Annotated in this window: 48 protein-coding genes and 1 pseudogene (2 of these 49 running past the window's edge); 37 read left to right on the top strand and 12 right to left on the bottom strand. The window is 43.9% G+C overall.

The window, feature by feature from the left end:
* The 13 genes from cpaB to OCV36_RS08515 all read left to right on the top strand — a co-directional run.
* Positions 1-200 carry the 3' end of a Flp pilus assembly protein CpaB gene (cpaB, locus tag OCV36_RS08575; RefSeq protein ID WP_004733954.1) on the top strand. Its footprint begins 625 nt before the window's first position, so only the last 200 of its 825 coding nucleotides appear in the window; its start codon lies off the left edge, out of view; the stop codon is at positions 198-200.
* A complete protein-coding gene (locus tag OCV36_RS08570) occupies positions 200-1570 on the top strand; it encodes a type II and III secretion system protein family protein (RefSeq protein ID WP_135458541.1) in 1371 nt (456 codons plus the stop codon). The genes cpaB and OCV36_RS08570 overlap by 1 nt, the downstream gene beginning before the upstream one ends.
* Complete coding sequence (locus OCV36_RS08565; RefSeq protein ID WP_135458523.1) at positions 1567-2046, top strand: hypothetical protein; 480 nt, start codon at positions 1567-1569, stop codon at positions 2044-2046. Before OCV36_RS08570 ends, OCV36_RS08565 begins: the two co-directional genes overlap by 4 nt.
* Positions 2046-3287: an AAA family ATPase gene (locus OCV36_RS08560; protein WP_076645872.1), complete on the top strand. Its 1242-nt coding sequence runs from the start codon at positions 2046-2048 to the stop codon at positions 3285-3287. The genes OCV36_RS08565 and OCV36_RS08560 overlap by 1 nt, the downstream gene beginning before the upstream one ends.
* A complete protein-coding gene (locus OCV36_RS08555) occupies positions 3284-4555 on the top strand; it encodes a CpaF family protein (RefSeq protein WP_004733950.1) in 1272 nt (423 codons plus the stop codon). The genes OCV36_RS08560 and OCV36_RS08555 overlap by 4 nt, the downstream gene beginning before the upstream one ends.
* A gap of 1 nt (position 4556) precedes the next feature.
* Positions 4557-5459 carry a type II secretion system F family protein gene (locus OCV36_RS08550; protein ID WP_135458522.1) on the top strand — a complete coding sequence of 301 codons (903 nt, stop codon included), beginning with the start codon at positions 4557-4559 and terminating at the stop codon, positions 5457-5459.
* A complete protein-coding gene (locus OCV36_RS08545; protein ID WP_108091883.1) occupies positions 5456-6298 on the top strand; it encodes a type II secretion system F family protein in 843 nt (280 codons plus the stop codon). The genes OCV36_RS08550 and OCV36_RS08545 overlap by 4 nt, the downstream gene beginning before the upstream one ends.
* An 11-nt stretch (positions 6299-6309) precedes the next feature.
* Entirely contained in the window at positions 6310-7044 is a 735-nt protein-coding gene (locus OCV36_RS08540; RefSeq protein ID WP_135458520.1) for a tetratricopeptide repeat protein, read from the top strand.
* On the top strand, positions 7031-7513 hold the full coding sequence (locus tag OCV36_RS08535; protein ID WP_135458518.1) for a TadE/TadG family type IV pilus assembly protein: 483 nt from the start codon (positions 7031-7033) through the stop codon (positions 7511-7513). Before OCV36_RS08540 ends, OCV36_RS08535 begins: the two co-directional genes overlap by 14 nt.
* On the top strand, positions 7503-8060 hold the full coding sequence (gene tadF / locus OCV36_RS08530) for a tight adherence pilus pseudopilin TadF (RefSeq protein ID WP_135458539.1): 558 nt from the start codon (positions 7503-7505) through the stop codon (positions 8058-8060). Before OCV36_RS08535 ends, tadF begins: the two co-directional genes overlap by 11 nt.
* Positions 8061-8070: 10 nt before the next feature.
* Positions 8071-9627, top strand: a complete 1557-nt coding sequence (locus OCV36_RS08525; protein ID WP_135458537.1) for a TadE/TadG family type IV pilus assembly protein — start codon at positions 8071-8073, stop codon at positions 9625-9627.
* A gap of 8 nt (positions 9628-9635) precedes the next feature.
* Positions 9636-10274: an OmpA family protein gene (locus tag OCV36_RS08520; RefSeq protein ID WP_135458516.1), complete on the top strand. Its 639-nt coding sequence runs from the start codon at positions 9636-9638 to the stop codon at positions 10272-10274.
* 158 nt (positions 10275-10432) lie between these two features.
* Positions 10433-11374: a sensor domain-containing diguanylate cyclase gene (locus tag OCV36_RS08515; RefSeq protein WP_135458514.1), complete on the top strand. Its 942-nt coding sequence runs from the start codon at positions 10433-10435 to the stop codon at positions 11372-11374.
* An 85-nt stretch (positions 11375-11459) separates the two neighbouring features.
* On the opposite strand, the gene OCV36_RS08510 is transcribed toward OCV36_RS08515, so the two are convergent.
* Complete coding sequence (locus OCV36_RS08510; protein ID WP_135458512.1) at positions 11460-12719, bottom strand: adenylosuccinate synthase; 1260 nt, start codon at positions 12717-12719, stop codon at positions 11460-11462.
* Between the two features lie 183 nt (positions 12720-12902).
* Here OCV36_RS08510 and OCV36_RS08505 point away from each other — a divergent pair, with 183 nt between their 5' ends.
* The 4 genes from OCV36_RS08505 to OCV36_RS08490 all read left to right on the top strand — a co-directional run bounded on the left by OCV36_RS08505 (position 12903) and on the right by OCV36_RS08490 (position 17788).
* Entirely contained in the window at positions 12903-13781 is an 879-nt protein-coding gene (locus tag OCV36_RS08505; protein ID WP_135458510.1) for a LysR family transcriptional regulator, read from the top strand.
* A gap of 323 nt (positions 13782-14104) precedes the next feature.
* Positions 14105-15106, top strand: a complete 1002-nt coding sequence (dmeF, locus tag OCV36_RS08500) for a CDF family Co(II)/Ni(II) efflux transporter DmeF (RefSeq protein ID WP_135458508.1) — start codon at positions 14105-14107, stop codon at positions 15104-15106.
* Positions 15084-15500, top strand: a complete 417-nt coding sequence (locus tag OCV36_RS08495) for a MarR family winged helix-turn-helix transcriptional regulator (protein WP_135458506.1) — start codon at positions 15084-15086, stop codon at positions 15498-15500. Before dmeF ends, OCV36_RS08495 begins: the two co-directional genes overlap by 23 nt.
* Positions 15501-16063: 563 nt before the next feature.
* Positions 16064-17788 (top strand): methyl-accepting chemotaxis protein, encoded by a 1725-nt coding sequence (locus OCV36_RS08490; protein WP_135458535.1) that lies wholly within the window; start codon positions 16064-16066, stop codon positions 17786-17788.
* A gap of 212 nt (positions 17789-18000) precedes the next feature.
* Here OCV36_RS08490 and OCV36_RS08485 read toward each other — a convergent pair whose 3' ends face one another.
* Positions 18001-18240, bottom strand: a complete 240-nt coding sequence (locus tag OCV36_RS08485; RefSeq protein WP_135458504.1) for a PAS factor family protein — start codon at positions 18238-18240, stop codon at positions 18001-18003.
* Positions 18241-18523: 283 nt separating this feature from the next.
* Between OCV36_RS08485 and OCV36_RS08480 the strand changes: the two genes are divergently transcribed.
* The 4 genes and pseudogenes from OCV36_RS08480 to OCV36_RS08465 all read left to right on the top strand — a co-directional run bounded on the left by OCV36_RS08480 (position 18524) and on the right by OCV36_RS08465 (position 25580).
* The gene (locus OCV36_RS08480) at positions 18524-19522 is read left to right on the top strand and encodes a DHH family phosphoesterase (protein WP_135458502.1); all 999 of its coding nucleotides are present in this window, start codon (positions 18524-18526) and stop codon (positions 19520-19522) included.
* A gap of 487 nt (positions 19523-20009) precedes the next feature.
* Positions 20010-22095: pseudogene (locus OCV36_RS08475) on the top strand (immunoglobulin-like domain-containing protein).
* Positions 22096-22328: 233 nt separating this feature from the next.
* The gene (locus tag OCV36_RS08470; protein WP_135458500.1) at positions 22329-23249 is read left to right on the top strand and encodes a LysR family transcriptional regulator; all 921 of its coding nucleotides are present in this window, start codon (positions 22329-22331) and stop codon (positions 23247-23249) included.
* A 282-nt stretch (positions 23250-23531) separates the two neighbouring features.
* A complete protein-coding gene (locus OCV36_RS08465) occupies positions 23532-25580 on the top strand; it encodes a TonB-dependent receptor domain-containing protein (RefSeq protein WP_135458498.1) in 2049 nt (682 codons plus the stop codon).
* 144 nt (positions 25581-25724) lie between these two features.
* Here OCV36_RS08465 and OCV36_RS08460 read toward each other — a convergent pair whose 3' ends face one another.
* Together OCV36_RS08460 and OCV36_RS08455 are read right to left on the bottom strand one after the other, a co-directional pair.
* Positions 25725-26468, bottom strand: coding sequence for a class I SAM-dependent DNA methyltransferase (locus OCV36_RS08460; protein ID WP_135458496.1), 744 nt, complete (start codon positions 26466-26468; stop codon positions 25725-25727).
* A gap of 113 nt (positions 26469-26581) precedes the next feature.
* Positions 26582-27877, bottom strand: a complete 1296-nt coding sequence (locus OCV36_RS08455) for a sensor domain-containing diguanylate cyclase (RefSeq protein WP_135458494.1) — start codon at positions 27875-27877, stop codon at positions 26582-26584.
* 220 nt (positions 27878-28097) lie between these two features.
* Here OCV36_RS08455 and OCV36_RS08450 point away from each other — a divergent pair, with 220 nt between their 5' ends.
* On the top strand, positions 28098-28556 hold the full coding sequence (locus OCV36_RS08450; protein WP_135458492.1) for a GNAT family N-acetyltransferase: 459 nt from the start codon (positions 28098-28100) through the stop codon (positions 28554-28556).
* A 259-nt stretch (positions 28557-28815) separates the two neighbouring features.
* On the opposite strand, the gene OCV36_RS08445 is transcribed toward OCV36_RS08450, so the two are convergent.
* Complete coding sequence (locus tag OCV36_RS08445; protein ID WP_135458490.1) at positions 28816-30534, bottom strand: S8 family peptidase; 1719 nt, start codon at positions 30532-30534, stop codon at positions 28816-28818.
* A 458-nt stretch (positions 30535-30992) separates the two neighbouring features.
* On the opposite strand from OCV36_RS08445, the gene OCV36_RS08440 reads away from it, so the two are divergent.
* The 7 genes from OCV36_RS08440 (at position 30993) to OCV36_RS08410 (ending at position 40082) form a co-directional block, all read left to right on the top strand.
* Positions 30993-31589: a LysE/ArgO family amino acid transporter gene (locus OCV36_RS08440; protein ID WP_135458488.1), complete on the top strand. Its 597-nt coding sequence runs from the start codon at positions 30993-30995 to the stop codon at positions 31587-31589.
* Positions 31590-32133: 544 nt separating this feature from the next.
* The gene (locus OCV36_RS08435; RefSeq protein ID WP_017075005.1) at positions 32134-32703 is read left to right on the top strand and encodes a porin family protein; all 570 of its coding nucleotides are present in this window, start codon (positions 32134-32136) and stop codon (positions 32701-32703) included.
* A 239-nt stretch (positions 32704-32942) separates the two neighbouring features.
* The gene (locus tag OCV36_RS08430; protein ID WP_135458486.1) at positions 32943-33356 is read left to right on the top strand and encodes a VOC family protein; all 414 of its coding nucleotides are present in this window, start codon (positions 32943-32945) and stop codon (positions 33354-33356) included.
* A 218-nt stretch (positions 33357-33574) separates the two neighbouring features.
* The gene (gene sbcD, locus OCV36_RS08425; RefSeq protein WP_135458484.1) at positions 33575-34828 is read left to right on the top strand and encodes an exonuclease subunit SbcD; all 1254 of its coding nucleotides are present in this window, start codon (positions 33575-33577) and stop codon (positions 34826-34828) included.
* Between the two features lie 6 nt (positions 34829-34834).
* Positions 34835-38557: an SbcC/MukB-like Walker B domain-containing protein gene (locus OCV36_RS08420; RefSeq protein WP_135458482.1), complete on the top strand. Its 3723-nt coding sequence runs from the start codon at positions 34835-34837 to the stop codon at positions 38555-38557.
* Positions 38558-38763: 206 nt separating this feature from the next.
* Complete coding sequence (locus OCV36_RS08415) at positions 38764-38898, top strand: DUF2256 domain-containing protein (protein WP_102551758.1); 135 nt, start codon at positions 38764-38766, stop codon at positions 38896-38898.
* Positions 38899-39194: 296 nt separating this feature from the next.
* Positions 39195-40082: a PA4780 family RIO1-like protein kinase gene (locus tag OCV36_RS08410; protein ID WP_017075000.1), complete on the top strand. Its 888-nt coding sequence runs from the start codon at positions 39195-39197 to the stop codon at positions 40080-40082.
* Between the two features lie 297 nt (positions 40083-40379).
* Here OCV36_RS08410 and OCV36_RS08405 read toward each other — a convergent pair whose 3' ends face one another.
* The 4 genes from OCV36_RS08405 to OCV36_RS08390 form a co-directional block, all read right to left on the bottom strand.
* A complete protein-coding gene (locus tag OCV36_RS08405; protein ID WP_135458480.1) occupies positions 40380-41120 on the bottom strand; it encodes an SDR family oxidoreductase in 741 nt (246 codons plus the stop codon).
* Positions 41120-42679 (bottom strand): cryptochrome/photolyase family protein, encoded by a 1560-nt coding sequence (locus OCV36_RS08400; protein WP_135458478.1) that lies wholly within the window; start codon positions 42677-42679, stop codon positions 41120-41122. Before OCV36_RS08400 ends, OCV36_RS08405 begins: the two co-directional genes overlap by 1 nt.
* A complete protein-coding gene (locus OCV36_RS08395; RefSeq protein WP_135458476.1) occupies positions 42676-44091 on the bottom strand; it encodes a DASH family cryptochrome in 1416 nt (471 codons plus the stop codon). The genes OCV36_RS08400 and OCV36_RS08395 overlap by 4 nt, the downstream gene beginning before the upstream one ends.
* Before the next feature lie 240 nt (positions 44092-44331).
* Entirely contained in the window at positions 44332-44754 is a 423-nt protein-coding gene (locus OCV36_RS08390) for a universal stress protein (protein WP_017074996.1), read from the bottom strand.
* Positions 44755-44997: 243 nt separating this feature from the next.
* On the opposite strand from OCV36_RS08390, the gene OCV36_RS08385 reads away from it, so the two are divergent.
* On the top strand, positions 44998-46140 hold the full coding sequence (locus tag OCV36_RS08385; protein WP_135458474.1) for a PcfJ domain-containing protein: 1143 nt from the start codon (positions 44998-45000) through the stop codon (positions 46138-46140).
* Positions 46141-46172: 32 nt separating this feature from the next.
* Positions 46173-46622 carry a GNAT family N-acetyltransferase gene (locus OCV36_RS08380; protein ID WP_135458472.1) on the top strand — a complete coding sequence of 150 codons (450 nt, stop codon included), beginning with the start codon at positions 46173-46175 and terminating at the stop codon, positions 46620-46622.
* A gap of 146 nt (positions 46623-46768) precedes the next feature.
* On the opposite strand, the gene OCV36_RS08375 is transcribed toward OCV36_RS08380, so the two are convergent.
* Entirely contained in the window at positions 46769-47512 is a 744-nt protein-coding gene (locus tag OCV36_RS08375; protein ID WP_135458470.1) for a 4'-phosphopantetheinyl transferase family protein, read from the bottom strand.
* Positions 47513-47753: 241 nt separating this feature from the next.
* On the opposite strand from OCV36_RS08375, the gene OCV36_RS08370 reads away from it, so the two are divergent.
* The 6 genes from OCV36_RS08370 to OCV36_RS08345 all read left to right on the top strand — a co-directional run bounded on the left by OCV36_RS08370 (position 47754) and on the right by OCV36_RS08345 (position 56148).
* Positions 47754-48533 carry an ABC transporter ATP-binding protein gene (locus tag OCV36_RS08370; RefSeq protein WP_135458468.1) on the top strand — a complete coding sequence of 260 codons (780 nt, stop codon included), beginning with the start codon at positions 47754-47756 and terminating at the stop codon, positions 48531-48533.
* The gene (locus OCV36_RS08365; RefSeq protein WP_135458466.1) at positions 48530-49540 is read left to right on the top strand and encodes an ABC transporter substrate-binding protein; all 1011 of its coding nucleotides are present in this window, start codon (positions 48530-48532) and stop codon (positions 49538-49540) included. Before OCV36_RS08370 ends, OCV36_RS08365 begins: the two co-directional genes overlap by 4 nt.
* Positions 49537-51513, top strand: coding sequence for a Fe(3+)-hydroxamate ABC transporter permease FhuB (gene fhuB, locus OCV36_RS08360; RefSeq protein ID WP_135458464.1), 1977 nt, complete (start codon positions 49537-49539; stop codon positions 51511-51513). Before OCV36_RS08365 ends, fhuB begins: the two co-directional genes overlap by 4 nt.
* A 170-nt stretch (positions 51514-51683) precedes the next feature.
* Entirely contained in the window at positions 51684-53339 is a 1656-nt protein-coding gene (locus tag OCV36_RS08355; protein WP_135458462.1) for a multidrug ABC transporter permease/ATP-binding protein, read from the top strand.
* A 125-nt stretch (positions 53340-53464) separates the two neighbouring features.
* Complete coding sequence (locus OCV36_RS08350) at positions 53465-55657, top strand: TonB-dependent siderophore receptor (protein WP_135458533.1); 2193 nt, start codon at positions 53465-53467, stop codon at positions 55655-55657.
* Positions 55658-55893: 236 nt separating this feature from the next.
* Positions 55894-56148, top strand: a complete 255-nt coding sequence (locus OCV36_RS08345; RefSeq protein WP_029225066.1) for a DUF3297 family protein — start codon at positions 55894-55896, stop codon at positions 56146-56148.
* A gap of 154 nt (positions 56149-56302) precedes the next feature.
* Here OCV36_RS08345 and OCV36_RS08340 read toward each other — a convergent pair whose 3' ends face one another.
* Both OCV36_RS08340 and OCV36_RS08335 read right to left on the bottom strand, forming a co-directional pair.
* Positions 56303-56803 (bottom strand): hypothetical protein, encoded by a 501-nt coding sequence (locus OCV36_RS08340; RefSeq protein WP_135458460.1) that lies wholly within the window; start codon positions 56801-56803, stop codon positions 56303-56305.
* A gap of 196 nt (positions 56804-56999) precedes the next feature.
* A protein-coding gene (locus OCV36_RS08335; RefSeq protein WP_029225065.1) for a membrane lipoprotein lipid attachment site-containing protein crosses the window boundary here: on the bottom strand, positions 57000-57671 show its 3' portion. 39 nt of this gene lie beyond the right edge of the window; only the last 672 of its 711 coding nucleotides appear in the window; its start codon lies off the right edge, out of view — the gene reads right to left on this strand; its stop codon occupies positions 57000-57002.

The following is a 57671-nucleotide window of genomic DNA, read 5'->3' as shown; positions in this document are numbered from 1 at the left end:
GACTGACTACGGTGGTCATCGAAGTTAGCCCCGACGAGTTACCAAAACTTGCATTAGCGCAACGAACAATGCACATCGAAATTTACCGAAGCCAAACCTACACGCAACCCGAGTTCGCGGAGGTGCGCAATATTATCGATAACTATACAGGGATTGCTGAGTTACGTGGTAACGAAAACAACCCGAGAGAGGCTTTGTGATGATGATTCACCATCGAATCAAACAAGTACTGTTTGCTTCCATTCTAGCGCCGCTGATTGGCTTACTTTCTATAACAAACGCTTTTGCCGCCGATCGCTCCATCACGCTCAACGATGGTCAGCACATCCAGTTAAAAAGTCCGATTGGCCAAGTGTTTATTAATAACCCTGACATCGTCGACTACAAAATAATCAACGACAACACGATAGTTGTGTTCGCCAATGCTATTGGGCAATCACGACTGATCGTCTATGGCATTGATGGTGATGTTCTGCTTTCAGACCGCATTATTGTTGATTTGGATTTAACGGATATTAGACGACAACTCAAATTTCATTTCCCTAATGCCAAAGTCAAGATTCAGTCTGTGGGAGAGCAAGTCGCCGTGAGTGGTCTTGTTGATTCCGAAGCGACTCGTGACGATATCTATCGTTTGGTTGCCACTCTGCTTGGACGAGAAAAAACAGAGAAATGGGACAAAACGGTGAAGCTGGAGTTTAAGTCCGACAGCTCAAATTATGAAGAGCCCGAAAGCATGGTGTTTGCCCGCAATATGACGTGGGAAGGGATCATCGAACGCATTGAAGTTGCAACGACCCAGCAAGTGAACGTCAAAATATCAGTGGCCCAGGTAACGGAGTCGTTTGGACAAACCGTTGGTGTTGATTGGAGTTCAGTCGGTTCAAGCGTCGGCGAATTTGTTTTCGACCAATTCGATGCAGCAAACCTGAGTACGTTAATCACGGCATTAGGTAACGACCAGATTGCTGAAGTTCTGGCTGAACCTAACTTAACCGTGTTGTCCGGTGAGTCTGCAAGTTTCCTTGTGGGCGGCGAAGTGCCAGTTATCGTTACTACCAGTAACAATGTGAACATTTCCTTCAAAGAGTTCGGCATCAAGCTCGATCTCACCGCGAAAGTGCTTAGCCAAGACAGAATCCGCATGCAATTAGCGCCAGAAGTAAGCGAAGTTGAAGGTTATATAGAAACGGCAGGTATCAAAGTTCCGCAACTGGCTTCACGACGTGCGATGACCACCGTAGAGTTAGCTGATGGTGACAGCTTCGTCCTTGGTGGCTTGATGAGCAGTGCTGATTTGGAAAAAATGCAAAAAATCCCTTTTGTTGGCGATATTCCCGTTCTAGGTGCCGCCTTCCGCAAGGCAACCACAGAAAGAAAACGAACTGAACTGATCATCGTTGCGACCGTGAATCTTGTTGAACCGATGAAACCGAAAGACATTCAACTGCCTTACATCAAGAAGACTTCTACATTGGCGCGCTGGCTAAACATTAAGTGGGATGGCAAGTCGGTAACGTCTTCCGATGCAACGATTCGTCTGTTGTCGCAAGGAGGGTTTATCCAATGAAGAAATTACTATTAATGGCGTTATTTACCACGTCACTTTTAGGCTGCGCCTCTGAGCAATATTTTGTTGGTCATGGTGCTGAAGCCTTGGTGTACAAAGAGCATCACAGCTTTGAGTTTGCGATGAAAAACCGCGCTGAAACCACCAAGCAGATCAACGCTTTGATTCAAGATATTGAGTCAATGGATAAAGAAGCTACCTATGTTGTGGATTACAAATCAACCCGCAGCAAAGCGATGTTGCAAAAGATCTTCGATCAATATCCGTCACATGTCATCGCGCCACAAAGAGTCTCGTATCGAAGCGCTCCGTTGTTACCGAGCGACTTAAAGATTCAGGTGACCTTAACGCGTTTGAATACTCAAGAATGCGCACCAGCACAGATTCACGTTCGGTTGAGGCAGCCAGACTGCTTTGCTGAATCGATGCGCTTGAAGCAAGTGGCTTACAAGTCTCGATTGGTAGGAGAGCAATAATGTTTGACCTGACTAAAGCATTAACAACAAAGGCCAAGCCAGTTCAGACCGGAACGACAGGGGTTGCCGGATGTACTTTGTTCTATCAATCTCAAGAGTGTCTAGACCTCGTTCAAGAAGTCTTTCGATTTGAAGGGTGGAATGATCCTGCATGCGTTAAAGCCAAAGCTGGATTGACCAAGCTGACAGAACAACAAAGTAGCCACATTGTGATTCTAGAGCTTAATGAATCGACCAATGTGGTTGAAGACGCTAAAGCCTTTGCCAGCAAACTACCCACACACAAAGGCGTGGTGGTGATTGGTAAAGAGGATGCCATTTCTACGCTTCGTTCTCTTAAAGACATGGGTTTTTACTACGTGTTCTGGCCGGTGAATAAGCAGGAATTTGCTGACTTCTTAAATCACGTTAGCAAGAACCTGAAGACGTTCTCTGGTGTGAGCCAAAAACGCAAAGCGAAGCGCGTGGCGATTGTTGGTTCAAAAGGTGGCGTTGGCGCATCGTTTATCACTACTGAGTTGAGCTCAATATTATCGACGCAAGGCTCGGACACGATTCTTGTCGATCATCAATATGCCGATACCAACATTGATGTCTTGCTTGGCTTAAAGGATTTTAAGCCGAGAACCATCGATGAGTTCACCGCACCATTGCACGAAATGGATGAAGAAGGGGCGTTGAGTTACCTAATCAACGCTCGTAAAAATTTACGACTGTTGGCGATTGATGGCGACATGAGCCAAAGCGATGTTCTTAACTACAACCAAACCTTGTGCGAGCTGCTAGCGCGCAACACCAATTTCATTATCGAAGACTTTTCTGGTGGTGTGGACTTCAAAGTTGAACCTCAACTCTTGGTAGAAAACTTTGATGTGGTTGTGTTGGTGTTAGACGCATCTGTGTCTTCAGTAAGAAGTGCAAAACGACTGTATGAAAAAGTCTCCAACTTACAGCTTTCGTTATCGTCGCGTACTCGTGTGATTACGGTAGTGAACTACCATCGTCCGGAAAACGCTTACGTCTTACAAAAGCCTGATCTTATTAAGTATCTAGGCGCAGAAGTTGATCTCGAAGTCGACTACTGCAAAGCGCTGGCGCACATCATTATCGATGGAAAACGCGGGCATAAGCATGACCGTCACATTAGTCGTTCTATGGAACAGTTGGTGAAGCTGATTAATGGTCAACCTATGGATCAGAAGGGTATGAACTCTTGGTTGAAAAAGGTGCGTGCTAAATGAGTTCTAACAAAGACTTATACCTCGCGTTTCGTGGCCAGATATTTGAAGCCCTAGATGCAGAAGCGGTTCAGAAAATGAGCCGCAGAGACCTTGAATCTCAGATACAAGCAGCGGTTGATTTGCTAGCAAATAGCTACCAAAGACCGATCACCTCTATGATGAAGTCAGGCTTGGTGAAAAGCCTAATCGACGAGCTATTTGGCTTAGGGCCTTTACAGCCTTTGGTCGAAGATCAGTCTATTTCTGACATCATGGTGAACGGGCCCAACAACATCTTTTTTGAACGACACGGCAAGGTGAAAAAGTCTGAAGTCTCGTTTGTGAATGAAGAGCAGTTGTTAGCCATTGCTAAGCGCATTGCGTCACGTGTCGGAAGACGTGTGGATGAACTTTCGCCGACGGTCGACGCCAGGCTAGAAGACGGCAGCCGTGTGAACATCGTGATTCCTCCCATTTCGTTGGATGGTACTTCGATCTCGATTCGTAAGTTCAGAGAGCAGAACATCGGTTTTGAAGATTTGATTGGCTTTGGGTCGATGTCTCCAGACATGGCGCGAGTGCTGATGATCGCTTCTCGTTGCCGTATCAATGTGTTGATTTCTGGTGGTACCGGTTCAGGCAAAACCACTTTACTTAACGCGCTATCTCAATACATTGCTGAAGATGAACGTATTGTCACCATTGAAGATGCGGCTGAACTGCGTCTGCAACAACCCAACTTGGTTCGACTCGAAACGCGAACCTCAAGTGTTGAGCAAACCGGAGCGGTAACGCAGCGTGAATTGGTTATTAACGCGCTTCGTATGCGTCCAGACCGCATTATTCTTGGTGAGTGTCGTGGCTCTGAAGCGTTCGAAATGCTGCAAGCCATGAACACCGGACACGATGGGTCGATGTCTACGTTGCACGCCAACACGCCGCGCGATGCGATTGCCCGTGTTGAATCGATGGTCATGATGGCGAACTTAAATCAGCCTCTTGATGCGATTAGAAGAACGATCGTGAGTGCCGTTCAAATGATTGTTCAGGTCAACAGGTTGCGCGATGGGTCTCGCAAGATCACAAGCATCTCGGAAATCGTCGGCCTAGAAGGCGACAGCGTCGTGATGGAAGAGATTTATCGTTTTCGTTATGACGACGCCCACTACGGAGAAACCGTAAAAGGCGAATTCGTCACCGATGGCATTATGCAACGATCTGAGCTTGTGAAAAAAGCGCAATTCTTCGGGCTCTATGAAGAGCTGAAAGCATCGTTTAAGGGGGCTTAGCATGCTTTGGCTTTCGTTAATCCTCTTTGCGTTTGTGCTGCTTTTGATCCGAGATTCAAAGGTAAAAAAGGTTAATCAGTTTTTCAATATTGAAGAAGTAGAAGCTGAAAACTTCAATGCTATTAACGTCAAGTCTTTGGTTCGTAAGCAAAACTGGCAAAAGTTCAAAGAGTCCGTATCACCCACGTTAATGGTGTTAGGCCCGCGTTCTTCTCTTTACATTGCGCTCTATATTACGGGCAGCATCATCGCATCTTGGTACATCGTTGTTGAGTTGCTATCAATCACCAATATATGGCTTGTTCTGGGTTCATCTATGGTGTTTACCCTTTGCGGTTATCGAGTCCTGGTTACAAGAAGACGTACAGAATTTGAGAATACGTTCCCTGATGCGTTGAATATTCTAATGAGTGCGGTAACTGCTGGTGACAGCTTAATGCAAGCTATCAGCTATGTAGGCGATGTAATGCACAACCCGATCGGCCGCGAATTTAAGCTAATGGGCGACCGACTGAAGTTGGGTGAGTCACCTGAAGTGGTGCTTAAACGTTCGTGCAAAAACTATCCTTATCCGGAGTTTCTGTTTTTTACCGTGACGATCAGAGCGAATATCGCGCGAGGCGGCCAACTCAAAGGTGTGTTAGCGCGGTTGATTAGAGTGCTAGTTGACTCTCGAACATTAGAGAAAAAGAAAATGGCGATGACTTCGGAAGCTCGAATTTCCGCCAAAATAGTTGCGGCTATTCCTCTGATTTTTATGCTTATTCTCAACTACGTTAATCCCGATAATGTGGAGTTTGTTCTCTACGATCCAGAAGGAAGGCTTGTATTGTTTTACGTGCTTGGTAGTGAACTGTTCGGTCTATTTCTTGTTTGGTTGTTAGTGAGAGGAGTTCGAGCATGATGTTATTGGCTTCCCTTATTGTGTTGTTTTTTTCGCTACTCTTTTTGATTATCGATTCTATTCGTAAAGAGCAGCGACATAAGAAGGTTGCGCTCTATATCGGGGATAATTCGGCTCGCGCACCTTCACGCGTAAATCGCTTTTTTGTTCGTTTTGGTAAAGAACATCGACAAGAACTCGAGCAAAAAATGATTGAGGCGGGTTATTACAACACGGATTGGGCAAAATTCTATTTTCCGGCCAAGTTGTTGGTATTAGCGTTGGTTTCAGGCTTGGTGTTGTTAGGGGATATGACATCCACCAACAAACTGATCGTGGTTATTTTCTCGTTGATTGGCGTCATTGTCGTCCCAGATACAATGCTTCAAATGCGCCGCAAGATGTTGATCAGTCGAACGTCAGCTCAACTGCCGTACTTGCTCGACATGATGTCTGTATGTGTCCAAACCGGTATGACGATTGAAGCGGCGTTGGTTTATTTGGGGAAAGAGCTGGCTGAATTTGACTCAGACCTTTGCTACCAAATTAAGCGCACATCCGATTCTGCGAAAATACACGGTTTAGAAAAGGCGCTCAATGATCTGAGTGAGCGTATCCCAACGCCTCCAGTAAGAAGCTTTGTACTGACCATCATCCAAAACCTACAATACGGCACATCCGTGGCTCAGGTGTTAAGTGATCTCGCAGAGGACATGCGAAAAGTCCAAATTCTTACAGTCGAGGAAAAGGTAGGTAAGCTCTCCGCCAAGATGAGTGTCCCGTTGATCCTTTTCATCATGTTCCCGATCGTCATCTTGATTCTCGCACCGAGCATCATGCAAATGACATTGAATATATAGGGAGACGTCGAGTGATTGGAAAACGTTTTTGTCTCATTTTGTTGTCGAGTGTGTTGGCGGGCTGTCAATCGGCCCCTTCAGCACAAGACTTGCAGCTTGCCGACGTCACTAGTATGGAAAAAGTGAAGAACTATGACGGCTTGATTAGTTATTACAAATCCGAGCTAGAGCAGGGCTCCGAAGACCCAGAGGTAAAAGAGAAACTGGCATGGGCATATTTTCATAAAGGGGATATCGAGTCGGCAGACTTCTATGTTCAACATTTGCAAAAAGAGGGGTTTGAAAATCCCAACTTGTACCAATTAGAAGGGCAAGTATTTGATGCAAGAAATGACGTTGAAAGTGCCATTGCTGCTTATATGGCGTCAGTAGATGCGGGGAACACCACCGGTCAAATTCACGTCTTGCTCGGCGTGTCATACACCAAAATTGGAAGATTCAACGAAGCGTATCAAGAACTGAATCGAGCTCGTTTACGCGGTTATGACGATGTCGTTGTTAAGAACAACATTGCGATGATTCAAATGGCGAATGGCGAGTACCAACAGGCGATCGAAACGCTAGCCCCGGTTTTAAAAGAAGACCCGGCGAATAAGATCGTTAAAGCGAACCTAGCTATCGCACTAATGAAAACCCAGCAAATCGACTCGGCCAAAAAGTTACTCAAAGGCGACTTCTCTGCGGAAGAGATCCAGAGCATCGCCGCTGAATTGACTCAGCTAGGAGTTAACGATGAAGCTTCTTAATAAGCAGAAGGGCGTGACGGCGATTGAGTTTGTGTTGGGTGCGCTTGTTCTGTTTTTCGCCACCTTTGCGATCTTCGAATCGAGTTACCAAATCTACGTCGTGAATATGACTGAGTACTCGCTGAGAGAAACCATCAGGAATACCAAGATATATGAAGGCGAAGGGATCAACGAGCAGTACGAAACTAAGTTCAAATCGTTAATCGAAGATGATGACAATCTTTGGAGTTTCTTAATTGATAGCTCACGTTTCTCTATCGCAGGTCAGTACTTCAAAACCTATGACGATTTCGTCGCGAACAGGGGGCACTCTGATCAAGGCTTGAACTTCAATTATGACTTAGCCGAGATCACGGTGACCTACCGCTATACACCAGTCATTAAACTGGCCGGTGCTGCGGATAGGGATATCTCAAGCACTATGGTTTTGAACTTAGAACACGAGGGGTGGGACAATGATGCGCCGTAAACAACGTGTGTCTTACGCGATTCGCCAGCAAGGTTCATTTACCGTTGAATTGCTGTTCATTCTTGTGGCGTTGTGGGGGGGTTATCTGTTTGGCGCAGACTTGAGTCATCAGCTACTCGTGCGCGCCAAGCTCGATCGATCCAGCTTTGCTTTAGTCAATGTGCTCAAAGAGCGTACTCGTTACTTTGAAGCTGATGTACTGGCAGGACAAAACCTACCCGTCACTAATTCAGAGTTAGAAGACATGGCTAAAGTGGCAAGTCGAATGCTCAATACACCAGTAGACAGTGTGGCAATCAAGATTGAGTCGTTGACCAATAAAACGAATGTCGCTGAATTCTCAACCAGCAAGTACAGGAGCTTAAATTGCCAAACTGATTCGATTCTCGATCATGCAGATTTAGCTCCGGTAGAAAAGGGCGTTGTGTATCCATTGTATCGAATCAGTCTTTGTGAAGAGCAGAGTTCTTGGTTTAAACCCTTCTTCAACAGTGGCACCAGTACCACGGTTCAGATTGGCTCTTCTTCAATAATGCCTGGGAGATAATGAAATGAAAATGCAGCACGAACGCCATATCAATCGCCAGCATCTCAGTCTCCAAAGACAGCAAGGGGTTGCCGCGGTTTGGATAGGCTTATTGCTTGTTCCAATCATGGGCATGACTTTTTGGGCGGTTGAGGGCACACGTTATGTACAAGAGACCAGCCGACTCAGAGATTCAGCAGAGGCTGCGGCGATAGCGGTAACCATTGAAGACCAACCGGATCAGGCTCGTGGGCTCGCGACCAAGTATGTCGAAAATTATGTTCGGGACATCAAATCAACCAACCTCTCAGCAGTCCGACTCCATCAAGCGGAAGATGAGGGGGCTGGGGTTCTGGAATATATCCAATACACAGTGAATGCCAAGACGACGCACGACTCTTGGTTTGCGAGTAGCTTTATCCCTTCGTTTGATCAGCAACAAGACTTAGCGGGACGTTCGTTAGCGAGAAAGTACCCGGTTTACCTTGGTGATAACAACATCGATATTGTGTTTGTGTCGGACTTTTCCGGTTCAATGAACGACAGGTGGGGTTCAAATCGACACATAAAAATCGACGATCTAAAGACAGCCATCGACGCAATATCCAGCAAAATTCTTTGCACATCGATTAAACAGGACTATGTCGATGGCGAGTGGAAATACGTTTGTGATGAGCCCGGAGAAGATACAACCGGAGACAAACTGCTTAATCGAGTTGGTTTTGTGCCTTTTAACGTTCGAACGAGGGAGATTGTCTCGGGAAATCAAGCTCGGGCGACAAGCCAGTTGAGCTACAAAGACAACTATAAAACGAATGTATCACCCTATTCCTACAACGATGTTGACTGGGATTACTGGCGTACCTATTCACAAAATGACGTGATTAGATGTGCTGACCGGCAGTCACGTTGCTCATATCCAAAATCGGAGAATCAAAAGTACGCCAAACGTATCAAGGATGTGATTTATCAAGATAACTACTTGGTTGCAGACGTATACAACTATGTAGATTTATCGACATCAGTGTCGACGATGTTTACTGATAAGTCGGGGTTACAGCCTGATTTTTATAGTGTGAGTGGAACAAATTTATTTAACGCGCATGGTTCTTCCAATTCATCGCAGTTTTCGAACATTCGCCTATCGAACAAGCTCTCAGATTTAGACCCTATTAATTCGATGTGGGCAGACGGTGGCACTGCGGCTTTTCAAGGTATTTTGAGAGGTTCTCAGGTGCTCCATGATGGTGACCCGAACAGTTCCGAACAAGAAGAGCAGCAAGTCTACAACAAGAAAATTAAGATGTTGCTGATCTTAAGCGATGGGCAGGAGAGTCCGAATAACGGCATCCTCAAAGGGTTAGTCGACAGAGGCATGTGTGACAAAGCAAGGAATGAAATACCGGGCTTATACATAGGTGTTATTGGTATCGATTTTCGAGCATCTCAACAAAGTGGTTTTCAAGACTGCGTTGTCGACCCAAATGAAGACATCATCGACGTATCTAACCTAGATGAATTGATTGAAAAGATAGAAGAACTCATCCGTAAAGGCTCAAAAACAAGCGGAATAACTAAGTTGTACTAGAGGAAAATATGAAAAAGTTAATGATCGGTTCAATCGTCATATCGACATTGCAATTTAGCCTTATCGCCAATGCGGAAGAAGGCATCAGTGTTTATTGCGATACTGCGTTCAGTGAGTATCAACACAGTGTCACGGTTGATGATGTCGTTGGCATTGCACAGCACAGACAGGGCTTTTTACAAATTGAACAGCCGTCTGACAGCAGTGAGCTAAAACAAGCGTTAGCAGGTCAATCCAATCTAGGTATGAACCAGTCAGGATGTAAGACTTGGATCAGGAACCAAGAGCGTCACGGGTTGTTGGCACGACTTCATTTTGGTTTTGACCAACACAACTTATCGCCGATGGGCAGCAAAGCACTGAGCCAACTTGCAGGCGAGCTCAAGACTAACGGCAGTGCGATTACGGTGGATGGACACACTGACAGCACCGGCGCAGAAGGTTATAACCAAGCATTGGGGCTTCAAAGAGCACTGACGACATCGGATGGTTTAATCACGGATGGTGTAGAGAAGAATCGCCTTGTTATACGCTCATTTGGTGAAAGTAAACCTATTGCGTCCAACGCAACGGCAGAAGGTAGAGCCAAGAATAGACGCTCAGAAATTTGGGCCTCTGCGAACGATGCCGCTGAAGTAGAAAATTAGGATGTAGGGTTTGGTTGTTGCTTGGTTCTGCTTAGTGCTTGGTTGTTGCTTAGTACTAGGTAATAACCGCCCTAGATTGTCGCTCTTGGGATTTTTGTTACAACGTATACTAATGAATATTCAATTAAGTTTAACTGTCTGATACTAAAGAAATATTAATGCTTTTTGATAAGTTCTCTTCTGAAGGGATGCAAAAAAATATCGATGTCGATACTTGGGTATCTATATTGGATAACATACGAGACATAATGGACGCATCGAATGCGGGTATCATCATGATCTCTGATTTGAGTTGCTCTGGTTCTGAGAGTGTGTGGAGCTCCTCAAACATATCGTGTAACCAACATAAGATCAAAATTAGCCTCTTTTGTGAGTATGTGCATAACGAAAATCGCACGGTCTATTTGAGTGGTCATGCTGGTGGTGATTCCGTTTCTGCGAATGGGGCGGATGCTTATAAGTCGTTTTGTGGCGTCCCGGTAAGAGATATCGATGGCGAAGTGTTTGCGGTGCTCTTGGTTTTTGATTTAAGCCCAACAGCGTATACCGAGAGCCAAGTTAGCTTGATTGAAAATATATCGACTCTATTGCGTTCTGAAATTCTATTAAAAGAAGAGAGCCGGATTTTATACAAGAATAGTCACTTTGATATTATGACGACGCTGCTTAATCGAAGGGGCTTTTTCCACGAATTCAATAAAGCAAACATCAGCGATGGTGAGATCGTTTGTTTGTATTTCGACTTGGATAATTTGAAGTACATCAATGATACCTATGGCCACTTCAAAGGTGATGACTATATCTCTGGCTTTGCGTCATGCATAAAAAACAATGCAAAGTACAACATCATATCGGCTAGGGTCGGTGGTGATGAGTTCATTGTCGTCATACACTCAGAAGAGGCTGGTTATGCTTCTGAGTTGGTCAATAACATTCACGCTGAATTCGATGATTTTATTGAAGGCTTTCGTTGCGATGATGAGGTGCCACTCGGTTTTTCATATGGTTGTGGTACGGCGGATTCCCGAAGTTTCAACATCATAAATCTAATAAAGTCTTCCGATGAAAACATGTACCTCAATAAGAAAAACAAGATTTAGATGTTCGTGACAGGCGTAAAAAAGCCCACTAGTGTGGGCTTAGATGTAGATGTAGATGTAGATGTGGGTGTAATCGTCTTCTCAACTAAGCTCGAATGATCATTTGCTCGCGCTCAGGACCTACCGATACCATCACAATTGGTACACCCATCAGCTCTTCGATACGTGTAACGTAATCTTGTGCTGCTTGAGGAAGGCTCTCAAACGTACGGCAACCCGTGATGTCTTCATCCCAGCCAGCCATATCTTCATATACAGGTTTTAGCTCAGCCGTTTGTGGCCAAATCGGGTTCTCAGTGTGTTCACCTGAGTAAGCCGTACAAATCTTAAGTTCAGACAAACCAGACAGGCAATCAATCTTAGTCAGTGCGATTTCAGTAGCGGCTTGTAGGTCAACGCCGTTGCGAGTTGCCACTGCATCAAAGTAACCCATATCACGTGGGCGACCCGTGGTTGCGCCGTATTCGTTAGAGCTTTCGCGGAAGCTATCTTGCTCTTCCATAGCAGTTACTAGCGTGCCAGTACCAACAGACGAACTGAACGATTTAGCAACGGCAATAACACGCTCAGGGCGAAGAGCGGGTAAACCGCTACCAATGCCTGCATAAGCTGCGGTTACATTCGAAGACGTTGTCCAAGGGTATTCACCGTAGACAAGGTCACGACCTGCGCCTAGCTGAGCTTCAAACAGTAGGTTCGCGTCTTGCGATTGTAGTGCTTTTAGCGGCTCAGTTACGTTGCAAATGAACGGGCGCCAACCTTTAGTCACTTCAAGTAGCCATTCTGTCATTTCAGAAGCTGTCTGAGTGAAATCACATTGAGGGTATAGAGCCTTCAGTTGAGGCATCTTCCAATCAAGCAGGAATTGAATGCGTTGCTCTAAAATTTCAGGTTGATTTAGCCAACCGACAAGAATGCCTTTCTTCATCACGCGATCGCCGTATGCTGGTGCAATGCCTTGACGTGTTGAGCCGTAAGCGCCGTCACCCAAACGCTCTTCTTCAAGCGTATCTTCAAGGGCGTGTAAAGGGAGACACAGTGTCGCACGATCTGAGACCGCCATTTTAACTTTGATGCCAGCTTCTTGAACTTCTGCAATCTCTTGAGTTAGCGCAGCAGGGCTGATCACCATGCCTGGGCCAAGAACCGCCGTACAATCAGGATTAAAAATGCCACTTGGTAGTTGGTGCAGTTTGAATGTACCGAAGTCATTTACCACAGTATGACCTGCATTGTTTCCGCCTTGAAAACGAATGCTAGCAGAAGCTTGGTCTGCTAAAAAATCGACGATGCGGCCTTTGCCTTCATCACCCCAGTTTGCGCCCACAACAACGATAGATGGCATAATTTTTCTCCTAACTGATTGAGAAATCATGTTAGGCCTACAAAGTGGATAAGAGAAATTAATTATCTTTATTATCTTGATAAGGATTTCATATATCCTTAAAGTCTTAACCTACAAGCGAGATTCCCTATTGCGTTCGTTCCTCACTGTAGGGAATGATGTAAGTGACACGAGAGAGAGGACATGATGCTCGATATTAATTTGTTGAAGACGTTTGTGACGCTAGCGGAATACAAGCATTTCGGGAAAGCGGCCAATGCACTGCATATGACCCAACCCAATGTGAGTTTGCACCTAAAACAACTGGAACAACAAACACGCATAAAGTTGATTGAACGAAGTCCATTTCAATTGACTCAAGCGGGTGAGCGGCTATTGGAAACAAGCCTAAGAACGCTACTCGAACTCCAAATTTGTCAGGCCGATCTCAATGCGATTAACGATCTCAAAATAGGGACGTTAACCATTGCCGTAAGTGACATCATTTCTCGATTCTTGTTGATTCGTCCGTTCCAGAAGTTCAAAGCGCAGTATCCCGGTATTGACCTTACGCTCTTGAATACCACGTCGTCTCAGGCATCGAGTTTAGTTAAGAATGCTCAGGCGGATATTGGTTTTGTTATTTCCAAAGAACAGCACAACGAGTCATTGTATTTCACTAAGCTGCAAGAGCTTTCTTGGTGTGCACTTGGAGATGGGTTTGATATCCAAGACTCTGACGCTGAGCTAACCTTAATTCTGCTTGGTCATGATACTAGAACGCGTGACTTCATTGATGAAGGTTTACCAAGCCTTAATCTACCCAATTATAGGGTAATGGAAGTAGGGAGTGTTGATGCTCAAATTGACTGGGCGGAGGCTGGCTTTGGGGTGGCAATCATTCCTGAGTTTGCAATATCGACAAAACACCATCTAATTTCAAAAGTAACGCCGTTAACGGATTTTTGTCACACCAGTCTCGGTTATATCGTTAGGCAAAACCAAGTATTATCTAAAGCGACCAAACAACTACTCGGTTGGGTTGATGATGAAATTACGCGATTGCAGCGCAAAGATATTTGAGAACGGCGAGTGATTCCCATGAAAGGTAAGATGCTCTAGTTGTCTCATCCTCACATAGGCTGACGGTTTTATTAAGCCCACCAAGTGTGGGCTTTTTTGTGCCTGTTATTTGACCGAGCTGATTGGCTTTCAACATTTTTAAAACAATCAATTCAAAGACACCTTAAACCAAGATTCGAACCAATTCTCGAAACTCGCCATTGACAATGTTTGATAATCAAACTAAATTCCAGTTGTTACTTTGATTATCAAATTACTTGTAAATCAAAGAATACCGACCAACTACGATTATTAGGTCTCTAACACAAGATAAGGACGCCAATTTGAGCTTTCCAACACGTCATCAACACAATTTTTCTTCACATAATCAGCAAGGTGAGAAGCGTACTTTTTACGTCCTGCTACTAACCGTTGTCACCATGGTTGTCGAGATCATTGCGGGTACCATATATGGTTCAATGGCCTTGCTTGCTGATGGTTGGCATATGGGAACACATGCAGCGGCGTTTGGTATTACCTTGTTTGCATACCGTTATGCAAAAAAGCATGCTGAAAGTGAACGTTTCTCTTTCGGCACTGGCAAAGTCAGTGTGCTAGGCGGCTACACTAGCGCGATTGCATTGGGTATTGTGGCATTATTGATGCTGGTGGAATCAGTGCATCGTTTATTTAACCCACAAGCGATTCAGTTCAATGAAGCGATCATCGTTGCCTGTATTGGTTTAACCGTGAATGTGGTGAGTATGTTTTTACTCGGCGATCACCATCACCATCATGATCACGGACACGAGCATGGCCACAATCATAGTAAGAATCACGGTCATTTACATAGCCATGATCATGATAAAGACGATAACCATGAACATGATAAGCAACATGAACATCATCAAGATCACAATCTACGTGCGGCGTATATGCATGTTTTGGCTGACACGTTGACGTCGTTGCTTGCCATTGTAGCGCTACTCTTCGGTAAGTTTTATGGGTGGAACTGGCTGGATGCCGCAATGGGTATGGTTGGCGCGGTTGTGATTGCCAAATGGACAATGAACTTAATGAAACAGACAAGCCCAATCTTACTCGATCAGAATATTGATGATGAGTACCGTAACGGAATCACTGAAGCTTTAGCTCCTTACGCAGCCGTAACCGACTTACACATGTGGAAGGTGAGTGGGCATCACTACTCAGCGGCGATTACTCTTGAATCAAACAGTGACAAAACCGTCTCTGAATATAAACAAATGCTCGCCAAGTTTGATAAGATTAATCATCTTACTCTTGAAGTGCACTCAAACAGCCATGCGAAATATAGAACAGCTTAACCAAATACTGACTGAGTTCTACGATAAAATGTCTTCGTGGGAGCAATCTGTTGTCAAAGAAACGGGTTACTCCTTGGCGCAAGTACATACTATCGAAGTGCTTGGTATGCATGGCGCGTTAAGAATGAAAGAGCTCGCAGAAAAGCTCGGCATCACTACGGGCACGCTCACCGTTCAAATCGAAAAGCTGGTTAAGGCAGAGTTGATCGAGCGTCACGAACACCCAACCGACCGTCGAGCGATAGTCGTGGCGTTGACCGGCGAAGGGCAGAAGATCCATGTTCATCACAATCAGCTTCACTTGAATCTCGTTAATGAACTCACACAAGAGTTCGAAGAAGATGAGAAAGCCGTATTACTAAAATGCCTGACTAAGATGGTGAAAGCGTTTTAGGCTTAGTGAGCACAAAGCACAAAGCACAGAACTTAGAATCAAGAGTCAACAACCACGAACACAAATAAATGGACTGTACCTGAATAGGGATGGTCCATTTTTTATGAATCTAAGATATTGAGCTTCATTTTGTCTCCTCTGATCAGCCAAAATAATGTCATTAAAAGCAACAAGGCCAATAAAGTACGAAAGCTTTTTGATTCAAAGCCTTACGTAGTCTGCTGTTCAAGCCTTGTGCGACCCGTCAAATAGCTGCCTCCCAAATCTATAATTCAACTAATGTACATGTTGCAAATCTGTGTTATTGATAATTTTAACTTTAGTAATGATTTCATTGGCAGCTCAAATCCAATTGAGAACAGCACGAGTTAATCACTATATAAGCAACCTGGGTTATGCAAGCGACTAGAGCTAGATAGACAAATTAAGCTAGATAAATATAAAAACAAGATAACAAAAGTTACAAAAAACTTAGATACCCATAATTAGATTAGTAAAGACGAGTCACATATATGAACATAAAGAAAAAGCTCTATTCATTAGGATTGTTTTCCATTTTCGGCATGATTGCATTGCTGTTTACCACATCACAATTCGCAGATACCACCGCTCAAATGGGCCAAGCTAAACAAATCACCAAAGAACTTGAAGTGCGATTGCTTAACCTTCGCCGCAATGAGAAAGATTTCTTACTGCGCAGTGATTTAAAATACCTCGACAAATTTGACGTTAACTACAACAAATTTCTAGTGTCTGAATCACAGCTCAATACAATACTCAACGACTTGGGTTTGGCCAACAGCACACACTTGCGTGAAGATATTGAAACGTACCATACAAGCTTTGTTAACCTAGTCAAAGCCAATGAAGTCTACGGATTGGCCAGAGATAAAGGCTTGCTCGGCCAGTTTCATGAAGAGCTAGACAGCATCAGTGCAACAGTCGGCGCAGAGCAAAAAGTAGAGCTGTACCTGTTTAACGATCTGATTGAAAAGGGCACATTTGACCCAAGCGTTCTTTCTATTACCTCGAGTGCGGGCAGTTCAAGTGCGCTTTTAGATGCTGCAAAGCAAGTCGTCGCGCAGAAACGTGTGATTGGCATGAAGCATAATGAAGGCCTGTTAGGGCAAGCTCGCTCAGGTTCTCATGCGATTGAAACTCAATTTAAAGAGTTCTCAGCCGTGTTAGAGCAAGAAACCCAACAAGAGATGGATAAACTCTCGCTGATCAACAACATTCTTTGCGTCACGTTACTTGTGGCGATCATTCTGTTCAGCTGGTTAATCGTCCGTTCTATCATTGGCAAGATTGAATCTTTGCTTTCGGTAATTCGCAACATTGTCGATTCGAACGACGTGTCTATTCGTTCACACCTAGATGGTAAAGATGAACTGAGCACGTTAGGTCAATACTTCAACCAATTGCTTGATCAACTTGAAGGACTTATCGCGGCATCGCAATCTAAATCACTTCAGCTGACACAAAGCACATCAAACATGCATGATGAACTAGAATCGGTAATCAAACAGTTTGAAGTGCAAGCTAACCACACCTCGACCATGACCACATCAGTACAAGAGATGGTGCTAACAATTGGCGAGATCTCAGAAAGCACATCGGTTGCCGCTGAAGGTGTACATCAAGCGAAAGCGAATGCCGATAAAGGCCGTGAAGTGGTTGTAGACACCATCAGCAACATTACTCAGTTGTCTGAACGCCTTTCAAGCAGCCAAGATTCGATCAGCTCGTTGAACCATCATGTTGACCAAATCGGCGATGCAGTAAACATCATCCAAGGCATTGCAGAACAAACCAACTTATTGGCACTGAACGCAGCAATTGAAGCGGCACGTGCGGGTGAACAAGGCCGAGGTTTTGCTGTTGTTGCAGATGAAGTCCGTGCTCTTGCAAGTAGAACACATCAATCGACCACTGAAATCACCAGCGTTGTGACAGCAATCCAGAGTCAAATGAACGCTTCGATGACCGAGATTGGAGAGTGTAACCAACAGGGCCAATTGACTCTGAAAGATTCGGAAGAGCTAGACGCTAGCCTGCAGCTTATCTTAAGCGACATGGAAAGCATCCAAGGTAACTCTGAACGTATCGCATCAGCAATTGAAGAGCAGGGTGCTGTTATGGCACAAGTGAGCGACTCAATCACCGAGTTAAACACTATCTCTAACGACAACAATGCTTCGGCGCAGCACTGTCTAGTTGAAGTCGATAAAGTGGCCGAACAAGCTCATGATATGGATAGAGCCGTGGCGCAGTTCAAGACTTCTTAATTGATAATGATTTGAAAAGCACTTAATCAGTGTAAACCGAGATTTAAGTGGGATGAAAACAAAGGCGCAGATTATCTGCGCCTTTTTGCATTTGAGTGCTTTGGATGTGATTTACCTTGTCAAAAAAAGACCCTGCTCGGGGGAGAGCAGGGTCATTTGGTTCAATAACGCTTGTTACTGTTACTGTTACTGTAACTATTACTGTCGCGTTGTTATTTACTTCGGCCTTCCAACACTTCGAGTGCAAGATCGACCGCTTTGTCGATGTTGTCGCATCCGGCTAACTTACCTGAACTTATCGGGCCCAAAACGTTAGCGTATAACGAGATCTGCTTATTAAATGGCAGGCTCAACTGCTCATATAACCGCTGTCTAATCTCGGCATGTTGCTCAGGAGCGTGAGCAGCAAGGCTTTTCAAAGTGTCATAAACAAGAGTGGTGGTAGTGTTCATATAGCGCTTTATCTTTGAGTGGGGGATGCTTATTTTATAATCTTTTCCCCTTAGCTTGCTGTGATATATGTCATACAATAGTGCAAATGGTGTTTTTTGATTTTTAAAATCTAATGCTTATGGCGAAACCTTCTGAGTCTAATGAGAATAAGGCATTCCAAAATAGACTTAACTATCTGTGAAATATGACTAAAATGATGACAGACTATTAATGGTATCAATGTTACCGGTTTCATTGGCTTGTTGCTGATTGATGTTTAGATCCCAAAGGAAGAGGAACAACATGCACTACGACGTATTCAATGGAGATGCAGACGGCATCATCGCTTTACTGCAACTGCGCTTAAACGAGCCGAAAGAAAGTGTACTGATCACTGGTGTAAAGCGTGATATTAAGTTGGTCTCTCAAGTTGTTACTCAAATGATGGAGCCGGGTAAGCAAGGCGGTGTTTCATCCGTTACCGTTTTAGATGTGTCGATGGAGAAGAACCTACCTGCATTGCACTCATTGCTAGACGCCAACATCAATGTATTTTATTGCGATCACCACCGAACAGGAGATCTACCAACTTCTGATCATTTAGATACTCTGATTGATACCGCGCCAGAGAGTTGCACGAGCTTGCTGATTAACCAGAAGCTGAATGGTGCGCATGTGGCTTGGGCAATCGCGGCTGCTTTTGGTGATAACCTAAAAATAGTGGCCGCGCGGCTAGCGGGTGAAAATGGATTCGATCAATCTCAAACAGAGTTTTTAGAAGAGCTAGGTACCTTGGTTAACTACAATGGTTACGGTTCTTCACTCAGTGATTTGCATTTCACGCCAATTGAGCTCTACCAAACCCTTTATCAATACCCGAACCCATTTGACCTTTTAGATGATAAAAACTCTGTGTTTTATCGACTACGATCTGCTTATCAAAATGATCGCCAACAGCTATCAAACCTTGCTCCTGTTTATGAAAGTGAAGTCGCACGTGTGTTTGAACTGCCAGGTGAGACGTGGGCAAGGCGCATCAGTGGTGTGTTTGGTAATGAAATCGTTAATCAAGATCCAAACCGAGCGCAAGCAGTATTAACGAAAAACCAAGATGGCTTGTCTTACACGGTGAGCTTACGGGCACCATTATCAAACAGAACGGGCGCAGACGAAATTTGTTCTAGTTTTGATACGGGTGGTGGAAGAAAAGCAGCAGCGGGTATCAATCAACTCAATGAAGAAAATAAGATGAATTTTATTTCATTGATTGATACTTATTATTCACCTGATGTTAAAGGCTAACTGAAAAATAGTCGGGGTGATCATACAAAATTCCACAAATTTCCCACTCCTATATTCCGTTATACGTGTGTATCTCTAGCACATGTATGACGACTATATCCAAGCTATTTTAGTGATATCACTCGCAATGGTATCTGGTCTGAGGTCAGTAATTACGGTGTGTTTGAATCGATTTTTGTCGATTTAAAGTTAGTTTTTTCCTATTGGTGATTTTTTATGTTTTCGGTTAATTATCTATGTGAATTAAGGTTGATTAACATTTGCATGGTCAATGTGTTCGGCCGAAAATAACAGCTTTTAGCATTTCATTTTGAATGAAAAGTCAAAATCATATTGATTCTGATATTCAATCTGTGACTTAAAATCACAAGTTAAATCAAAGGTCATCTTTTCCTATAAATTCCATTACTTCTCTATAAATATTCATGATTACAATGAATTGGTTCGGTTGTGATTGGCACAGCTGTTAAGTAAGGAAGTGGGACTAATGTTGAAACGTAAAGCTCTGCAATTAGCTGTATCGGTCGGCATGGCCGCAATGTCTGGCGCTGTTTATGCAAATGGTTCAGATATGACGAATCCGGATTCTGGTGTCGTGGTTGGGTATTGGCACAACTGGTGTGACGGTGGCGGCTACCAAGGGGGTAATGCGCCATGCGTGACGCTGGATGAAGTAAACCCAATGTATAACATCGTGAATGTGTCATTCATGAAGGTTTACGATGTGGCTGATGGTCGAATCCCAACTTTTAAACTGGACCCAACCATTGGGCTTTCAGAAGAACAATTTATTGACCAAATCTCTGAACTCAACAAACAAGGCCGTTCTGTACTGATAGCGCTGGGTGGCGCTGATGCACACGTAGAACTTGAAACGGGTGATGAAAGAGCCTTTGCTGATGAGATAATCCGCCTTACTGAGCGTTACGGTTTCGATGGCCTAGATATCGACCTTGAACAAGCCGCGGTAACCGCAGCAAGCAACCAAACCGTGATTCCTGACGCACTTAAGCTAGTGAAAGACCACTACCGTGCTGAAGGTAAAAACTTCCTTATTACTATGGCGCCTGAGTTCCCGTATCTAACGACAGGCGGTAAGTACGTTCCATATATCGATAATCTAGAAGGTTATTACGACTGGATTAACCCACAATTCTACAACCAAGGTGGCGACGGTATCTGGGTTGACGGCGTGGGCTGGATTGCTCAAAACAACGATGCATTAAAAGAAGAATTCATCTACTACATCTCTGATTCGCTTATCAACGGAACGCGTGGCTTCCACAAAATTCCACATGACAAGTTGGTGTTTGGTATTCCTTCTAGCATTGATGCTGCAGCAACCGGCTTTGTGCAAGATCCTCAAGATTTATACGACGCGTTCGAGACCTTAACGACTCAAGGCCAACCCCTGCGTGGTGTAATGACTTGGTCTATCAACTGGGACATGGGCACTAACAAAAATGGTCAACAATACAACGAGCAGTTTATTAAAGACTACGGCCCATTTGTACACGGCAACAGATAAAGAAGATGGCGATTTAACGTCTTCAATCGATGTTGAAGGATATGTTGAAACAGCGGTTATTGGCACTTATGTTCTCACTTATCGTGTGAAAGATAGCGACAATAACGAAACAACCAAAGCAAGAACGGTAGAAGTCTACAGCCAAAAACCAGTATTCGATGGCGTATCTGATACAACAGTAATACTTGGTACTACATTCGACCCAATGGCTGGTGTGACTGCCAATGATGCGGAAGATGGCGATTTAACAAGCACTATCACGCACACTGGAAGTGTTGATGTGAATGAAATCGGCAACTACACGCTTGTATATAGTGTGACAGACAGCGCGAATCAAACCGTTACTGCTGAGCGTAAAGTGTCGGTTACTGATGGCTCTAACTGTGCAGCAGCATGGGATGCCGACACCGTTTATGTTGAAGGCGACCAAGTATCACATGACGGTTCAACGTGGGGAGCTGGCTGGTATACTCGTGGCGAAGAACCGGGAACAACAGGCGAGTGGGGCGTTTGGAGAAAGGTTTCAGACTCTTCATGTGGTGGTAACCCTGATCCGGGTACAGATCCTGAACTTGAAGTTTCGGGCCTACAGTCTGAATACGCACCAGAAAACGGTAATGTACGTTTGGATCTGACACTGACATCAAATGAAGCAATGGATGTGACTGTGAAGGCGCTCAACAGTGCGGGTAGCGTGGTTGAACAAACCAAAGTAAGCCTAACTGACAGCCGTTCAATCACAATGGACTTGCACGATGTGGCGGAAGGTCAATATTCACTTGAGGTTGTTGGCACAGCAACAGACGGCGAAATAGTGATGGTAAACAATTCGTTCACTGTGAAAGACGGTGGAGGAACGACTCCACCTCCAGGTGATTACCCTCCGTATGAAGCTGGTACAAACTACGCAGCGGGCGATATTGTAGTAGGCCGTGACAATGGTTTATACGAATGTAAGCCTTGGCCATACACGGCTTGGTGTGCAAGCGCATCCTACGCTCCAGCGGACAGCCAATACTGGCAAGATGCTTGGACAAAACTGTAAGCTTAATATAGCTAGACGCTAGAGACACAAAATAAACGATTAAAGAGAGGCTATTTGGCTTCTCTTTTTTTATGTTCAAAGCTTTCTCACTTAGAGCTTTTAAATCGACTTAACCTTAAATTCTGCTCTGCATATTGCGATAGATCAAAATAAGAGTGATTATCAATTGTATTAATGATGTGGCAAATGCACTATGCGTTCATTGAATTTTCTATATAACCAATATTTAAATAATGAATCTTGCCCAAGTCGACCTCAACCTCTTAGTCATCCTCAAGCACCTTTTAGAAGAAAAGCATGTTTCTAACACGGCATTAGCGCTTGATATGAGCCAGCCAACGGTGAGTCGTTCTCTGCAAAAACTGCGCACTGTATTTAACGATGACTTGTTGGTGAGAGCGGCATATGGCTATGAATTAACGCCAAAAGCGGAAGCGATTAAGCAAGATTTGAATTCGGTACTGACTCGGCTAGAAAAGTTGGTGCATGGCGATGTGTTCGAACCTCACAGCAGTGATACTACGGTTCGATTTTTTGGCCTTGTTCCTCAAGTGGCGCACTTGCTTCCTAAAGTGGTCGCGGAGATACGTAAGCAAGCGCCGAACATGATTGTTGATATTGATTCTATTCCTAAAAGACACTTCGACCCTTTGTTATCTGGGGACGCTCACTTTGTATTGTCGACTCATGAGCCGTTGAGTTCAGAGCAAAATCTGTATCGAATGTTCGTGATCAGCCGCGATTACCGCTTATTGATGAGCAAAGACCATCCGTTGGCTGACAAAGAAATTACGGTCGATGATTTGCTTAACAGTCACCTTGGTCAAATCTCATTACAAGGAGACAAGAAGCTTTCTATTGAGAGTCGATTTAAAGATCTAGGCTTGATTGATAAGCAACGCCAACTCTCTATTCCTATCCAGTTGTCGAACTTTAATGTTGCGCCTGATATGGCGGAAGCGACCGACATCATCTTCCATTTACCGACGCCTTTTGCACTACAAGCCGCAAAGCAGAGAAACCTAATTTGCAAACGTGTTCCTAAGGCACTTCGTCACCCGTCTGAAGATGTTTATTTATATTGGCACAAACGTTTTCACAACGATCCAATGTGTCGCTGGGTAAGGGATCTTTTTAAAGAGGTTTACGCCTAGTGATTGGCTTTCAATACTAGTTACTAGTTTCTAGTTTCTAGTTTCTAGTTTCTAGTTTCTAGTTTCCAGTTCTCAGTTCTATTAAGGTTTTACGCCCATCACCAATAGGTATGTTCAATGCAACCTCAATGATTGAAAAATATTGAATATATCTATTTTCTTGTATGTGTATATTGAATAGCGAGAATCAATTTTTGGTATGAAACTTTCGTTGATAAGAATGGTACTAGGTTGTTTAATGCAAACCATTATCATTACCAATCACGTATAAGAATGAATATCATGTCTGAGAGATCTCTTTTGATTCGCAAACCCCTTTTGGTTCGTAAACCCCTTTCGATCGCAGTCGCTGTTATTTGTACCTCACTTTCAGCTAACGTGTTAGCGCAAGAAGAAGCAAAACCGACAGATGAGCAAATGGTGGTTACGGCAACTCGTACTGAGATGGCACTAAAACAAGCACCAGCTTCAATGTCGGTTATCACCGCTCAGGATATCGAAGACAGCCCAGGTATTACCTTGGCGGACATCGTTGCTGAATCAACGAGTGTTGAGTCTGACTTCGACAGCACACGTGCTGGTCGTCAAATGATCTCTATTCGTGGTATGGATTCTGATTACACGCTTATCATGGTCAATGGCCGTCGTTTAAGCTCAGCAAGCGCCATCATCCGTGGTAACGATTTCGACCTTTCTACTATTCCTGCTGATTCAATCGAGCGTGTTGAAATCATCCGAGGCCCAATGTCTGCACTTTACGGTTCAGATGGCATGGGTGGCACAATAAACATCATCACCAAAGCTCCAGAAAATGATTGGAGTTCAACGCTAAGCATGGACAATTCTTCACCGATGGATGGCAACGGCGGACAAGAGTACTCGGTTGGCCTAACCACTTCTGGTGCGCTGATTGAGGATGAGTTATTTGCCCGTGTGTCTGTTAACCAAACTAGCCGTAATGCGTGGCAACCATATTCTGGTACACATAGCTCTGGCTACGACCGTTCAGATGTTACGGCTTTAGAAGAACGTGACACACTAAGCTTACTCGCAAGCCTGACTTGGAATGCGACAGACAATCAAACGATCGACTTTGACTTTGGTTACAGCGACGACGAGCGTGAATCAGAGGCAGAAAGCGCAAAATCGGTTATTGAGTCAGACACTCGCGTAGTACGTCACAGCCAAGCCATTACGCACAGTGGTTTCTGGAGTTGGGGTGATACTCAAGTTCGCTATTCTCGCGAAAATGTGACCGATAACGATGCGGCCGATCTAGGCAACAATTTCAGCAGCGATATCGAAGAACTGACTCAAATTGTTGAAGCATCTGCGACCACTTACCTTGGTGACAGCCACACGCTTACGTTTGGTATGGATTACCAATTAAGTGAATTAACCAACAAAGAAAACTTATCAAGCGGAACATCTGAAGCGTATCAAGGCGCGTTGTTTGTTCAAGACCAATGGGTAATGACGGACAAACTAACCGCAACGATCGGTGGCCGTTTGGATAAACACGAACTGTACGGCGAAGAGTTTAGCCCTCGTGTGTATCTAGTTCATCAAACGACGAATGACCTCATCATTAAAGGTGGCGTGGGCAAGGCGTTCAAAGCACCAACATTGACTCAAAACCAATCTGACTACACAGTATCAAGCTGTAAGGGTGGATGTGCGCTGGTGGGTAATGAAGACCTAAACCCAGAAACCAGCCTCAACTACGAGCTTGCGACTGTATACACACAACCGCGTTGGAATGTAGAAGCTGCGTTATTCCGCAACGAGATTAATGACCTTATCGAAAGAACAGAAGGTTACTGCCCACAAGGCGGTGATTGGAATGAAAGTGCTCTGCAATGTGAAAACCCTGACGGCACACCAACGGGTGATTTAGGTGCGAAGACGTACCAAAACGTTTCTGAAGCTATCATTCAAGGCGTTGAGTTAGGGGGTATGTACCAAATCTCTGACGAATGGGCCGTTTCTGGTAACTACACTTACCTAGACACTGAAGACAAATCGACAGGTGAGCAACTTCTCGAGCGTTACAAGCATTCCGGGTTTGTTAAGCTTAACTGGAGCCCAACCTACGACTTAAGCACTTTTGTGAGTGCGCGTTACCGTGGCGAGCGTCAAATCGAAAGCGACCTAACTCAAGACGCTTACACGACGCTAAACATTGGCACGGTTTACAATGTTAACGATTCAGTACGTCTTCGTGCGGGTATCTCAAACCTAACGGACGAGTCAGTATCAGACGATCTAGAGTACATAGGTTATGTTGAAGAGCCACGTACTTACTACGTAGGTATGACGGCAGACTTCTAATTTAAAGTTCAGCAACCGATAGTTTAGTAACAGATAACTTGATACGAAAGAACCCACACTGGCTGACGCTCTATAAGGAGAACGGCGAGTGTGGGTTCTTTTTTGATCTCATTGTTTGGCTTAACTCGTTGTGTTTCTATTTGTTTAGATTTTCACACACGTAATCAGCGCGTTGCCTGAAACCTTATCCCAAGGTAAAAGCTTGTCGTAATCGTGTTCGAAGGTATGAACTTCAAAGTAGGGCTCTAATATTTCTATCAACGCTTTGAAGTTGAACGCTACCATTGGGTGCTCATCATTCCATACCTGAGTTTCACCAGCGGTCGTTTTTTCAATACTGAGTTTCAGTGCTTGTTTGTCACCTTCGCCTGAGTAGTACCAACCTGAACGGAAAGTAAAATCAATTTGCTCTTGGTTTGTGGTGTGTCGAACAAACAGATCGTTGCTGATCTTGTCTTTGTCTACTACGTTAAAGCAGAATACACCACCAGGTTTAAGCGCTCTATGAACACTCGCAAGGCACGCTTTTAAATTCTCAATGCCATCGTTGTAATGGATTGAGTATAAGAAACAAGTGATAAGATCCAGAGGCTCAGATACTTCAAAGTTGCTCATGTTCTGCACTGAAAATGTGGCTTCTGGGCAGCGAACTTGAGCGATGTCTAGCATTGGTTTGTTCAGGTCAAGACCACTACTTTGGTAGCCATAATCAATGAAATGACGAACGTGTGGGCCAGTGCCACAACCAAGGTCTAAGTGAGTTTTTCCATCATTTCCGAAAATTTGATGTAGCCTACGAACGCAGTTACTTTGCGCTTGATAGTCAATATCGACACACATTAAATCATAGTAACCAGATAGGTCGGTGTAGAGTGCGTTGGCGGACATAGTTGCCTACAGCATTTGCTGAAATAATTGGGGTTGCGCATAGTAAACTAGAACCTAAAAATAACAAGTAAATATTCGATAAAGTTATGTGTATTAACTCTTATTCTTGATGGCTAGCCAAGTGCTTCAAGACACACCACATCATCATTGACTGACATTTGGTTTTTACCGTTCGCTTTCGCGCGATAAAGGGCGTCATCGGTTACTCGGATCAGGGTGTCAATAGAATCAGATGAGTGACAAATACAATGGTTGGTAATACCGATACTAACGCTTGATGTAAACTGACGACGATTATTCCCTAAGAAAAGATGTTGATTGAAACTCTTGCAGATCCTTTGGGCGATGATTTTTGTATGCTCAGATTTTGCTTTAGGAATAAACACAATAAACTCCTCGCCACCCCAACGAGCAACCACGCCGTTCAGTGTTTCCACATAAGCTTTGATGGTGCAAGCTAAGTATTTAATGACGGTGTCACCAACGGTGTGACCATAGGTATCGTTAATTAACTTAAAGTCATCGATATCAAACAACAGACAAGACATTTCTGTTTGCTGATTCACTGGTTTTTTCAACCAGTCATAAATAGCTCGTCGATTAAAGACGTCCGTTAAGTCATCATGCATTGCGCGATGCAATAGCTCTTTCTCTAACAATACTTTACCCGTGATATCTTCAAGGATGACTTGAATAGCTTTTTTGCCTTCCCAGTTAATGACGTTATCGTAAGCATTAAAGTACTTCTTAGTTCCATCGAAGCAGTGGTTGAGTATGACTGAGCTAAAACTTGGCGGATTACCTTCAGTAATACTCTTACAGCGCTTTATCGTACTTTCACGCTGCGATTCAGGAACTAGCGATAAGATGGAGTCCATGTCGAGTACTTGTTCGATGGATTCTGCGCCAGTAATTTCTACCCACGCTTGATTCACGAGAAGTGGTTTGAAATCTTTATGGATGATGATCCCTTGTTTGGACGTTCTCAATAACTCCAGATACATACGATCATTTTCATGACGCTTTCGTTCGGCTTCTACGACGGACGTAATGTCGATGATCGTGATTTGAAGAGCGGGCTTGTTATTCAATTCAATAATATGCGATAGACAGAATATTGAGATAACACGGCCGTTGGCAGGGATGTCTGTGTACAGCTTCCCTTTTTTTAGCTTCCCTTTGATCGCATCTAGGTAACGCTTTTTTGCCAGGTCTTGGTGGCTGTCAGGAACCAGTGCGTACACAAACTCGACATTACGCAGCAGTTCTTCTCGGTTTTGGTAACCGAAGATATGAGCTATCTGATTGTCGACATCGATTATGCGGTGATTTTGAAGTGTCATACGCCCTTGTGCAGAATCGAAATTCCGGCAAGGTATTGCGGTGGTTAAATCTAGTTGGATACTCATATCGACCTGACTGCTTATTTTTTCATTGAAAACAGGTGCTTCAAGCAAAAGCTAATGTCGTGCTAATGCTTGTCTTGTTGTCATGTATGTGTCAAAAAGGGTGCACGAGAAATACAGCGACACTCCATTGTTACAGTATGTTATTCGCTAGGTCTTAGGATAGAGTAATTTTACGGTATCGAAAATTGATTAATAATTTATTAAGGAAAATGAATCAGTTATGGATATAAAAATTGACGACTTATCGGGCGGAGAAGTGATTGAGTTGCTCGAAGAGCATTTGGCGGATATGTATGCGACATCTCCACCAGAAAGTGTTCACGCATTGGATATTAAGGACTTAAAGTCGCCAGAGATTACTTTTTTCAGTGCTTGGAAAGAGAACCAACTGCTTGGCTGTGTGGCAATTAAAGAGCTTGATACTCAACACGCTGAGCTTAAATCGATGCGTACTACACAATTCGCTCGTCAATCTGGGGTTGCGAGTAAGTTACTGCAGTACGTTTTGGATACGGCGGCTGCTCGTCAATACCAACAAATCAGCTTAGAGACAGGCTCAGAAGACTACTTTAAACCTGCTCGCAATTTATACGAGAAATTCGGCTTTGATTACTGTGAACCTTTTTCTGATTATGAGTTAGACCCTTACAGCCAGTTTATGACTATTGAGTTACGCTAGCGCGAGCTAAAGTTAAACTTAGAGCTAAAGTTAAACTTAGAGCTACAGTTAAACTTAGAGCTACAGTTAAATCTAGTGCTGAAGGTAAAAGCTAAAGCGAGATTCCCTATAACGCACGTACCTTGCTTTAGGGAATGACGGACACCCTTGTAGTTTGAATAATGATGCTAGTGGGGAAGAAAAAGGTTGCCATGAGCAACCTTTTTTAATTATGAATCAACGGCTAACGGCTAACGGCTAACGGCTAATAAAAAAATCGTTATCGAGTTTCTAGCTCTGCGAAAATGGCTTCAGCATCCACCACGCTTCCTGAGATAGAAAGTGTGCTGAACGGAACCAAATCTTCAGGGGAAGAAGGCTTTTTAACAAGTAGCTCTGGGTAGATTTTTGCATCACCCATCAACATCGCTTTTAGCTCTTTGACTGACAAATCAGGGTAGCGTGACCAAACCAAAGCCGCGACACCGGAAACAACAGGTGCTGCCATGCTGGTGCCACTTTTCGAACCGTAACTATTACCTGGTGTGGTTGATAAAATGCGGTACCCTGGTGCGAACACATCAACCGTTTTCTGGCCGAAGTTACTGAAGCTCGCCACTAAGGTTTCGTCGGCGTATTTCGCTGATGCTCCCACATCTAACCATGTTGAAATAGGCTTTGAACGGTAGTGCTTAGCGTAGCGGTTTGGAAAGCTTGGTTTGATATCGTTGTCGTTTCGGCTATTTCCCGCTGAGTGAACGATAAGCACACCGTTACGAGCGGCATAGCGGAATGCGTGGTCGACAATGTATTTGCGTGGTGAGTAGCTTTTTCCGAAGCTCATGTTGATGATCTTCGCGCCATTATCGACGGCGTAACGCACCGCATTGGCAATATCTTTGTCTCGCTCATCGCCGTTTGGCACCATACGTAAAGCCATGATTTGAGCGTAATCTGCCACACCATCAATACCCACTGAGTTGTTGCGTTCAGCAGCGATGATTCCAGCAACATGCGTACCATGTGAACCCACTGGGCCTTTAACATCGTTGTTACCGTAGCCTTTTTCCCAAGGGTTGGATATATCGTCTAAAACAATGTCGGCACGAGTATCGAAATCAAGATTAAGATGGAAATCTAAAGAGTCTTGATAACGGCTACGACGTGATTCTAAGTATTCGAACGAGTACCAAGAATCAAATACACTCAAAAGCCCTTCAGCTGCTTTAACAACGCTAGCATTCTCGCTATCTAATAGTGTTTTTAGACCGTTAATAGAAAAGTCTTTTTGATCGACGAATTGAAGAATCTCTTCTTTGTATTCATTCGCTTGTTCCGTTGCTGTCACAACACGATTAAGCGCATCTTGGTCATCTTTTAAAGACGACAGGTAATCAGCTTCAACAGTTTGATAATACTTTCGTTTCTTACGCGGAATCCAATGTCCATTCTCTTTCAAGTCGAGGTATTTTTTGTACTCTCGGGTGACTTCTAACGTGTCGTGGTCAACGTTGATCCCAAGCGAGTTCCCAAGATAGTTCCAACCATGTACATCATCAATGTAACCATTGCCGTCATCGTCAATACCGTTGTCTGGGATTTCGTTTACGTTGGTCCAAAGTTTGTTCTTTAAGTCTTCATGTTCAATATCGACGCCCGAATCCAAAACAGCCACGATCACAGGTTGAGGCATAAGAGGGGGCATGAGGTAATCGTACACAACATTGGAACCTACACCTTGAAGTGTTGTGTAACTTGCCGATAAGTTGAACCAATCGCCTCGTTGTTCATCAACATTACTTAACATTCTCAGAGAGAAAAATGAAGGTTGAGGTGTTTTTCGTGAGTAATCTTCAACGATTGTGCCTTTAACGTCTTGGATGAAAGGCGAGTTAACAGGTTTCGGTTCAATACTACTGTTGTCTATCGCTGACGCGGAAGCGCTGGCAGAAGCCAATATAGCTAAAACAAGAGTCGTTAATCTGTGTCCATGATTCATGCGTGTTGCATCCTTATTGTTATGCGACTAAATAGCTGTGGAACTAAATAGTTGTGCGACTAAAACTGACGTCTTCGTAAATTTTCGCGATAAAGTACGTAGCGAGTCAGTTATGTGAGAGGGAAGTACCCGCTCAAAAAGCCACCAAAAGGTAATATGCAATTAGATTTATCTCATTCATATAGTCAATGAAATGGTAGTAAGATCTCACTGTAAACGAATTTTAAGGTTCAAAGTATGAGCCAAATTCTATTAATAAATTCAATATTTATAAAATATTAAAGATCATAAAAATCAATTGATTAGTTTGTTAATTGGCTACTGGGATGGGGGAGTCTTATATATAAAGCAAGGAGAACTGTGTGGCGTATAACCGAGTGATTTACATGTTAACAAGACGAAAAGTTAGCTAACATTACGGACAACTTCTATTGTCACTACCTTTAAAGACCCAATTTATGTCGACTTACTTTGCTGGTTTCACTCTCGGGCTTTCGTTGATCCTCGCGATCGGCTCTCAAAATGCTTTTGTTCTTAAACAAGGCCTGAAGAATCAACATGTGTTTGCTATTTGTTTGGTCTGCGCTATTTCAGATGCACTTTTGATTAGCTTTGGTGTGACAGGCTTCGGCGCTATTGTGAAGCAGTTTCCACAAATAGAGCAATTTGCTCGTTACGGTGGGGCAGTATTTTTAGGCGTGTATGCGTTCTTGAGTTTCCGTTCGTCTTTCACCGAGACTCATGCGCTTGAGGCAGTTGGAGATACCAAGGAATCATTAATAAAAGCGATGGCGATGTGTTTAGCGTTTACATGGCTGAACCCGCACGTTTATTTGGATACTGTAGTCTTGCTAGGGTCGATCTCTACGCAATATCAACCTAACCACATGCTATTTGGTGCGGGCGCGATCACCGGATCATTTGTGTTCTTTTTCTCTCTTGGCTATGGCGCTCGCTTTTTAGCTCCGCTGTTTAAGAATCCAAGAGCGTGGAAAGTGTTGGAGTTTGCGATTGGTATTATCATGGCGTCGATTGCGGTTTCTTTAGTCATTTAGCTTTTTAGTTATTTAACCATGTAGTCATTTAACCATTCAGCTATTCAGCTATTTAGTTATTGGGCTCTTGTCTTTAGATTATCGAGTTCTTGCGTTATTTCGTTCTTGCGCGTCTAGTTCTGTGTATCGAACTGTTAGGTCGACCTAGTTTATGGTCTTCTAACTTTTTTTAACTTTCTGTCTTCAAATACTTCGCCTTATAAGCTCCTGTCCCACATGAAATTTCAAGCTTATCTAACCTAATTGTTGCTCGTCTACTTCCGTTTTCTTGATTGTTACTTAACCAGAAACACCCCAAAAATTGACCATGGTGAGTGCAAAGTCTCACTTTTAAGACTGATCAAATATGGCTACAGGTTCGCTTGATAGCGCTAAAATGTTGTGCTAATTTCCCATTCGCTTTCTAAATGAACGCTGTTTTATTATTCATGGGAAGCGTTGTTTTTCATTTTTTTAAACAGTAGTGCAACAGTTGGATTGGTGTCGGAATACATCCAAAGACAGTGACAGCACTATTGTAGGACAGACTAAAAAGGGTATTTACATGCTTAAATCAACATTTCTATTAGGCCTAGTTGGCTTGGTTTCACTTCCTACTTTTGCTGCTGGTATCGAAGGCGGTCCATACATTGGTGCTGGCCTTGGCGTCTACCAAGATTCAGACACTGACGGGGCTGGTAGTTTAGATGCTGAAAGCATGGGTTATAACCTTTACGGCGGTTACCAATTTAACCGTATTGTAGGCATCGAACTTGGTTACACGGATTACGCTGACTACGAAAAATTTGGCACTAAAGTGTTGTCGCCGACCTCTTTTTCTGTTGCTGCAAACGTAGGTTACACATTTGATAACTCAATCCGACCTTTCGTGTTGGCTGGCCTGAGCTATGTTGACCTAAACGCTCATGGTTCGAGCTACATTGATGACGATTCTGGTGCTGGTTTTCACTTCGGTGTTGGTGTTGAATATACCCCGATTGAGAACCTGACATTACGCCTAATTTCACAGGCAGATGCCGTAAACATCGAATTCTTTAATAACAATGGCAATAGAATCGCGAGCAGAGATGTGGCGTTCAACAGCGTTACTTTAGGTGCTTCGTACAACTTCTAACGGCTTCACATTTTGGGTTATTGAAATCGCTCAAATTTTAGTCGTCAGTTGATTCGATCATCAACTAACTTAGTTATTAATTAAGTGAATTGAATGAGTTACTAATTGGTTTACAAAGTGACTCGTTAGTTTTGAGCCCACGTTATCAAGCGATAGCGTGGGCTTTTTTGTAGCTCAGTAGGTTCGTAAAGAAGGTATAATGTGTAGAATCATATTTTTGACAGAACCGAGAATGCTAGATGTCTGAACCAATCCAACAACAAATCGGAAATATCGCACTAGTCGTCGAAAACTATGACGATGCAATCGAATTTTATACTAAGAAACTTCAGTTTACTTTGGTTGAAGACACCGATTTAGGTGGTGGTAAGCGTTGGGTTCAGGTGTCGCCACCCAACTCTAACGGCACTAATTTGCTATTAGCTCAGGCGAGCAATGAGGAACAGAAAAAAGCGATCGGCAACCAAACCGGCGGCCGTGTATTTTTGTTTTTGCAGACCAATGATTTTTGGCGTGATTATGAGTTAATGAAAGCGAAAGGTGTTGTGTTCAATGAAGAACCACGAGAAGAAGCGTACGGAACGGTCGTGGTTTTCCAAGATTTGTATGGTACTAAGTGGGACTTGTTACAGTTGAATCGTCCCAACCATTAAGTTCTAAGTTAACTAGATTTACACATCAAAACCGCTCTAACTTTTAGCGGTTTTTTTATATGAAAAATACCGATTGATGGCACGTTGAACACAAAGCCTACAAAGCCCGAATTTAATTGTTTTTCACAAGCTTATAAAAGGGAAATAATGCGAACCCATTTGGTAGTTGATCGGTATTTTGGTAAATTAAAGCTATTACAGACTTCCAGTGAGCAACAATGAAGATTCTTCACACGTCCGATTGGCACCTTGGCCAAAACTTCTACAATAAAAGCCGCAAGAACGAACATGAACGGTTTTTACAATGGTTGCTAGAGCAAGTTACTGATCGCGATATCGACGCAATTATCGTGGCTGGTGACATCTTCGATACCAGCACCCCGCCAAGTTATTCCCGTGAGATGTACAACAAGTTTGTTGTCGACTCAAATAAAATTGGTTGCCAGTTAGTGCTATTGGGCGGTAACCATGACTCTGTGTCGGTACTTAAAGAAACACAGCAATTGTTGAAGTATATGGGCGCGGACGTGATTCCAAATACCAATGAAGATCATGCGACTCAGGTTGTCGAGCTGAAAGGTAAGGGCGGCGAGGTTGAAGCGCTAGTCTGTGCGATCCCTTTCATCCGCCCTCGTGATGTTTTAACCAGCCAAGCAGGCGTGTCGGGTGTTGAGCGTCAGAAACAGTTGGGCGACGCGATTAAGCAGCATTATAAAGATGTCTACGATGCAGCAGTCGAAAAACGCGATACTTTTGCTAACCGCGACACAATGCCAATTATTGCGACAGGGCACTTAACCGCAATGGGTGTGAAGCAATCTGACTCGGTGCGTGATATCTACGTTGGTAATTTGGATGGTTTTGCTGCAGACGGTTTTCCAAATGCCGATTACATCGCGCTTGGCCATATTCACCGGCCTCAAGTTGTTGCTAAGCGTGAACACATTCGTTACTGCGGCTCGCCAATCCCGCTCAGTTTCGATGAATTGAAATCTCAAAAGCAAGTGTGTGTGGTTGAGTTTGTTGAAGGCGAACGCACCATTTCTCAATTGTCTGTCCCGACATTCCAACCGTTGGCCGAAATCAAAGGTGATTTGAGCGAGATTGAATCTCAACTGAATCAATATATTGGTTTGGAAGAAGGTCAAAGCGTGTGGTTGTCGATTGAAGTTCAAGCACAAGACTATCTATCGGATTTGCAAGAACGCATGCGTGCCTTAACCGAAGGCTTAAACGTTGAAGTACTTCAGTTAAGAAGAGCAAGAGAGCGCCGAAACCAATCGTTAGAGCAAGAATCAGCAGAGACATTAGCGGAGCTCACGCCAATGGATGTGTTTGAAAAACGTATCGCACTCGAGGAGTTTGAAAGCGATACAGAGAAAGCGCGCTTAGAAAGAATGACGGTGAAGTTCAAGCAAGTGATTGTGGAAGTGTCTCACGGAACTGACGATTTAAACGGTACAGAAGAGTAATCAAGAATGAAAATCTTAAGCTTAGAATTTGAAAACTTAAACTCTTTGAAAGGTCGTTGGAAGCTCGATTTCACACAGTCACCTTTTGCCGAAAACGGCTTGTTTGCGATCACGGGCCCTACCGGGGCAGGTAAGACGACGATTCTTGATGCGATTTGTTTGGCACTGTTTCATCGTACACCACGATTAAGAAGCATCGCAAAAGGCACTAATGAGCTGATGACGCGCGGTACTGGCGAATGTTTTGCTGAGATTGAATTTGAAGTAAAAGGGAAAACTTACCGTTCGAACTTCCATCATAAAAGAGCTCGTGGTAAGCACGATGGCGCGCTGCAAACGCCAACTTGTGAGTTTGCAGATGCAGACAGCGATGCGGTTTTAGAAACGCAGCTGACTAAGAAAATTAAGATGGTTGAAACCGTAACGGGTTTGGACTTTTCTCGCTTCACTAAATCGATCATGCTTTCACAAGGTGAGTTTGCGGCGTTCCTAAATGCCAATGCAAATGACCGAGCAGAACTCCTTGAAGAGTTAACCGGCACAGAAGTCTACAGCCTGATTTCAGAGCGTATTTATGATCACTTCAAATCGAGCGAAGAGTCTCTTAATCACCTAAAAGCTAAGGCTGAAGGTGTTAGCTTGTTATCAGAAGAGCAGATTCAAGCGCTGACGACTGAGCGTGGTAAGTTAGAAACCGATCAAACTGTGTTGGCTCAACAACTGGTTGAATGGAACGCGCATTTAAGCTGGTGGAGAGATGTCACCAAAGCCGACCTTGCTATCGCGAATGGCGAACAAGACTTACAACAGGCGCAAGATAACCTTTCTGAAAACCAACCCTCACTGGATCGCTTAGCTAAAAGCGAGCCTGTAGAAAAATTGCGCCCACTGTATAAAGATGTGCAACGCAGCGATCAAGACGTAACAGCGACTCAAGCCAACCTTGAAAGCAGCACGAAAAGATTAGCAGAGCGAGATGCAGAGAAATCAGCTGCGAGCGACGAGCTCAAAACGCAAAGCGCACTGGTTGAGCAAGTAAAACAAGAACAGCAAGATCAAGAAAAGATCATTGAGCAAGTTCGACCGCTTGATAACCAAATCTCGGTGCTCAAAGACAAACAGATTGCGGCTGAGAAAAACACAAAAACACTAAACGAACAAGGTGTTGAACAACGCCATAAACATTCCGTATTGAGTGAAGCTATTGCATCAGTTCAACATCAAGAAAAGATCAGTGCGCAGTATTTGGAGGCTCATCAAGCTGACAAGCAACTCGAAAAATACCTAGGTCAATGGCAGGCTAAGGTTGACCAAGTTCGGACACTTGAAAGCCAACACCGCGAATTACTCAGTGGTGTTCAACGCGCGAATAAAGCGTTAGACGCACAACAAACGTTAGTACGAACCTCTAATGAGTCGAAACTTGCCCAAGACAAAACATTAGCTGAGCTTGTTGTTGTCGAGAGTCATGCCAAGCTTCAGTTGGAATCGTTGCAACAGCAAAGCAGTGAAGTGTTATTGAATGCGAACAAAGATCTGCTCGAGTATTGGAGCCGTCATACCAATACATTGGTTGATATTAATCGAGGCTATCTACAAGCTACTCAACGTATTGAAGTTAAAAATGCAGAGCTTGTTACCAAGGTTCAGCTGTCAGATACACTGACCAAAGAGCGTGAAGTGCTGGTTGAGCGTTACCAAAACAATAAAACATCACTCGAACGCTTAACTCGCTTAATTGATCAAGAAGGTGAGCTAGCAAAATATCGTGCTGCGCTGGAACCGGGGATGGATTGTCCGTTGTGTGGCTCAGCTAATCATGCAATTGAACAGTCACAAGATCTGACGGATTTGATTTCGCAAAAAGAACGTGAAGAACATGAGCTCGCGGTGATTCAAAAAGACGGTACAGAACATCGTCAGCAGTTGGATTCTCTTGCGCCAATCATCAACGGGCTTAAAGACGAGCTTCAACGTGCACAAGCTGACGTTGAACAAACTAAATCAAATTGGCTGAATACTCTAAGTAAACTTGAGCAAGCCCATGCGAGCTTTATGTCTCAAGGAGGTTCGTTAAATATCACGTTACCGTCTATTGAGACTCTAGGTGATAGCCAAACGATCAGCCTGTTTGCTGAATCTTGTGAACAACAACTTAACGACGTCATTCGTCAGCTGCGTGTAATGGCTGAAGCGAGCAATGCGTATCTCAAAGCTGAAAAGCAACGTGCAACTGTAAGCATGATTGTCGATAAAGCATCGGCGAACTTGGAGCTAGCACAGCAACGACTCACGGATTTGACTACGCAATTCCAAGGCCTGAATGGGCAGGCTGAAAACTGCGCTCAATCCAAGGCAGAGCAATGGACGAAACTCAAAGAGAGTATTGTTGAAACCTCGATTGAAGCGCCAGAATTAGAACATATAGATGTTTGGTTTACTCAAAAACAGGAAGCCTCGAACCTTTGGCAAACCACCAAGCAACAACACGATGACTTTGAGAAACAGCTGATCACTAAGCTCGCTGAAATGAAATCGTCCGATGAAAAATTGGAATCGCTAACCAAAGATATTGCTAACTCAAACCAAGAGACCGAGGCGTTAACTCAAGAGTTAGTGACGATCACTGAATCAAGAAAGCAGTTGTTTGGTGATAACAATGTCCAGTCAGCGATTCAAGCGATGAAGCAAAATATGAGTGACGCTGTCACTAACCTTAACGCATCTCAAGTGGCGTTCAGCCGTTGTGAACTCGATCATCGCTCTGAACAGACTAAGCACATCGGTTACACCGAAGAGCTGATAGCTAAACAGCAAGCACAAATCGAAGTGAAGCAATTGTGGGAACAGGCATTAGCGTCGAGTCCTTTCGCAACTGATGCCGAGTTCGAGTCGTCATTGCTTGATGAAGCGCTTACCGTGCAGTTGCAAAGCTTGAAGAAGACACTTGAAGAAGCAATCGTAAGCGCACAGGCGAGATTGAACAGTGCTAAAGCGAATAGAGCTGAACTGCAAGCTCACGAGAAAGCCGAAACATGGAGCGCCTTACCGCAAAATGAAGTAGAGCTAGCGACGGCTCAATGTCAAAATGAACAGCAACAACATGCTACTCAAATAGGTGCAATTTCTGCGAACCTAGAGACTGACCGTCAGAATCGCAGCAACCAACAAAATTTGTTCAAACAAATAGAAGAACAGCAATCGGAGTTTGATGACATCTCACGTTTGAACTCTTTGGTTGGTTCAAGAAATGGCGACAAGTTCCGTAAGTTCGCTCAGGGCTTAACACTTGAGAACTTGGTGTACTTAGCCAATAAACAGCTACAACGCTTGCATGGTCGTTATGAATTGAAACGTAAGGCTGATGACGGTTTAGAGCTGCAAGTGCTGGATACTTGGCAAGGCGATGTGATGCGAGATACCAAAACGCTCTCGGGTGGTGAAAGCTTCTTGGTGAGTTTGGCACTAGCATTAGCGCTATCTGATCTTGTAAGCCACAAAACCAGTATTGATTCACTGTTCCTCGACGAAGGCTTTGGCACGCTGGATAGTGATACCTTGGACATTGCTTTGAACGCTTTAGATAACTTGAACGCTTCTGGCAAGATGATTGGTGTTATCAGCCACGTGGAAGCATTGAAAGAGCGCGTGCCTGTACAACTTAAGGTGACTAAACACTCTGGCCTTGGCTTTAGTGAAATGGAAGCGCAATACAAAGTGGTTGTTTAGTTAGGCTATTGCTAAAAGTGTAAATACAGACATTTAGACAGATAAAGCAGTTCTCCGATTCAGCCTTTCTTCCTTTTCGAGGATGACGGAGTCGGGGGGCTGTTATCAATCACACAGCAGTCATTCCCTAGAGCGAGGTACGAGCTTAATAGGGAACCTCGAGTAAACATAGAAAGTGGAAGTGAACTCATCGAAAGGAAACGGCCTTGCACAAAAAATCGTATTTACCAACCAAGACATGTCCAATCTGCCAAAAACCATTCGCATGGCGCAAGAAGTGGGAGCGTTGTTGGGAACATGTCATTTACTGTTCAGAACGGTGTCGTCGTAACAAATCCTAATCAAACACAACCATTTCCAAGCTAAGCGGCCTGAATTTTTAAGCAAGCTAGATAAAGGTCAAATTTCCTCGACGCATAGCAATATCTACCCCCGTTTGTCTTCAAGACTACCTACCTTTGACCCGATTTACTTCCAAATAAGCCAACCCTACGTGTTAAGTGAAACTAACGCCAAATTGCCGTTTTAAGAGCCAATCAGTGTTGTTTTTCTACGTTTTGAGAACCAATTGATAATCACTTCTTCATTTCTTGAGTTAATATTTCTATCTGTAAGATAACTGCTGTATAAAGGCGGCATGAAGATACCAAAAAGAATACAGCCTTTAGTTGACGATGGTTTAGTCGACGAGGTGACAAGCCAACTTATGAGTGGCAAAGAAGCGTCAGTGTACATAGTACGCTGCGGCGATACGATCCGTTGTGCTAAGGTTTATAAAGAAATAAGCCAACGTAGCTTCAAGAAAGCGACAGCATATCGAGAAGGGCGCAAAGTCCGTAATAGCCGCCGAGCTAGAGCCATGGAAAAGGGCTCAGGTTTCGGTCGTGAGCAACAAGAAAAAGTATGGCAAAATGCCGAAGTTGATGCCTTGTATAAACTTGCAGAGGCAGGCGTTCGCGTACCACAACCTTTTGGCTGTTTTGACGGCGTGCTTCTTATGGAGCTAGTCACTGATGATGACGGTTATGTCGCGCCAAGACTTAACGATGTCGTAATGCCTGCTGAACAAGCGATTGAAGATCACCAAGTGATGATGACCTATGTGGTCAAAATGCTGTGTGTTGGTTTGATTCATGGCGATTTGTCTGAGTTTAATGTGCTTGTGGATGAATATGGTCCAGTGATCATCGATTTACCGCAAGCGGTTGATGCATCTGCCAATAATAATGCAGAGTGGATGCTGACTCGTGATGTTAATAATATCCGTGACTATTACGCTCAGTTTGCACCAGAGTTATCAACGACAGAGTATGCTAAGGAAATATGGGCTCTGTACGAGAAAGGCGACCTCAAGCCAGATACTAAGCTAACCGGTGAGTTTACAGAAACCGATGAATTAGCGGATATCGAAGCTATCATGCAAGAGATAGATGCGGCAAGAGTTGAAGAACAACACCGCCGCGAACGTGTTAAAGAAGAAAAAGAAGGCGTCGACGACAGCAAGTTTAATTGGTCTGAGTCTTAGTAAAGACTAATTAAATTAAAGCTAAACCTAAGCTATGCCTTTTTTGATAAGACAACGTTACCTGTAACGAACTGCTTCTTCCAGACGACTAAACCCAATAGAGCCACAACTCTGTTGGGTTTTCTGTTTTTATATCAATCACAGTAAGTGATTTAACAAAGATAGCTTATAAAAATCTAGAGAACGAAGTCGTGTTTTTCGATAAGTAATGATTCTAGAATCAAAAATTCAAACGAGGTTATCGGATTTTTTAACAATCTATGGTCAGGAATTATTTACCACGATCGGTAGTACTTATTACCAAGTCAATTGCTCACCATCGTATGAGTAAAAGTTGCCACTGTTTTCCGGTATTGCACTGCTGATTATGTCGACCAATTGGTGGGCGACGTAGCTCGATTCAAACAGCTTTCCTTCAGGCACATTCGCTTGAAATGGCTTTGACAACGCGGTATCGGTTGTACCTGGGTGCAGTGCTAACACGGTTCCTTTCTTAACCGTTCGTTGCCATTCAATCGACATGGTTTTGATAAACATGTTTAACGCGGCTTTCGATGAGCGATAGCTGTACCAACCGCCTAATCTGTTATCTGAAATACTGCCGACCTTAGCTGAGACGACAGCGAATTTTGGATTGTCGCTGGATTTTAGAATAGGCGTGAAATGTTTAGCCAACAGTAAGCTTGGTAGCGTATTAACCGAGATGTTTTTCAGAAAAAATTCTGGGTCGATAGACGACAAGTTCTTTTCTGGCCCAAGATTTGGCGTGTGGAGCATTCCTACGCAGTTGATTAACCAATCAAGTTTATTGAACCTTGCGCTTAGTTGTGCAACTTCTGTTTCGTTGGTTGCATCGAGTTGATGCCAGTGAAGTCGGTTGTTTTCAAGAGTGGGGCATTGCGAGTGGTAAGTTGCATTAACCTGAACATCGAGAAAATCGAAATGAGACAGCTCAGACAATAGGTGTTGAACCACTGCGAAACCAATCCCGCCGCTGCCACCAATGACTAATATTTGTAATCTGAGTTGTTCCACCATTATAAGTTCTCCAAGTTAGTCAGTCGCTGTTCTGCAGTATCGAGAATTGCTTGTTGGTCTTGCTCATCCATGTTGTCCCAAGAGCGATATAACATGCCCATGCGCGGATTACGGTTTAACGCATCGCGATGTTGATTCATAAAGCGCCAATACAAGCTATTGAATGGGCAAGAAGATTCACCGCTGCGCTCTTTTATCTGATAGTGGCATCCTTTACAGTAATCACTCATACGGTTGATGTACGAACCGCTGGCAGAGTATGGTTTGGTTCCTACGATGCCGCCATCCGCAAACAGTGCCATACCTCGCGTATTTGGCATTTCGACCCATTCAATCGCATCTACGTAAATGCCAAGGTACCAACTGTCGACTTGGTCAGGTGCTATGCCAGTTATCAAGCAGAAGTTGCCAGTGATCATCAGCCTCTGAATGTGATGTGCATAAGCAAACTCAAGAGATTGACCAATCGCGTGCTTCATGCAATTCATCTTGGTTTGACCATCCCAAAAGTAATGAGGTAATTGTCGGTCGGCTGAATAATGGTTTTTATTGGCATAAGCGGGCATGTTGGCCCAATACACGCCTCGAATGTACTCACGCCAACCAAGTATTTGGCGCACGAAACCTTCGACCTGAGCGATATCGATGCTTGGTTTATCTTGAGCTTTTGACGCTTCAAAAGCCGAGAGTGCCGCATCAATGACTTCGCGAGGGCTAAGCAGCTTGCTGTTCAAAGAAAAAGAGAGGCGACAATGATACAAGCTCCACTTTGAATAGTGTTCTGTAGTCATTGCATCTTGAAATTGACCAAACAGTGGCAAGCAAACTTGGCAAAAATGAGCGAGTAGAGACAAGCTTTGAGCTCGGTTTACTGGCCATAAGAGTTGCTCACCAACTTCGCCAATGGTTTGTACGTGATGACGTTCGATGCGCTTCAAAATGTGCGAGATATCGTTAGCGAACATCAAAGGCTGCGGTAAGTTGGCGATGTCTTGCTTCTTAAGTTTTTTACGATTGTTGGCATCGTAGTTCCACTTACCACCAACCGGTTTTTCATCTTCCAATAGAATGTTGAAACGTTTTCTCATTCGACGATAAAAGTGTTCCATCATGATGTGTTTGTCTTTCGGAAACTGCGCTTCAATTTCCTCAAACGGAAATAAGAAATGCTCAGTATCGCAACATCCTTTGGTAGCATTAGTTAGCTTAAGTTTCGCCATTTGCTGAAGCAGACGATATTCATCCGGTCTTTGGTATTCAAATTTTTCGGCGTCGAACTCGTGTACATAGTGTTGAAGTAGGGCATCTAGGTTTTCGAATTGCGCCGTGTCATCCAATGTTAAATGCAGTACCTGATGACCTTGTTGAGTGAGTTCTTTGGCGAAGTAGGACATGGCAGAGAAAAATGCCGCGACTTTCTGAATGTGAGACGCGACATAATCTGTTTCTTGTTTGAGCTCAGCGATCAGATAAATCACACTGTCGTCGACTTGCTGAAACCAAGAGTGTTCAATGTTGAGTTGGTCACCCAAAATAAGGCGTACAGTTTTGAATTTCATAGCTTGTCCTGCTTAGAGGCGGAGATTGTATGCTGGTCCGTCTCTTTCCATTGATTAATAAAGGCGTGGTCTGGATCGTACATCTCTGTCTGCTTTGCTAAATCAAAGTGGCGTGATTTAGGCTGTGATTGGTTTTTACTTTGATCGCTGTGGACTGGTTGATTGAGGTCCCCAGCGATATACGCCCAATTACCCCAGTTCGATGCCACGTCATAATCGACTAGCTGGCTTTCGAAATAAGCGGCGCCGTTTCGCCAATCCACCCCTAATTCGTAGATCAAACAACTCGCTGTCAATTGTCGGCCACGGTTAGACATATATCCCGTTGCATTGAGTTGGCGCATGCAAGCATCGACAATCGGATAGCCCGTATTGCCGCATTTCCAATTAGCGAAGTTTTGTTGAGTCGTGTTGGTTGCCAGGCCCGAATCGATGTTTTGGTTGTCTGTGCCGTTTTGAAATAGGGATGGCCCTATAGATAAGCACTTCCAATAGAAATACTCACGCCACAGCAGTTCAAAAAAAATCCAATAAGTTGAGTCATTTGAACCATGTTTCGCTTCAAATTGAACAAGACTTCGGTAAATCGTTTTAGGTGAAACACAGCCGAGTGCTAACCATGGTGAGAACTTGGTTGAATTTTCTTTGCCATCGAACGCGTTTCGGGTCTGTTTATATTGATGAGCGTAGGAATGTGAAAAGTAGTCGTGTAAATGCGCTAGGCCTGCTTGTTCTCCGCCTTTGAAGTTATTGTTGTTTAAACTGCTTCCGTTTGTGTTGCTCACATTTAAGCTGCTCTCTTCGAGCTTTCGGTCAGTTTGTTGTATTGAGTGACACTGTGACAAAGCTTCGGGCGTTGGTGGTAGTTTGGTGATAATCGGGCTTTGCGTATCAATAGGTAAATGCTCGACTAGCTTTCTAAACTTCGTGAACGAACGGGGTAACTTAGATAACTCAAAGGGGAGCTGTTCCAGTTCAAACAAGGTCGAATGATGCTGCTGGTATACAATTAGATTTGGGAAGCTAACGTGTGTAGATTGCACAAGCTTACGTTCATCGAACCCACAATGATTACTCACAAACAAGTGTGTGACGTGCTGTGATTTGATGATCCCACTCAGTGTGACCTCTCTACTAATTTCCTCATCAGTTAATGCTGAAGATCGCAGAACAACCAGCTTGTGTCCTAGGTTAGCCAAGCGGCTTTCCAAATCAATAATAGACTGAGAAATGAATTTTGCTCGGTGGGCCCCATATTGATGCTCTTTCGCAAATTCTCTAGAGAATGCGGACAGATGCGGCTCAATCACAACGCATGTCAGTTGATTAACGAATTGTGACGCTTTATGAAGCAACGCGTTATCTTCGATTCTTAAATCGTTGGTGAAAAGATAGAGGCCAATCTTCTTCATTGCTTACGCTCTGTTTTGTTAATTATTAGACGCTTACGAGTTGATCAGGCGTTAAGATCACAAAAGAATGTTGAGCGTCAATGATAGTAGTGGGAGAGTGAAAGTGAGAACTAGAACGAGGTTAATGAGTACATAAGCGAAAGAGCGAATACGCCAATAATAAAATGAGCGTACAAGCCAACCAATGATACCGATAGAGGTTGGCAATGTGGGTTGTTATTAAGTTTCGACTAGCAGAATCTAATCCATTGGAACGATTAGAATATCGACTGGAGATGTATCTATGATCTGTTTTGAATGGGAAATGATCTTATGCCAAAAATCATGGTGGTGACCACATAACAATAGGTCTACGCTGTTTGCTTCAATGGTGTTTTTGAGCTTGTCATTCAAATCGCCAGTTCCCACGAAAATATGCTTGATTGGGTGTTTGGCGTAGGCCTCAAACTCTTTCAAATGCTTAATGGCATCTTCATTGATCGGTAGATCGCCTTCATTTCCCTGAATATCAACGAGTTCTGGATAAATCTCTCCATGTGTACCGTCGATATAAACAAACGAAATCCCAGCCTCTAGTTTGTCTGCAAAGAAGGTCGCTCGATCAATAAGAATCTTAGTGTCGTCAGACATTTCAACGGCGACCAGAATATGTCGGTATTCCATAATTAAAGCCTCTTGTTGTAAGTTATGTAACAAGCATAGTTTTTGTTGGCGCAAATGATATCGAAGATGTCGCATATTGCGCAAAAACGTCATTCAAAGATCTTCTAAGCGCTATCGTATTTATATCGCTTTGATTGATAAGAAATTTACAAAAGGTTGTTATAGTAACCTGAGGTCGATCTTTACTGCTTTGGCTATTAGATAAGCTCGACAGTCCGGCGCGCCATTAACAAAGAGGCATCAATGACAGCATTACTTACCATTCCCACTCGCACATTAGGCTTTGATTACGATATTGAGATCAGTGATTGGTCGCAAAAGCTCATCGGCTTTCATGTGTTTGAAGATGGTAGACGACCGCTTGATGGTGGCATTGGCTTAAGCTTAAATCTTGTCGAGCAGTTTGATGTTGATGGTCGCTGGTTAAACTCATTGCCGGCTCGTTATCGTGAGATCACAGACGATTTTCCAGAGTACCAATATCAAATGCTGTGGTTGGCTGCGAACACCTATGAGGCGGCACAATTGTTGGAGTTGCGCCCGGTCATCTTGGCGTTGATTTGTATGAAATACAGCGTCGATAACCAAAAAGCATTGGCGCTGAGTCGTTTAGGGCAAAAGAAGATCCTCGAAATGTTGGGCTTGGACAGCAGCAAGGCTACTCTCAAATTCATCGATAAGTTAGAGCTTAACTATGACGTGGGTGATGAGCTTGACCATATTGTGCGTATTCTTGAGCCGCTGCAAAGGCGTGTACTTAAGTTTAAGCATTATTCCAAAGTGGGTTACACCGCCTTAAGGTTGGATCAGGTTCATCCGTTTCTAACCGGTAGCCGATTGGGTATCGCCATGGTTAAAGAGGGAAGGCTCAATGCACCATCGAAAATGGCAATGTTCCAAGACGCGATATTGTTAGGGCAAGATTTAGAGATTGATGACCCATTGCGTTTTATCACCAGTCAGAGTTCATTCGCCATGTTTGAGCAGCTTCATGACCGTTGGACGGAGCAGCGTCAGTTACGCCGTTTAGAAGGGAACCGCCCCGTGGATAGGGACATACCTTATCCTGTTCCTTTGTTGGGTAATGATAATATTCACCCCCTCACTGATTATTACGATTTGGAACGCGAAGGCATTGAGCAGAAGCACTGTATTGGTGTGTATCACAACCGAATCATGAGCGATCGTTATGTGGTATTCCGCATGCTCAAACCTCAACGATTAACCATAGGTTTACGCCGTGTTCCGAGCAAAGCATTTCCGTTTGAAATCGACCAGATATGCGGGAAACGAAATGCACCACCATCCGAGCCTGCTCGCCAAGTCATTCATGACTGGTTAGAAGCCTGCAAGCTACAGTTGAATCAGAGATTAGAGTCCCTCTAATTAAAAACATACTTGCTCACGGAGAGAGTTAAATGCAAAGAGTGATATTCAGGCAATGCGACGAGCATTCATCTTACTGGGGATACCTCGAAAAACTATTCCAAAGTGAATGGTCGGATTTTAAATTTAACGTTTCTGTTTCTAGTAATACCGATTCTGAAATCGCTCAATTACCGCCGGTGATCGTGGTATTGAGAGACAATGTGGTGATAGGCGGTTTGGCTTATTCCCACTTTCAAGAGCCTCATCAAGTGAATGATGCGATTTGGATTAACGCTGTTTATGTCAATTCACTGTGGCGTGGTCAAGGCATTGCAAGCGAGTTGATCAATCGTGGTGTTAAGCAGGTGTCGGCTACGACTCAAAGTCACCTCTATGTGTATACCAACGTCAAGGCGCTTTACCAGGGGCTCGGGTGGTCTGTTGTCGATATCGAGTCAGAGCCAAACCATGAAGTGATGAGCATTGCACTGAGTTCTTGAGCTGATTAGCTTAGTTTATCTTATGAACTTATTAACTTATGGGTTTATAAGCTTATGGGAAGGTGAGCCTATAGAGCCTGACAAGTTAACAACGTAAGAAGCTAAAGGCCTGAGCTCTTAGCTCTACCATCCTCGTCATCATTAAATCATTCGAGGAAACAGTAACACGCTGTAAGATACACTTGGTGTGATTCCAAATATTGGTAGTCGCAACAGAGTGAATGCAGCCCCCCTTGCTTCAACGTCACCTCAGAACTCAATTCAAATTGCATTGATGCTTTGTCGATAGCGCAAAGCCTAACGGATTTGAAATCCAAAGTGGTTTCTGAAAAAACCATTAGCGCTTTGTAAATCGACTCTTTGGTCGAGAACAACAGCGCTATCGCGTCTTCCAGGCTCCAACCTTGTTTAAGTGCGACATCAACCTCTTCAGGTGTCGCGACAATACTGCCAATTTCTTCAGCGACAACACGCGAGATCTTAGGTTGGATGTCTATTCCAATATTCTCTTTATTGCTCTGTAAGCTTGTCTCTACGACAATCGCGAGCACTCCTTCAGCATGAGAAATCGATCCAATGGTTTCACTTGGCCAAGCCGGGCTTCGGTCAGGGTAACTCGTCAGTTGGTGATCTTCTTTATTTAAAGTCTTGAGCTTTACTGCCGCGAGATAACGCCCCGCAAAGTATTCAGCTTGTCTGGTTTTTACTGACCGACTGATTTTAATGGGCTGGTGGATGTTGGTGTGTTTGAACCAACTGGAATCAAAGGTTTTGTGATCGAATGATGTGATGTTGATATTAAACCGTACACCTAATGAGGGCAGGTGAGCTCTCAGTTCGTTGTCAAAAAATTGGGTGGGTTTCGACATAGGGATGAACATCTGACTCATAAAGCGATTAACCCATTTATAACAAAGTGAAAGTGGAATTGTGTCGTGTTGTTACCGAGCTTACTTCGCTAACCCTTTAAATTATAGGGAAAAAGCTCGTATGGCATATAGTTTAATCTAAATGAAAATCGTTTGCATTTGATTTTTTGCGAGTGTATAAAAGCGTGTCTGTTAATGATTTTATGAATATGTTCATATTTCATTAAATGTTTAGTGAATGATGTGTTTTAAGGTTGAAGGTATGCTCGAAGCAAAGGGACTCGGTTTTAGCGTAGGGGATAAGCAACTGCTTAAGGCGTTCAATGTGTCTTTTGAACAAGGAAAGATTTACGCTTTGGTTGGGCACAATGGTTCGGGGAAATCGACCTTATTGAAGTTGTTAGCCAAGCAACAAAGTGCAACATCAGGTGATATCTTTCTCAAAGATAAAATCATCACTAAATGGTCAGACAAAGACTTCGCTCAGCAGATTGCATATTTACCTCAACACTTGCCGGCAACCGACAGTTTGTCTGGTGAAGACTTAGTCAGTTTTGGTCGTTACCCTTGGCACGGATTGTTGGGTCGACTCTCAAGTAAAGACAAGCAATATGTTCAAGAGGCGATGCAGCTGACTGATACCACCAAATATTCAGACCGTTTGGTTGATACCTTGTCTGGCGGAGAACGTCAGAGAGTCTGGTTAGCGATGTTACTAGCACAGCGCACCAAATACCTTTTGCTCGATGAGCCTCTAGCAGCGCTCGATATCGGTCATCAGATTGAAATGCTAACGCTGATTAAACGACTGAGCGAAACGTTAAACATAGGTGTGATCATCGTAATTCACGACATCAACATGGCAGCACGTTTCTGCGACCATATCATTGCCCTACATAGTGGGGAGTTACTGATTGAAGGTGAGGTTGATGAGGTCTTTCAAGAGTCGGTACTGAGAGATATCTATGGGGTGCCGATGCACATTACTCAGCATTCAGCCGGTTACCCAGTTGCGATGCCTGGTGATTTGGAGCCAGCATGATGTCCAGCTACTCTCTTCCATTAAACGTACGTCACTTGCAGATCGTGCGTCCGATTATCTCTACTATCGTCATATTGGGCTTATTGGTTGCTTCTCCGCTATCTGTTGCTCAACAGGAAGCCCTAGTTAAACCCGTGTCATCAAATAAACCAGTATCATCCGTAAAACAAGGCTCGCTGGCAGAACAAGAGGCGCCAACAGTAAATGAGGGTGCTACACCTCGCTTAGTATCCATCGATTGGACGCATACGGAAACCCTATTGGCGCTGGGTGTTGTCCCTGTCGCAGTAGCGCAAATAGCCGATTACAATTCTTGGGTGAAGTCTCCTGAAATTCCCCCAACGGTCGCGGATGTCGGCTTACGAACGCAACCCAACCTTGAACGTATTCATGAGCTCAAACCCGACAAAATATTACTCTCTCCAATGTTTTCAACGCTGGAGACTCAACTTAGCAAAATTGCCCCTGTCACGACCATTGGTTTGTACCGAAGTGGTGATGTCGATTGGTCGGCATTAGAAACGGTTACTCGAAAGCTAGCAGAGGTCTCTGAAAAGCAACCTCAAGCTGAAGTTTTGATTGAGGAAGCGAATGCTGTAATGGATCGTTTAGGATCTCAATTGCCAAATGATGCGCCCGCGTTGTTGATGGTGCAATTTATGGATACAAACCACGTGCGTGTTTTTGGTGACAACAGCCTTTACAAAGCCTCGGTCAATAAGATTGGCCTTGAGTCAGCATGGAAAGGGAAAACCAATTCGTGGGGATACAGTTTAGTTGGCGTCGATCAGCTCATTGGTGTTAATGGGCAGATAGTGATTATTTCTCCAATGCCAGCAGGAACCGAAGAACACCTTAAAACGAATCAGTTTTGGCAATACATAGTGAAAGAGTCAGGCTATCCCGCACTCCAAGTTCCTGCTGTCTGGAGCTTTGGCGCGATTCCTTCAGCGACACGTTTTGCAAAGTTCATTGCTTCTGAGCTGAATGGAGGATCTACGTTATGAGAGTGCTAACGTTCGGTGTATTAGCTCTGTTATTGGTTTCAACGCTAACTTTGATAGGTCAGCATTTGGCTGTCTCCCAAGTTGGGCTCGGACACCTTGCTAGTCTTTGGATTGCTGATTTCACTTCTCCGGATTCGGTGAAATTGCATTTAGCGTGGTGGCCGAGATTATTCACCACATTACTCTCTGGTGCTGCATTGGCGATCGCAGGTGTCTTAATGCAACAAGTGTTAAGAAACCCATTGGCTTCACCTTCTACATTGGGTGTCGCGAGCGGTTCTAGCTTTGCGCTGATGCTAGCAACGCTTTACGCACCTTGGTTATTAGAGTGGTCATACTCTTTGGTGGCGTTAGTAGGTGGTGTTACTACGATTGGCTTGGTGTTTGCGCTGTCGTGGCGCAGAGCGCTGTCTCCAACTGTGGTGATTGTGTCCGGCTTGGTCGTGAATCTCTATTTCGGCGCTGTGAGTACTGTCTTGTTGATGATGAATCAAGACAAGTTGAATGGTTTGATGATTTGGGGCGCAGGCTCGCTTGTTCAAACTGGCTGGGAAGACGTCCAGTATCTTGCGCCACGTTTAGCTATCGCTACCTGTATTGCATTCTTGTTTGTAAAACCACTGAGCTTGCTTCAGCTATCAGAGCAGGGCGCAAAAAGCTTAGGGGTGTCGTTACCTAAGTTACGAGTGGTTTGTTTAGGGTTGGCAGTATTACTGACGGCTTGGGTCGTGAGTGCGGTTGGCGTGATTGGTTTTGTTGGCTTAGCCGCGCCAGCTTTGACGCGCTTGATGGGTGTTCATCGTTTAGTGCCGAAGTTATTGGTTTCTATGGTGTTAGGTGGTTTGTTACTGACCCTTACCGATCTGCTGATACAACAATTGCCGGGAATGATGTCGATGTTTGTGCCTACGGGTGCAGCAACCGCAGCTTTGGGTGCTCCGCTTCTTTTATGGCTATTGCCTAAGTTGTCGATGAAGAGCCAATCACAAACGCAAACTGTTTTAACGCGTCATAACGAAGTTGCATCACGCCTAAATAAACACTCTGTGACGCTCGCTAGTTTCTTTATTGTTTTGTCGCTCATCGTGTTCAGCTTGTTTTCGGTACAAACCGAAGGCTGGCGTTGGTTATTGCAAACCCAAGATTGGGCGTTGCTCGAATGGCGTTTACCTCGATTAACAGCGGCGGCATTGGCCGGTGGTATGTTAGCGGTAGCAGGAACTATTGTTCAAAGATTGAGTGGCAACCCGATGGCGAGCCCGGAAGTGATTGGTATCAGCTCGGGTACTGCATTAGGTTTGATCATCGCCATTTTTGCGGGTTTCGGAAGCAATGTGGTTGGGCTTTATACCGGCGGATTTATTGGTGCGGTCTGTACATTGGGTATCATTGTCGTTCTCAACCAAAAATCAGGCTTTCAACCTGAAAGAGTGTTGCTGACAGGCGTTGCGATAACGGCATTGATGAACGCGGTGCAAAGCTTTGTGTTGGCAGGCGGCGATCCAAGAAGTTATCAAGTTCTGGCTTGGTTGGCAGGCTCCACGTATTACGTTACCGAAGCAACGCTTGTTCCGTTATTTATATCTTCAGTTGTATTTATCTCACTGGGTTTTCTGTGTGCTCGTTGGTTAGATGTGTTACCGCTAGGGCAGGCGAGTGCGCAATCTCTTGGCTTAAATGTCTCTCGATCTCGAATTCTACTATTGGTGCTAGTGGCGTGTTTAACCGTTAGTGCGACGTTAGTGGTTGGTCCATTGAGCTTTATTGGATTGATGGCCCCCCATATGGCGAGGTTGTTTGGTTACAGTCGAGCGAAAGAGCATCTGATCTGTTCTTCGTTAATTGGTATGGCACTGATGTTGTTCTCGGATTGGCTTGGTAGGCAGTGGCTCTATCCACAAGAAATTCCGGCAGGGCTGGTTGCTTCGATCATTGGTGGCATGTACCTGATGTGGGGTTTGAGAAGGCTTTAGACTATTAGCTTGTGATGATATCAGGTGACTGATAGCTAGCGAGTCTTGCGTTCTAGTGATAAAGACAGAAACAAAAATAACAACGTGATTAAGTTTGGCTTAAACGAGGGTTACTTATCAATTAGTTGATAATGATAATCACAATAATAATTAATTGAATGGTGTGTGAGATGGGACTGATCCTATTGTTGGCTGAGAAACAGAAAAAATCATTGTCTCTGGTCATCTTGTTGAGTATTGCGAGTGCGTTCCTGAGTGTGGGCGTGATTGCGTTTATTCAACATAAATTACTAGAAAGCAGTGGATCGCTTTCCGATACCTTAATTCAGTTTACTTTGCTGCTGATTGGGTTGTTGGTGACAGCCACCGTTGCTCAAGTCGCACTTCATAAATTGGGTCATAAGTTCGTTTACAACAAACGTTGTGAGTTGGTTTCTCAGCTGTTGAACACTGATATTGAGCAAGTGGAAAAAGTAGGGAGCGCAGGTGTGCTCGCTTCACTGAACACCGATATTCGCAACATCACCATCGCTTTCGTACATTTACCTGAATTGATTTACGGCTTGGTGCTCACGATTGTCGCTCTTGGTTATCTGGCTTTTCTATCGATGCCTTTGTTTGGTGTTAGCGTGCTGATGTTGTCGTTAACGGGTGTCATTGGCTACACGCTAGTGACGAGAATTACGACACACGTCAAACAGGTTCGAGAATACGATGACAAGTTATATCACGATTACCAGTCCTTGATTGATGGCCGCAAAGAGCTGTCGTTGAACCCATTCAGAGCCAAACGCTATTTCGACGAAACCTTCTCAGTGAATGCTGAAGGTTATCGAAACGAAGTGACACAAGCCGACATCTTAAATGGTTTTGCTGCCAACATGGCGAACACCGTGGTATTGGCGTTGATCGGTTTGAACTTTTACCTGGCGACTGGCTTAGGTTGGGCGACGTTAGAAGTCGCGTCTGCATTCGCGTTGGTCGTGTTGTTTATGAGAACACCATTGATGTCTGCAGTAGGGTCTATCCCTACATTGATCACTGCCAACATTTCGATGAAGAAGTTGTCGTCGTTAGAGTTGAGTACCGATCGAAGCCTGAATCCGAAACCGGCAAAAACCAAAGTATTCAATTCACTAGAACTCGTGGGTGCTAGCTATCGTTATCGCTCAGATTCTGATGGCGATGCATTCGGCGTAGGTCCAATTAATTTCAAAATAGAACGCGGCGAACACATCTTCATTATTGGTGGCAATGGCAGTGGTAAATCGACCTTTGCTCGTTTGCTCACCGGGCTCTACCGACCGCATTCTGGCCAAGTTTATGTCGATGGTAATGAGGTGACTCGAACGCATTGGCAAGATTATCGCCATCAATTCTCGGCTGTGTTCAGTGATTTTCATCTATTCCATCAAATTGTCGATGGTGAAGGTCAAGACATCGATAGCAAAGATATTGACGAATGGATGGTCCGTCTTGAAATGGCACACAAGGTTGACCACCAGCAAGGTAAGTTAAGTGACGTTCGCTACTCGCAAGGTCAACGAAAGCGACTGGCACTGATGATGTCAGTACTCGAAAAACGCGGTTGTATTCTGCTTGATGAATGGGCCGCTGATCAGGATCCACGTTTTAGAAAACTGTTTTACCGTCAGTTATTACCACTGCTTAAACAACGTGGCGTGACTGTCATCGCGATTACTCATGATGACGCTTATTTTGATGCCGCTGACCGTATTTTTAAAATGGACACCGGCAATCTTATTGAGTTGAGTAAAGGGAATTTGGCTCAAGCGCACCAAGCACTAGAGAGTGTTGTGGCTTGAGTATTTAAGAGCCGAGTTAGGTTCAAAAACAAACAATTGAATAGTAAAAATTACAGTGATTGTTTGTGTTTTATTTCAATTGGTTCATAGCCGTATTAAAGGAGAATTATATGAATCGGCACTTTATGCGTACCCCAACAGCACTTGCGGTCGCTTTAGTTATATCGTCAGGAATGGTTCAAGCCAACGAAGATGAAACCGTTGTCGTTATTGGGCAGCAGCTTGAAGACAGCTCAGTAGGTCCAGATTTTAGTTACGTAGGATTAAGCAGTCGAACAGCAACAAAAACAGACGTTGCGATAGGCGAGACACCTCGTGCTATTTCTATCGTAACTCGTGAACAGATGGACGATCGAGCGTCAATCAGTATTGCCGATGCACTGCAATATACGCCGAGCATCCAAGCCAACTATTTTGGTGAAGACAACAAGCAAGATTGGTTTGTTATCCGTGGTTTTAAGCAAGCCAACAGCGGCTTGTATCAAGATGGAACGCGTTTGTACTCATCAGGCTTCTACAGTTGGCAAATCGACCCGTTCGGCTTGGAACGTGTAGAGATTCTGCGTGGCCCTGGTTCTGCACTGTACGGGCAAACCCCTCCAGGTGGCGTAATAAACGTTGTGAGCAAGCGACCTCAATTTGACGGTGGTTCTGGTCAATTTGCTATTGAATACGGCACTGATGATCGCAAGCAAATTAGCTTGGATGTGAACTCTGAAGTTAACGATAAAATGGCGTTTCGTCTGCAAGCGCTTGGTCGTAAAAATGGCAGCCGTGTTGATGGAGTAGAAGCTGAACGCATTTTTATTGCCCCTTCTCTTGCTTATAAATTCACAGATGACACCAAAATCACGCTGCTAACTAGCTACCAAAAAGATGATTCTGATCCGTACCTACAATTCTTACCAATGGAAGGGACGTTAACGTCGAATCCAAATGGAAAAATCAGTGATAGCACTGCGGTAGGTAATACAGATTGGGAAACGTTCGAGCGTGAACAATTGTCAGTAGGTTATGAATTTGAACATCATTTCAATGACAGCACTTATTTCATGCAGAACACGCGTTACAGCAAGATGGACATCAACCTTCGTCAAATGTACACGATTGGCTATGCGAAAGACTTGGGCTATGGTCCGTTAGATCCAACTAATACTTCTGTAGTTCGTGGTGCAACGACAGAAGAGGGTACGTCTGATGCGTTTAACATGGATAATCGCGTTATTCATAAGTTCACAACCGGTTCTGTAGACCATACTCTTTTAGCTGGTATTGATTATCAAAGTATTGATATTGAGAGCAAAGACTATCCTCTAAACAGGTTGACAGGGGATCCTATCGTTCTATCTGACGGCAACCCATTGTTTAACATATTTAATCCAAACTACGGCAGTAATATTACGTTATTCAATCCAGTTACTCAGCAACCGTATACAGAGTCACAGCGTCAAACGACGAAAACTAAAAACAATCAGTTAGGTCTGTATATACAAAATCAAATGATGATTGCAGACAAGTGGGCTGTTCAAATTGGTGTTCGTTATGATGATTCTGAAAACAAGACACATAACACAACAACCGGAGCTAAAACTAAGGTTGATAATGAAGAATGGACGACCAACTTCGGTGTTGCTTACTTGATGGATAGTGGTTTTACACCATACGCGAGCTATGCACAGTCGTTTAATCCGATTATTCAATTAGATCAAAATGGGAACCCAGCTAAGCCGGAACGTGGCGATCAGTACGAAGTAGGTTTGAAGTATCAACCGCGTAGTTTCGATGGTTACTTCAATATTGCTGCGTTTGAAGTATCGAAAGAAAACTTAGCGCGTCAGGTCGCTGGTCAACTAACGCAAATTGGTGAGGTTCGTAACCGTGGTCTAGAGCTAGAAGCTGTCGCAAACGTGACTGAAGCACTAACCTTAATTGGTAACATTTCATTCATCGATTCTGAAATAACAGCAGATTCGACAAGCAGTAATGTAGGCAACACGCCTTCACAAATTGCTGACCAACTCGCTTCAGCTTGGGCAAACTACCGTTTCCTAAATGGTCCATTAGATGGACTAACAGTCGGTGCCGGTGCGCGTTACGTTGGTGAATCATACGCTGATAATACAGAGACTAACGTAGTTCCTTCATACACATTGTTTGATGCAACGCTGAGCTACCGTATCGAAGACTACAAGTTCCAAGTCGCAGCGAAGAATTTAGCAGATAAAGATTATATCGCTACTTGTAGTGATACTACGTTTGGTACTTGTTATTACGGTGATCGCCGTAACGTGATTGCAAGTGTAACCTACGACTGGTAACTCTGGTTTATAGGCACTCGGCCATCGGGCAGGGTGCTTTTATTAAGTTCATTGTTTATCCCTTTATCCATAACGCAAAACTTTCGTTGAAACTCATGTCCATACTGCCTTTAAATCAAACAACTAGATGCTGATTAAAACGATCAATACGATTTATTGCAGCAGTTGTTGAGCACAAAGCCTATATTGACTAGAATGACGCACTTTTTCTATTTATGTACATACAGGTAATGAACATGAGCGATACTAATTCAAGACCAGCTTTACCAGATCATCTTGCAGGCAACCCACGCAGCCCACACCACGTGGCTGAGTGTTTCGAATACCCAATCGGCATTCGTCTAAATGGTAAAGAGCGTACTGATGTTGAAGAATACTGCATCAGCGAAGGTTGGGTTAAGATCCCTTCACCTAAAGCGCTAGATCGTCGTGGTCAGCCAATGCTTATTACTCTAAAAGGCTCTGTAGAAGCTTTTTACATCGAAGAATAATCACTTTGTGTGACTAACTGCTATTTCGTGTAATTAGCTAATGTTGTGTTTAATTAGCCAACATAAAGTCACCAAACGTTATTACTTGAAAGGGTCTAGAGAAATCTAGGCCCTTTTTGTTTTCCTATGTTTGTCACTACACCAACACCATCGTTTACCACGCGATACCCGCACCAATTGAAAACTCTAGGTCTTCGCCTTCAGCTTTATCGAAACCTGCTGTCACAACAAAACCACTGTCCATAATGTAGGTTGCATCTAACCCACCAACCTGTTTGGTTGAGCTGTCAGAGAACTCTCGGCTATCTAAAGCTACGTCTGTATGTGTTCGCTTAATCCCGTAACCGGGGGTGATGTACAAATTCTCGGTGATTCCAATAGGAGCGTGAAACTGATATTCGTTGTCACGTTGTTTGTATTCATAAGACGAGGTGTCCTCGTTGTAAGCAGAGCGTGTAAATTCAAAGCCATACCCCAGAGAACCAACACCACGGTATTTGATGTAAGAAGCTGACCAATCGCGCCAACCTCGTTCAGCCGATAGCCCAAACGTAATCGCTGTTTCATCTTGGTTTTGCTCGTAAGCGTGAGCACTAGTAAAAGATAACAACAAGATAGCGGCTAGAGTCAGTAGAGGAAGGCTTTTGATGGTCATTTGATCACTCGCTTATGTTTACAGAATATTGGCGATCTCGGTGTAAACCTAGACAACCATTAATTTGGTCACGTAATTCGAATCATCCTTGAGAAATTGAAGCATTTTACCGAAAGAGTTGTGTTAGATAGTGGTAGGTAAAGAAGAGCATCCAAACATACTGTTTGAATGCCTGCCAGTTCTGTTTTTTGAATGGCTACTTCAATGCGCGAAGCTTATTCGCTTGTATTTTTGTACGTAGTTTTACAATCTCAGCTTTTGACGGCATGTTGTCTTTGATTTTGTTTTTCACATCCGACATAGGGATGAAATGCCATTGCCCATCGTGATATTTAACAACGAATGTCTCGCGGTTAATTTCCTCGCGAAATACCCAAACACCATCGTCTAGGCGCTTAAAGTCGCCAACTACATTTCCGCTTGTACCTCGTACAGTCCAAAAAGTCTGATTGGTATCTTTATAGGTTTCTCTTTCTCCGGAGATTTCCTTGTCGCCAGCAGTGATAATGACATGGCTATCACGGATTATTATTTCACCAACACGCTTGTCATCCACATAGATGCTGTAAAGCGTTTCTTCTTCACTAGAGCGTTCTTTTACTGCTCCGATGTGCGCTTCATCAGTATCTTTATTAAAAAATGGAATATCACCCAATTCTGGGATATGGACGAAACCTAAATCTGCTTGTGCAATTTTGTCTTTTAGACTTGGTGCATCAACACCATATTCAGGGTCTGCATTCTCATAACCGCCATCGTTATCGGTATCATCTTGTCCAAAACCGGGATCGATATTTTCAAAACCATAGTCGCCGTCAAATTGAGGTTGTGCTGGTTCAGATGTCCCACCTGATGAACAGCCAGCTAA

The organism is Vibrio echinoideorum (genome assembly GCF_024347455.1).
Taxonomy (GTDB): domain Bacteria; phylum Pseudomonadota; class Gammaproteobacteria; order Enterobacterales; family Vibrionaceae; genus Vibrio; species Vibrio echinoideorum.
Note: the sequence above shows the minus strand (reverse complement) of the source record. Positions and strands in the feature narration are given on the sequence as shown.

What these genes read in the sequence shown, in the direction of transcription:
- OCV36_RS08570 (WP_135458541.1), top strand. Translation starts at nt 200, where the DNA reads ATGATGATTCACCATCGAATCAAACAAGTACTGTTTGCTTCCATTCTA.
- OCV36_RS08565 (WP_135458523.1), top strand. Translation starts at nt 1,567, where the DNA reads ATGAAGAAATTACTATTAATGGCGTTATTTACCACGTCACTTTTAGGC.
- OCV36_RS08560 (WP_076645872.1), top strand. Translation starts at nt 2,046, where the DNA reads ATGTTTGACCTGACTAAAGCATTAACAACAAAGGCCAAGCCAGTTCAG.
- OCV36_RS08555 (WP_004733950.1), top strand. Translation starts at nt 3,284, where the DNA reads ATGAGTTCTAACAAAGACTTATACCTCGCGTTTCGTGGCCAGATATTT.
- OCV36_RS08550 (WP_135458522.1), top strand. Translation starts at nt 4,557, where the DNA reads ATGCTTTGGCTTTCGTTAATCCTCTTTGCGTTTGTGCTGCTTTTGATC.
- OCV36_RS08545 (WP_108091883.1), top strand. Translation starts at nt 5,456, where the DNA reads ATGATGTTATTGGCTTCCCTTATTGTGTTGTTTTTTTCGCTACTCTTT.
- OCV36_RS08535 (WP_135458518.1), top strand. Translation starts at nt 7,031, where the DNA reads ATGAAGCTTCTTAATAAGCAGAAGGGCGTGACGGCGATTGAGTTTGTG.
- tadF (WP_135458539.1), top strand. Translation starts at nt 7,503, where the DNA reads ATGCGCCGTAAACAACGTGTGTCTTACGCGATTCGCCAGCAAGGTTCA.
- OCV36_RS08525 (WP_135458537.1), top strand. Translation starts at nt 8,071, where the DNA reads ATGCAGCACGAACGCCATATCAATCGCCAGCATCTCAGTCTCCAAAGA.
- OCV36_RS08520 (WP_135458516.1), top strand. Translation starts at nt 9,636, where the DNA reads ATGAAAAAGTTAATGATCGGTTCAATCGTCATATCGACATTGCAATTT.
- OCV36_RS08515 (WP_135458514.1), top strand. Translation starts at nt 10,433, where the DNA reads ATGCTTTTTGATAAGTTCTCTTCTGAAGGGATGCAAAAAAATATCGAT.
- OCV36_RS08510 (WP_135458512.1), bottom strand. Translation starts at nt 12,719, where the DNA reads ATGCCATCTATCGTTGTTGTGGGCGCAAACTGGGGTGATGAAGGCAAA.
- OCV36_RS08505 (WP_135458510.1), top strand. Translation starts at nt 12,903, where the DNA reads ATGATGCTCGATATTAATTTGTTGAAGACGTTTGTGACGCTAGCGGAA.
- OCV36_RS08495 (WP_135458506.1), top strand. Translation starts at nt 15,084, where the DNA reads ATGCGAAATATAGAACAGCTTAACCAAATACTGACTGAGTTCTACGAT.
- OCV36_RS08490 (WP_135458535.1), top strand. Translation starts at nt 16,064, where the DNA reads ATGATTGCATTGCTGTTTACCACATCACAATTCGCAGATACCACCGCT.
- OCV36_RS08485 (WP_135458504.1), bottom strand. Translation starts at nt 18,240, where the DNA reads ATGAACACTACCACCACTCTTGTTTATGACACTTTGAAAAGCCTTGCT.
- OCV36_RS08480 (WP_135458502.1), top strand. Translation starts at nt 18,524, where the DNA reads ATGCACTACGACGTATTCAATGGAGATGCAGACGGCATCATCGCTTTA.
- OCV36_RS08470 (WP_135458500.1), top strand. Translation starts at nt 22,329, where the DNA reads ATGAATCTTGCCCAAGTCGACCTCAACCTCTTAGTCATCCTCAAGCAC.
- OCV36_RS08465 (WP_135458498.1), top strand. Translation starts at nt 23,532, where the DNA reads ATGTCTGAGAGATCTCTTTTGATTCGCAAACCCCTTTTGGTTCGTAAA.
- OCV36_RS08460 (WP_135458496.1), bottom strand. Translation starts at nt 26,468, where the DNA reads ATGTCCGCCAACGCACTCTACACCGACCTATCTGGTTACTATGATTTA.
- OCV36_RS08455 (WP_135458494.1), bottom strand. Translation starts at nt 27,877, where the DNA reads ATGAGTATCCAACTAGATTTAACCACCGCAATACCTTGCCGGAATTTC.
- OCV36_RS08450 (WP_135458492.1), top strand. Translation starts at nt 28,098, where the DNA reads ATGGATATAAAAATTGACGACTTATCGGGCGGAGAAGTGATTGAGTTG.
- OCV36_RS08445 (WP_135458490.1), bottom strand. Translation starts at nt 30,534, where the DNA reads ATGAATCATGGACACAGATTAACGACTCTTGTTTTAGCTATATTGGCT.
- OCV36_RS08440 (WP_135458488.1), top strand. Translation starts at nt 30,993, where the DNA reads ATGTCGACTTACTTTGCTGGTTTCACTCTCGGGCTTTCGTTGATCCTC.
- OCV36_RS08435 (WP_017075005.1), top strand. Translation starts at nt 32,134, where the DNA reads ATGCTTAAATCAACATTTCTATTAGGCCTAGTTGGCTTGGTTTCACTT.
- OCV36_RS08430 (WP_135458486.1), top strand. Translation starts at nt 32,943, where the DNA reads ATGTCTGAACCAATCCAACAACAAATCGGAAATATCGCACTAGTCGTC.
- sbcD (WP_135458484.1), top strand. Translation starts at nt 33,575, where the DNA reads ATGAAGATTCTTCACACGTCCGATTGGCACCTTGGCCAAAACTTCTAC.
- OCV36_RS08420 (WP_135458482.1), top strand. Translation starts at nt 34,835, where the DNA reads ATGAAAATCTTAAGCTTAGAATTTGAAAACTTAAACTCTTTGAAAGGT.
- OCV36_RS08410 (WP_017075000.1), top strand. Translation starts at nt 39,195, where the DNA reads ATGAAGATACCAAAAAGAATACAGCCTTTAGTTGACGATGGTTTAGTC.
- OCV36_RS08405 (WP_135458480.1), bottom strand. Translation starts at nt 41,120, where the DNA reads ATGGTGGAACAACTCAGATTACAAATATTAGTCATTGGTGGCAGCGGC.
- OCV36_RS08400 (WP_135458478.1), bottom strand. Translation starts at nt 42,679, where the DNA reads ATGAAATTCAAAACTGTACGCCTTATTTTGGGTGACCAACTCAACATT.
- OCV36_RS08395 (WP_135458476.1), bottom strand. Translation starts at nt 44,091, where the DNA reads ATGAAGAAGATTGGCCTCTATCTTTTCACCAACGATTTAAGAATCGAA.
- OCV36_RS08390 (WP_017074996.1), bottom strand. Translation starts at nt 44,754, where the DNA reads ATGGAATACCGACATATTCTGGTCGCCGTTGAAATGTCTGACGACACT.
- OCV36_RS08385 (WP_135458474.1), top strand. Translation starts at nt 44,998, where the DNA reads ATGACAGCATTACTTACCATTCCCACTCGCACATTAGGCTTTGATTAC.
- OCV36_RS08380 (WP_135458472.1), top strand. Translation starts at nt 46,173, where the DNA reads ATGCAAAGAGTGATATTCAGGCAATGCGACGAGCATTCATCTTACTGG.
- OCV36_RS08375 (WP_135458470.1), bottom strand. Translation starts at nt 47,512, where the DNA reads ATGAGTCAGATGTTCATCCCTATGTCGAAACCCACCCAATTTTTTGAC.
- OCV36_RS08370 (WP_135458468.1), top strand. Translation starts at nt 47,754, where the DNA reads ATGCTCGAAGCAAAGGGACTCGGTTTTAGCGTAGGGGATAAGCAACTG.
- OCV36_RS08365 (WP_135458466.1), top strand. Translation starts at nt 48,530, where the DNA reads ATGATGTCCAGCTACTCTCTTCCATTAAACGTACGTCACTTGCAGATC.
- fhuB (WP_135458464.1), top strand. Translation starts at nt 49,537, where the DNA reads ATGAGAGTGCTAACGTTCGGTGTATTAGCTCTGTTATTGGTTTCAACG.
- OCV36_RS08355 (WP_135458462.1), top strand. Translation starts at nt 51,684, where the DNA reads ATGGGACTGATCCTATTGTTGGCTGAGAAACAGAAAAAATCATTGTCT.
- OCV36_RS08350 (WP_135458533.1), top strand. Translation starts at nt 53,465, where the DNA reads ATGCGTACCCCAACAGCACTTGCGGTCGCTTTAGTTATATCGTCAGGA.
- OCV36_RS08345 (WP_029225066.1), top strand. Translation starts at nt 55,894, where the DNA reads ATGAGCGATACTAATTCAAGACCAGCTTTACCAGATCATCTTGCAGGC.
- OCV36_RS08340 (WP_135458460.1), bottom strand. Translation starts at nt 56,803, where the DNA reads ATGACCATCAAAAGCCTTCCTCTACTGACTCTAGCCGCTATCTTGTTG.